The sequence below is a fragment of the Deltaproteobacteria bacterium genome, from assembly GCA_019309545.1.
Classification (GTDB): domain Bacteria; phylum Desulfobacterota; class Desulfobaccia; order Desulfobaccales; family Desulfobaccaceae; genus Desulfobacca_B.
The window spans coordinates 1-54,811 of record JAFDGA010000014.1; the positions used below are offsets into that span (position 1 = coordinate 1).

47 protein-coding genes and 4 tRNA genes are annotated in these 54,811 nt (G+C 54.1%); 24 read left to right on the plus strand and 27 right to left on the minus strand.

Features of this window, described 5'->3' with window-relative positions; genetic code table 11:
* Window position 1 precedes the first annotated feature (1 nt).
* The 5 genes from tuf to JRG72_06230 form a co-directional block, all read right to left on the minus strand.
* The gene (tuf, locus tag JRG72_06210; GenBank protein MBW2134813.1) at window positions 2-1,195 is read right to left on the minus strand and encodes an elongation factor Tu; all 1,194 of its coding nucleotides are present in this window, start codon (window positions 1,193-1,195) and stop codon (window positions 2-4) included.
* Between the two features lie 29 nt (window positions 1,196-1,224).
* Window positions 1,225-1,301 (minus strand) — tRNA-Thr (locus JRG72_06215).
* Window positions 1,302-1,307: 6 nt separating this feature from the next.
* Window positions 1,308-1,384: transfer RNA gene (locus tag JRG72_06220), tRNA-Gly, on the minus strand.
* 100 nt (window positions 1,385-1,484) lie between these two features.
* Window positions 1,485-1,569 (minus strand) — tRNA-Tyr (locus tag JRG72_06225).
* 65 nt (window positions 1,570-1,634) lie between these two features.
* Window positions 1,635-1,709 (minus strand) — tRNA-Thr (locus JRG72_06230).
* Between the two features lie 254 nt (window positions 1,710-1,963).
* Here JRG72_06230 and JRG72_06235 point away from each other — a divergent pair.
* A complete protein-coding gene (locus tag JRG72_06235; GenBank protein ID MBW2134814.1) occupies window positions 1,964-2,812 on the plus strand; it encodes a carbon-nitrogen hydrolase family protein in 849 nt (282 codons plus the stop codon).
* 81 nt (window positions 2,813-2,893) lie between these two features.
* On the opposite strand, the gene JRG72_06240 is transcribed toward JRG72_06235, so the two are convergent.
* Entirely contained in the window at window positions 2,894-3,280 is a 387-nt protein-coding gene (locus JRG72_06240; GenBank protein ID MBW2134815.1) for a TraR/DksA C4-type zinc finger protein, read from the minus strand.
* 54 nt (window positions 3,281-3,334) lie between these two features.
* Complete coding sequence (locus JRG72_06245) at window positions 3,335-4,639, minus strand: sigma-70 family RNA polymerase sigma factor (protein ID MBW2134816.1); 1,305 nt, start codon at window positions 4,637-4,639, stop codon at window positions 3,335-3,337.
* Between the two features lie 522 nt (window positions 4,640-5,161).
* On the opposite strand from JRG72_06245, the gene JRG72_06250 reads away from it, so the two are divergent.
* Both JRG72_06250 and JRG72_06255 read left to right on the plus strand, forming a co-directional pair.
* The gene (locus tag JRG72_06250) at window positions 5,162-6,172 is read left to right on the plus strand and encodes a 3'-5' exoribonuclease YhaM family protein (GenBank protein MBW2134817.1); all 1,011 of its coding nucleotides are present in this window, start codon (window positions 5,162-5,164) and stop codon (window positions 6,170-6,172) included.
* A gap of 240 nt (window positions 6,173-6,412) precedes the next feature.
* Complete coding sequence (locus tag JRG72_06255) at window positions 6,413-6,892, plus strand: universal stress protein (GenBank protein ID MBW2134818.1); 480 nt, start codon at window positions 6,413-6,415, stop codon at window positions 6,890-6,892.
* A gap of 263 nt (window positions 6,893-7,155) precedes the next feature.
* Here the strand turns inward: JRG72_06255 and JRG72_06260 are convergent, their stop codons facing one another.
* Window positions 7,156-9,057, minus strand: coding sequence for an aconitate hydratase (locus tag JRG72_06260; GenBank protein MBW2134819.1), 1,902 nt, complete (start codon window positions 9,055-9,057; stop codon window positions 7,156-7,158).
* Between the two features lie 142 nt (window positions 9,058-9,199).
* Complete coding sequence (locus tag JRG72_06265; protein MBW2134820.1) at window positions 9,200-9,892, minus strand: glycerophosphodiester phosphodiesterase; 693 nt, start codon at window positions 9,890-9,892, stop codon at window positions 9,200-9,202.
* A 209-nt stretch (window positions 9,893-10,101) separates the two neighbouring features.
* Between JRG72_06265 and tolQ the strand changes: the two genes are divergently transcribed.
* From tolQ to JRG72_06320, 11 genes are all read left to right on the plus strand, one after another.
* Complete coding sequence (gene tolQ / locus JRG72_06270; protein ID MBW2134821.1) at window positions 10,102-10,914, plus strand: protein TolQ; 813 nt, start codon at window positions 10,102-10,104, stop codon at window positions 10,912-10,914.
* Entirely contained in the window at window positions 10,895-11,317 is a 423-nt protein-coding gene (gene tolR / locus JRG72_06275; protein MBW2134822.1) for a protein TolR, read from the plus strand. Before tolQ ends, tolR begins: the two co-directional genes overlap by 20 nt.
* Complete coding sequence (locus tag JRG72_06280) at window positions 11,314-12,756, plus strand: TonB C-terminal domain-containing protein (GenBank protein ID MBW2134823.1); 1,443 nt, start codon at window positions 11,314-11,316, stop codon at window positions 12,754-12,756. The genes tolR and JRG72_06280 overlap by 4 nt, the downstream gene beginning before the upstream one ends.
* The gene (locus JRG72_06285) at window positions 12,753-14,078 is read left to right on the plus strand and encodes a PD40 domain-containing protein (GenBank protein MBW2134824.1); all 1,326 of its coding nucleotides are present in this window, start codon (window positions 12,753-12,755) and stop codon (window positions 14,076-14,078) included. Before JRG72_06280 ends, JRG72_06285 begins: the two co-directional genes overlap by 4 nt.
* Before the next feature lie 91 nt (window positions 14,079-14,169).
* On the plus strand, window positions 14,170-14,742 hold the full coding sequence (pal, locus tag JRG72_06290; protein ID MBW2134825.1) for a peptidoglycan-associated lipoprotein Pal: 573 nt from the start codon (window positions 14,170-14,172) through the stop codon (window positions 14,740-14,742).
* Between the two features lie 121 nt (window positions 14,743-14,863).
* Window positions 14,864-15,817, plus strand: coding sequence for a tol-pal system protein YbgF (ybgF, locus tag JRG72_06295; GenBank protein MBW2134826.1), 954 nt, complete (start codon window positions 14,864-14,866; stop codon window positions 15,815-15,817).
* Window positions 15,818-15,820: 3 nt separating this feature from the next.
* On the plus strand, window positions 15,821-17,710 hold the full coding sequence (locus JRG72_06300) for a SurA N-terminal domain-containing protein (GenBank protein ID MBW2134827.1): 1,890 nt from the start codon (window positions 15,821-15,823) through the stop codon (window positions 17,708-17,710).
* 368 nt (window positions 17,711-18,078) lie between these two features.
* Window positions 18,079-19,083 (plus strand): type I glyceraldehyde-3-phosphate dehydrogenase, encoded by a 1,005-nt coding sequence (gene gap, locus JRG72_06305; GenBank protein MBW2134828.1) that lies wholly within the window; start codon window positions 18,079-18,081, stop codon window positions 19,081-19,083.
* A 164-nt stretch (window positions 19,084-19,247) separates the two neighbouring features.
* On the plus strand, window positions 19,248-21,755 hold the full coding sequence (locus JRG72_06310; GenBank protein ID MBW2134829.1) for a plasma-membrane proton-efflux P-type ATPase: 2,508 nt from the start codon (window positions 19,248-19,250) through the stop codon (window positions 21,753-21,755).
* Window positions 21,756-21,937: 182 nt separating this feature from the next.
* A complete protein-coding gene (locus tag JRG72_06315) occupies window positions 21,938-22,621 on the plus strand; it encodes a hypothetical protein (GenBank protein MBW2134830.1) in 684 nt (227 codons plus the stop codon).
* 190 nt (window positions 22,622-22,811) lie between these two features.
* Window positions 22,812-22,955 carry a hypothetical protein gene (locus tag JRG72_06320; protein MBW2134831.1) on the plus strand — a complete coding sequence of 48 codons (144 nt, stop codon included), beginning with the start codon at window positions 22,812-22,814 and terminating at the stop codon, window positions 22,953-22,955.
* A gap of 173 nt (window positions 22,956-23,128) precedes the next feature.
* Here the strand turns inward: JRG72_06320 and tsaD are convergent, their stop codons facing one another.
* The 3 genes from tsaD to JRG72_06335 form a co-directional block, all read right to left on the minus strand.
* Window positions 23,129-24,133: a tRNA (adenosine(37)-N6)-threonylcarbamoyltransferase complex transferase subunit TsaD gene (gene tsaD / locus JRG72_06325; GenBank protein ID MBW2134832.1), complete on the minus strand. Its 1,005-nt coding sequence runs from the start codon at window positions 24,131-24,133 to the stop codon at window positions 23,129-23,131.
* Between the two features lie 112 nt (window positions 24,134-24,245).
* The gene (locus tag JRG72_06330; protein ID MBW2134833.1) at window positions 24,246-24,548 is read right to left on the minus strand and encodes a hypothetical protein; all 303 of its coding nucleotides are present in this window, start codon (window positions 24,546-24,548) and stop codon (window positions 24,246-24,248) included.
* The gene (locus tag JRG72_06335; protein MBW2134834.1) at window positions 24,532-24,933 is read right to left on the minus strand and encodes a helix-turn-helix domain containing protein; all 402 of its coding nucleotides are present in this window, start codon (window positions 24,931-24,933) and stop codon (window positions 24,532-24,534) included. Before JRG72_06335 ends, JRG72_06330 begins: the two co-directional genes overlap by 17 nt.
* Window positions 24,934-25,699: 766 nt before the next feature.
* Here JRG72_06335 and JRG72_06340 point away from each other — a divergent pair.
* From JRG72_06340 to JRG72_06360, 5 genes are all read left to right on the plus strand, one after another.
* Window positions 25,700-28,546, plus strand: coding sequence for a CoB--CoM heterodisulfide reductase iron-sulfur subunit A family protein (locus tag JRG72_06340; GenBank protein ID MBW2134835.1), 2,847 nt, complete (start codon window positions 25,700-25,702; stop codon window positions 28,544-28,546).
* 69 nt (window positions 28,547-28,615) lie between these two features.
* Window positions 28,616-29,092 carry a hydrogenase iron-sulfur subunit gene (locus JRG72_06345; protein ID MBW2134836.1) on the plus strand — a complete coding sequence of 159 codons (477 nt, stop codon included), beginning with the start codon at window positions 28,616-28,618 and terminating at the stop codon, window positions 29,090-29,092.
* A 40-nt stretch (window positions 29,093-29,132) separates the two neighbouring features.
* Complete coding sequence (locus JRG72_06350; protein ID MBW2134837.1) at window positions 29,133-29,567, plus strand: hydrogenase iron-sulfur subunit; 435 nt, start codon at window positions 29,133-29,135, stop codon at window positions 29,565-29,567.
* Between the two features lie 42 nt (window positions 29,568-29,609).
* Window positions 29,610-30,278 carry a methylenetetrahydrofolate reductase C-terminal domain-containing protein gene (locus tag JRG72_06355; GenBank protein ID MBW2134838.1) on the plus strand — a complete coding sequence of 223 codons (669 nt, stop codon included), beginning with the start codon at window positions 29,610-29,612 and terminating at the stop codon, window positions 30,276-30,278.
* Complete coding sequence (locus tag JRG72_06360; GenBank protein MBW2134839.1) at window positions 30,275-31,201, plus strand: methylenetetrahydrofolate reductase; 927 nt, start codon at window positions 30,275-30,277, stop codon at window positions 31,199-31,201. The genes JRG72_06355 and JRG72_06360 overlap by 4 nt, the downstream gene beginning before the upstream one ends.
* Before the next feature lie 229 nt (window positions 31,202-31,430).
* Here JRG72_06360 and JRG72_06365 read toward each other — a convergent pair whose 3' ends face one another.
* From JRG72_06365 to JRG72_06385, 5 genes are all read right to left on the minus strand, one after another.
* Entirely contained in the window at window positions 31,431-32,177 is a 747-nt protein-coding gene (locus JRG72_06365) for a sulfite exporter TauE/SafE family protein (protein ID MBW2134840.1), read from the minus strand.
* An 11-nt stretch (window positions 32,178-32,188) separates the two neighbouring features.
* Window positions 32,189-33,832 carry a CoB--CoM heterodisulfide reductase iron-sulfur subunit A family protein gene (locus JRG72_06370; GenBank protein ID MBW2134841.1) on the minus strand — a complete coding sequence of 548 codons (1,644 nt, stop codon included), beginning with the start codon at window positions 33,830-33,832 and terminating at the stop codon, window positions 32,189-32,191.
* A gap of 23 nt (window positions 33,833-33,855) precedes the next feature.
* Window positions 33,856-36,186: a hydrogenase iron-sulfur subunit gene (locus tag JRG72_06375; GenBank protein ID MBW2134842.1), complete on the minus strand. Its 2,331-nt coding sequence runs from the start codon at window positions 36,184-36,186 to the stop codon at window positions 33,856-33,858.
* A 35-nt stretch (window positions 36,187-36,221) separates the two neighbouring features.
* Entirely contained in the window at window positions 36,222-37,064 is an 843-nt protein-coding gene (locus JRG72_06380) for a 4Fe-4S binding protein (GenBank protein MBW2134843.1), read from the minus strand.
* 238 nt (window positions 37,065-37,302) lie between these two features.
* Window positions 37,303-37,593: a hypothetical protein gene (locus tag JRG72_06385; GenBank protein MBW2134844.1), complete on the minus strand. Its 291-nt coding sequence runs from the start codon at window positions 37,591-37,593 to the stop codon at window positions 37,303-37,305.
* Between the two features lie 347 nt (window positions 37,594-37,940).
* Here JRG72_06385 and hisD point away from each other — a divergent pair, with 347 nt between their 5' ends.
* The 3 genes from hisD (at window position 37,941) to yedF (ending at window position 41,270) form a co-directional block, all read left to right on the plus strand.
* Window positions 37,941-39,242 carry a histidinol dehydrogenase gene (hisD, locus tag JRG72_06390; protein ID MBW2134845.1) on the plus strand — a complete coding sequence of 434 codons (1,302 nt, stop codon included), beginning with the start codon at window positions 37,941-37,943 and terminating at the stop codon, window positions 39,240-39,242.
* Between the two features lie 266 nt (window positions 39,243-39,508).
* On the plus strand, window positions 39,509-40,309 hold the full coding sequence (locus JRG72_06395; GenBank protein ID MBW2134846.1) for a GTP cyclohydrolase I FolE2: 801 nt from the start codon (window positions 39,509-39,511) through the stop codon (window positions 40,307-40,309).
* Between the two features lie 352 nt (window positions 40,310-40,661).
* Window positions 40,662-41,270 carry a sulfurtransferase-like selenium metabolism protein YedF gene (gene yedF, locus JRG72_06400; protein MBW2134847.1) on the plus strand — a complete coding sequence of 203 codons (609 nt, stop codon included), beginning with the start codon at window positions 40,662-40,664 and terminating at the stop codon, window positions 41,268-41,270.
* Window positions 41,271-41,308: 38 nt separating this feature from the next.
* Here yedF and JRG72_06405 read toward each other — a convergent pair whose 3' ends face one another.
* Both JRG72_06405 and JRG72_06410 read right to left on the minus strand, forming a co-directional pair.
* Entirely contained in the window at window positions 41,309-43,732 is a 2,424-nt protein-coding gene (locus tag JRG72_06405) for an AAA family ATPase (protein MBW2134848.1), read from the minus strand.
* Window positions 43,733-44,123: 391 nt separating this feature from the next.
* On the minus strand, window positions 44,124-44,603 hold the full coding sequence (locus JRG72_06410) for a transcription elongation factor GreA (GenBank protein ID MBW2134849.1): 480 nt from the start codon (window positions 44,601-44,603) through the stop codon (window positions 44,124-44,126).
* A gap of 370 nt (window positions 44,604-44,973) precedes the next feature.
* Here JRG72_06410 and JRG72_06415 point away from each other — a divergent pair, with 370 nt between their 5' ends.
* Window positions 44,974-45,591, plus strand: coding sequence for a 50S ribosomal protein L11 methyltransferase (locus tag JRG72_06415; GenBank protein MBW2134850.1), 618 nt, complete (start codon window positions 44,974-44,976; stop codon window positions 45,589-45,591).
* Window positions 45,592-45,706: 115 nt separating this feature from the next.
* Here the strand turns inward: JRG72_06415 and JRG72_06420 are convergent, their stop codons facing one another.
* From JRG72_06420 to bioB, 6 genes are all read right to left on the minus strand, one after another.
* Complete coding sequence (locus JRG72_06420) at window positions 45,707-46,153, minus strand: universal stress protein (protein MBW2134851.1); 447 nt, start codon at window positions 46,151-46,153, stop codon at window positions 45,707-45,709.
* Between the two features lie 149 nt (window positions 46,154-46,302).
* Entirely contained in the window at window positions 46,303-47,115 is an 813-nt protein-coding gene (bioC, locus tag JRG72_06425) for a malonyl-ACP O-methyltransferase BioC (GenBank protein MBW2134852.1), read from the minus strand.
* A complete protein-coding gene (locus JRG72_06430) occupies window positions 47,102-47,803 on the minus strand; it encodes an alpha/beta fold hydrolase (protein ID MBW2134853.1) in 702 nt (233 codons plus the stop codon). The genes bioC and JRG72_06430 overlap by 14 nt, the downstream gene beginning before the upstream one ends.
* Complete coding sequence (gene bioF / locus JRG72_06435; protein ID MBW2134854.1) at window positions 47,803-48,993, minus strand: 8-amino-7-oxononanoate synthase; 1,191 nt, start codon at window positions 48,991-48,993, stop codon at window positions 47,803-47,805. The genes JRG72_06430 and bioF overlap by 1 nt, the downstream gene beginning before the upstream one ends.
* Window positions 48,990-49,727: a dethiobiotin synthase gene (gene bioD / locus JRG72_06440; protein MBW2134855.1), complete on the minus strand. Its 738-nt coding sequence runs from the start codon at window positions 49,725-49,727 to the stop codon at window positions 48,990-48,992. Before bioD ends, bioF begins: the two co-directional genes overlap by 4 nt.
* Complete coding sequence (gene bioB / locus JRG72_06445) at window positions 49,727-50,668, minus strand: biotin synthase BioB (GenBank protein MBW2134856.1); 942 nt, start codon at window positions 50,666-50,668, stop codon at window positions 49,727-49,729. The genes bioD and bioB overlap by 1 nt, the downstream gene beginning before the upstream one ends.
* A 176-nt stretch (window positions 50,669-50,844) precedes the next feature.
* Between bioB and JRG72_06450 the strand changes: the two genes are divergently transcribed.
* Window positions 50,845-51,417 carry a Slp family lipoprotein gene (locus tag JRG72_06450; GenBank protein ID MBW2134857.1) on the plus strand — a complete coding sequence of 191 codons (573 nt, stop codon included), beginning with the start codon at window positions 50,845-50,847 and terminating at the stop codon, window positions 51,415-51,417.
* Window positions 51,418-51,446: 29 nt separating this feature from the next.
* Here the strand turns inward: JRG72_06450 and gatB are convergent, their stop codons facing one another.
* Together gatB and JRG72_06460 are read right to left on the minus strand one after the other, a co-directional pair.
* Window positions 51,447-52,877: an Asp-tRNA(Asn)/Glu-tRNA(Gln) amidotransferase subunit GatB gene (gatB, locus tag JRG72_06455; GenBank protein MBW2134858.1), complete on the minus strand. Its 1,431-nt coding sequence runs from the start codon at window positions 52,875-52,877 to the stop codon at window positions 51,447-51,449.
* Window positions 52,878-53,365: 488 nt separating this feature from the next.
* Window positions 53,366-54,811, minus strand: a 1,446-nt coding sequence (locus JRG72_06460) for a diphosphate--fructose-6-phosphate 1-phosphotransferase (protein ID MBW2134859.1), incomplete at its 5' end; no start/stop codon positions are given.

The window sequence follows — 54,811 nt, forward strand, 5'->3', positions numbered from 1 at the left end:
GTTATTCAATAATCTGGCTGACCACGCCGGCGCCCACGGTGCGGCCCCCTTCCCGGATGGCAAAGCGCAGCTCCTTCTCCAGGGCAATGGGGGTGATCAGGCTGACCTCCAGGGAAACATTGTCCCCCGGCATCACCATCTCCACCCCTTCCGGCAGGGTCACCACCCCGGTGACGTCGGTGGTGCGAAAGTAAAACTGCGGCCGATAACCATTGAAAAACGGCGTATGCCGCCCGCCTTCCTCCTTGGTCAGAATATAGACCTCGCACTTGAACTTGGTGTGCGGCGTGATCGACCCCGGCTTGGCCACTACCTGGCCCCGCTCCACCTCATCCTTCTTGGTGCCCCGGAGCAGCACGCCAATATTGTCCCCCGCCTGACCCTGGTCCAGGGTCTTGCGGAACATCTCCACCCCAGTGCACACCGTCTTGAAGGTGGGCCGAAAACCGACAATCTCAATCTCTTCCCCCACCCGGATGATGCCCCGCTCCACCCGACCGGTGACCACCGTGCCCCGACCGGAAATCGAAAACACATCCTCAATGGGCATCAAAAAGGGCTTGTCAATGTCCCGCACCGGCTCCGGAATATAGCTGTCCACCGCCTCCATCAACTCAAAAACACAGCGGGCCTCCGGCGAATCCGGATCATCGCTCTCCAAAGCCTTCAGGGCCGAACCCTTGATGATCGGAATCTCATCCCCCGGAAAATCATACTTGGACAACAACTCCCGCAACTCCAACTCCACCAGCTCAATCAGCTCCGGGTCATCCACCATGTCGGTCTTGTTCAAAAACACCACAATGCTGGGCACACCCACCTGCCGGGCCAACAAGATGTGCTCCCGGGTCTGCGGCATGGGGCCGTCATCCGCCCCCACCACCAAAATGGCCCCGTCCATCTGGGCCGCCCCGGTGATCATGTTCTTGATATAGTCCGCATGCCCCGGACAGTCCACATGCGCATAATGCCGCTTGTCGGTCTCATACTCCACATGCGCCGTGGCAATGGTAATCCCCCGCTCCTTCTCCTCCGGCGCCTTGTCAATCTGGTCAAAGGGAATATACTCCGCCATCCCCTTGCGGGCCAAATGCTTGGTGATCGCCGAGGTCAAGGTCGTCTTGCCATGATCAATATGTCCAATGGTCCCCACATTCACATGCGGCTTCTTGCGCTCAAACTTCTTCTTGGCCATCCGGGATTAACTATCTCACCATATCGCTCTGGAGCCCACGACCGGGATCGAACCGGTGAACCTCTTCCTTACCAAGGAAGTGCTCTACCTACTGAGCTACGTGGGCCCTACCTGGAGCGGGAAACGGGACTCGAACCCGCAACCCTCAGCTTGGAAGGCTGATGCTCTGGCCAATTGAGCTATTCCCGCCCTAATGCCAAGGATTGGAAGGGGCCAGATTGATTTCAGGCATCGTTGAAGATGTTTTCCCCCTGTCTCGAAACCCCAATCTCCCTGCTGTAAAATTTTATGGTGGAGAGGGGAGGATTCGAACCTCCGAAGGCATCGCCGACAGATTTACAGTCTGTTCCCTTTGGCCGCTCGGGAACCTCTCCACTGTATATGGCCTGGGCGCCCCAGACCGTCTCCACCTGGTTTGTTCAAATTCTCGGAGTTGCTATGGAGCTGGCGATGGGATTCGAACCCGCAACCTGCTGATTACAAATCAGCTGCTCTACCATTGAGCTACGCCAGCCCGGAACCCCATCGTGCCCAATAATCCAGGCACTAAAATGTATCTTTATATATTTAAATAAGATTAGCAAATCTGTCAAGATTTTTTTAGCAGGATTATTATATCCCAACTTGCCCTCCGCCAGCTGCGGGCAAAATAATCCGCAGATCTCCGGCAGCACCGGTTAGATGCACATTTTCAGCTTCCGTTTCCACGGTTATTCATTGTATAATCCATCCTCAGGCAGCAGCCCAGATAGCTAAGGGAGTAGTTAAATGTGGGTAGCCCTCGTGCAGATGCACAGCACCACCGACATAGAGCACAATCGGCTTCGGGCTCGCCAACTGATCCAGGAAGCCGCCCGCCGAGGGGCCCGGCTGGTGGCTCTGCCGGAGCACTTTGCCTATTTAGGACCAAGAGAGGAAGAAAACCTGCCCACGGCCCAACCCCTGGACGGCCCTTTAGTGCAGGAATTCCGACAACTGGCGGCGGAACTGGGGATTTATCTGTTGCTGGGCACCTTTCCAGAGATAGCGGCGCCAGGGCCTAAACCTTACAATACTTCAGTGTTGCTCGGTCCTCAGGGAAATCTGCTGGCCTATTATCGAAAAATCCATCTCTTTGATATTACCCTGCCGGGCCGGACGACTTATCAGGAATCCCGTTATGTTCAGTCCGGCCAGAAGGTGGTCACCGCGTCCCTCTCCGAAGAAGCTTTTACCATCGGGTTGGCCATTTGCTATGATTTAAGATTCCCGGAGCTATTCCGCTTCCTGGTAGACCAAGGGGCTGAGGTTATCATCCTGCCTGCGGCCTTTACCTTACACACCGGCAAGGATCACTGGGAGGTCCTGCTTAGGGCCCGAGCCATTGAAAATCAGGTATATATCCTGGCCCCGGCCCAGTTTGGCCAGCATGGGCCCCAACGGGAAAGCTATGGTCGCTCCATGGTGGTCGATCCCTGGGGTCTGATGTTAGCCCAGGCCCCGGATGGGGAAGGGGTGATTTACGCCTGGTTAGAGCGGGAACGATTACAGCGGGTGCGGGCTCACCTCCCCTCCCTGCAACATCGGCGGTTACCAGTCGCCGGTCTGGAGGCCAGTACCGTTAAACCCCGGCCTTAATATCCTTTAATTTTCGGCCGACTCCTAAAAATATTTGATGCTTATCGATTCGGGCCGCATTGCCTTCTACTCGGGATAGGGTCAGCGCCCCCCGGCCTTGGCAATCTTTTCCCGCTGCGACTGACACTCCCGACACAAGGAAGTCTGGGGCATGATTTCCAGCCGCCGGGGTTCAATGGGTGCGCCACAGTCTTCGCAGAAACCATAGGTGCCATTATCCATCCGAATTAAGGCTTCTTCGATGGCCATAAGTTCCTGGCGTTTGGGTTCGATAAGGGAAAATTGGGTCTCTTCCAGGAGGTTGGCCAAGGCCTGATCTTCGTTATCCCGGACAGTAGACAGGAGATCCTGGTAGCTTTCTCCTAAACCAGTCTTGATCTGGGTCTTGACCTCTTGCCATAATTTGCGTTTGCGCTCCAGCAGACGCTCCCGCAATTCCGTCAGCTTCTGGGGGTCCCTAACTGTCATGATCATTTCTCCAATAAGCGGATAAATCAGGCAGTTTAAGTTCTGTTCCCGCGGTTATTCCAGAAAGTCCTCCAGCGTTGACTTGCGGGTAGGATGCTTTAGCCGTTTCAGAGCCTTTTTTTCAATCTGGCGAATACGTTCCCGAGAAACCTTAAACTCCCGACCGATTTCCTCCAGGGTATGTTCCACCTCGGCCCCGATGCCGAACCGCATCTTCATGATCTTCTCTTCGCGGGGAGTTAAAGTAGCAAGAATGGCATCGGTCTTTTCGCCCAGCTCGGAGCTGACTATGGCTTCATGAGGAGAAATGGCCTGATCATTGCGGATGAAATCCCCCAGCCGATCCCCTTCATCGCCCACCGGGGTTTCCAAGGAAATAGGTTCGTCGGAGAGATTGGTGACTACCAGAATTTTGTCCTCCGGCACCCCGGAACGCTCGGAAATCTCCTTGAGCAAAGGTTCTCGTCCCAACTCCTTAAGCAGATCATAGAAAGCTCGATAGCAGCGGTTGCGGATTTCCTGTAGGTGGACCGGAATCCGGATAGTACGGGTCTTGTCATAGATCGCCCGGGTAATAGTCTGCCGGATCCACCAGGAGGCAAAGGTGCTCAAGCGGTAGCCAGTGGTATAATCATATCGGGTGACGGCCTTCATCAACCCCAGATTCCCTTCCTGGATCAGATCTGAAAAGCTCAATCCCCGGTGTAAATATTTTTTGGCAATGCTCACCACCAGCCGCAGGTTGGCCTTGATCATCTCATCCCTGGCTTTGGTGACCTCTTTTTCCTTTTCTTTAATCTCCTTGGCCAGTTGCTTAACTTCCCCCGCCTCCGGATGGCGGCGTTGGACCTGTTTTAGGGTCTGATGGATAAAACGGAATAATTTCTCCTTGGCCTGGGCCGTCTTCTCTCCATTCTGAAACCACTCCTCTACCTTTTGTCGCAGGTATTGCATCTCCTCCAGGTCAGACTTGCTGGCATAAACCATCTTCAGAATGCTCTCCTGGCCATTCTTGATGATTTTCCCTAATTTTTTCTCTTCCTCGGGAGTCAAGACCGAATAGCGCAGCATCTCCCGAAAATAAGCCGCAACAATGCCCTCTTGTTCGGGAACCTCTTCGGATTCCGCAGGCTCCTCGGCCTCGGCAGCCTCTTCGGGCAGTTCTACTTCGCCGTAGCCGACTTCTTCTAAACTATCAACCACCTCGATTTCTTCTTCCTGCAAAGTATCAAATACTTCCTTGATTTGAATGGGATCAACCATTTCCGCCGGTAAAATCTCATTAAGGTGGTCATAGGTCACATAACCACCTTTTTCTTTACCCAAATTGATAAGTTTGTTGATATAATCACTCTCCATAGGAGATTCCCCTTGATGCGGTAAACATTTCCGCCCTTAGGTAAATGCAAAAATTACCAATCTATAAATATTAACATAGAGAATTTTATTTAGCAAGTCCTTGGGGCTTTTTTAAATTTTTTCCTAAGGCTTCCCTTTTATTTTTTGTTTTGCGCTTATTCTCCTCAGCCTTCTGCTCCGGGGTCTGGGTCGATCCACCAGCCCCATCCCTTGAGGATCACTCAGATATGATTCAACCCCTTATTTTAATGGAGAAAGATTATTTACGGGTTGTTATAAAAACCGCCTGGCATAGTCCTATAATAAAAATATCGGTTCATAATGTTTAAAAACTAATTATCTCCGGTAAAGTTGTCAAGCTAAGCTAATTCCTTATTATTAAAAATAATTCCCCTTGCTGAGTCGAGGCTTTTGGCTTAAAATCAACTAGCTCTGGGGGGCAACTAGACCCCGCCAAGGAAATTTTTCCCCATAGCCCCAAGAATTAGGCCCGGCGTAAGGTAATATAAGGGAGACTATTCGATGTCGCACCAGTTGATTAAAGACCTCCGGGAGGGAGATCTGGTCCAGCAATTTTTTATCCTGCGGCAGGTCGAATCACGCCTGACCCGGAACGGGGAGCCTTATCTGGCCCTCCTGTTGGGTGACCGCAGTGGCTTTTTGAAAGGCAAGGTCTGGTCGGATGTATTGGAAAGGTATGCCGAGCCTTTTACCCAGGGGGATTATGTGGCCGTCAAGGGGCGAGTCAATTCTTTCAATAATGAACTGCAGCTAACCGTGCAAGCCATTATGACCGTAGACCGCCTCCGCCAGCTCAAAAAGGAGGTCAAAGACTTTGATCCTACCTTACTGATTCTATCTAGCCCCTATGATCTGGACCAGATGTGGCAGGAGTTGTTGAATCTGGCCGCCGAGCATTTGGAATCTCCGCTGAAGGAACTGGTGCTGGGTCTGCTCAAGAAGCACGCCGAGACTTTTAAGGTCTGCCCGGCGGCCCGACTCTATCACCATGCCTATTTGGGGGGATTGTTGGAACACACCTGGTTCCTGGCCCGCATGGCTTTGCAAGCCACCGCGATTTATGCGCACCTCAACCGCAATCTGGTGCTGGCCGGAATCATCCTGCACGATATTGGTAAAGTTAAAGAAATCACCACCCCCCATGCGCCGGAATATTCTATTTCCGGGCAATTATTAGGGCATATTATCCTGGGCCTGGAAATGGTGCGGGAGGAAGCCGCGGCCCAGGACTTTCCAGACCCCCACCTGCTGCTGCAATTAGAGCATATTATCGTCTCCCATCACGGCTACCATGAGTTTGGCTCCCCGGTGCTACCCAAGACCCGGGAAGCGCTGCTGGTATATTATCTGGACGATCTGGATGCCAAATTGAAAATGATGGACCAGCACCTTGAAGTCGACAGCGGGGACCGTGATTTTACCAGTTATAACCGTCTATTGCAGCGCCAGCTATATAAGGCCCTGGAATATCCCGAAACCGCCCCCGCAGACCCTGGCCTCGCCGAGGATTAGTTTTAAATCTTGGCAATTTTGCCATTGACAGAAGCATAAATAGTTATTAATTTAACAAAAATAGAATTGAAAGGAAATCAGTCCAAAAATACCGATGTTGGCTAGCGGAGTTGAGGTAAAGAGTCTCTTTCATCATCAGGCGAGGTCAGCGTCAGGGAATCCAACCTGGTGCTTTTGTTAGTTGAAAATGCGCAACCGATAATTTCAGAAATCACTAACTATTAAAGTCAGGAGGATTTCATGTTTAAGAAGATCTTGGTTCCACTGGACGGTTCGGAATTGGCGGCAAAGATCTTGCCTCAAGTGGAGGAGTTGGCCAAAACCTGTCAAGCCCAGGTCACTTTATTGACGGTGGGCAGTACCGGAGTTTTGGGTGTGGAAGGAATGCCCAGCCCCGAGGTGTTTAAGGATGCTGCCGCCCAAGAAAAGCGGGTCTCGGAAAGGTACCTCGAAAAGATGGCCAATGATATGAAGGGCAAAGGTCTGGAGGTCAACTGGGCCTATGTTGAAGGCATGCCGGCCCAACAGATCATTGCTTATGCCAAGGATAACAATATGGACCTGATCGCCCTGGCCACCCACGGCCGCGGCGAAGTCGCCTGGGTGATTGGTAGCGTGGCCGAAAAGGTGGTCAGCCACGCCACTGTGCCGGTGTTGTTGCTACGGGTAATCGAATTTAAGCCACCGGCCCTGAAAGAGGCATATTTCCTGGGTGCCTAAGGTAGGAGCGGTTAATCTCTGGGCTGGCCACCTAAGATTTAGGCCCAGAACTGAGAATTGAAGAGTACATAACAGTTAGTAATCAGCCGGAAATCTTGAAGATTAGGGGCGCAATTTATTGCGCCCTGAATTTTTTCTGTAAAACCAATCGCTTCCCTGGTCTGCCAGTAAGCGTAAATTGCCCCGCCAAGCAGACAGCCTGGCTTTCCTCAAATCAGCCCCTTGAGGCTGGGATAGGGTTCTAAGGTTTTATTTCTTGGCAGTTAGTGGCCGTGCCTTTTCTGATATTCTTCCCGGGTCCGGTTGAGCAACCCCCCAGCCGCCACAATCTGCCGGTGACGGTCAGAAAGCTTGACCCGCACCCAGATAGTCTCATCATTGACCTCGACCGGCAGGCGCTCCTCTCCAGCCAGCAACCGACGCCGGACGTCCGGGAGTCGCATGCGAGCCCCAGCGGTTAGCTGATCGTAATCCTCGGGGTTTTCGAAGATCAAGGGCAGAATGCCGAAATTAATCAGATTGGCCTGATGGATGCGGGCGAAACTCTTGGCCAGTTTGACTCGCACGCCCAGGTAGCGGGGAGCCAGGGCGGCGTGTTCCCGGCTGGAACCCTGGCCATAATTCTCCCCGCCGATGATCACCCCCTCCCCTTTCTGTCGGGCCCGCCGGGAAAAATCCGCATCCACGGCGGCAAAGACATATTCGCTGATCCCCGGGATATTACTGCGTAACGGTAAGATCTGGCTGCCGGCCGGCATGATGTGGTCGGTGGTAATATTATCCCCGACTTTCAAAAGAATTTCGCCTTCCCAGCTTTCCGGCAAGGGGGTTAGTTCGGGGAAGGGCTTTATATTGGGCCCGCGGACGATCTCGCCCGGCGGAGCTTCGGAACTGGCGGTCTGAATATGACTATTGTCGACCAGATAGCGACGGGGCCGCGCCACCCGAGGATAATCCCCCAAGCGGCGAGGATCAACGATCTCCCCATAAATTGCCGCAGCTACTGCGGTTTCTGGACTGGCCAGATAGACTTGGTCATCCTTGGTACCGCTGCGGCCCGGGAAATTGCGCGGGAAAGTGCGGATCGATACTGTCCCCGTGGCCGGAGCCTGGCCCATGCCAATGCAGCCCAGACACCCGGGTTGGTGAATCCGGGCCCCGGCCTGGAGCAAAGTAACCAGACCCCCCGCCAACGCGACATTTTCCAGCACCTGTCTGGAGCCTGGATTGATTTCCAGACTCACCCGGGGGTGCACCTGTCGGTCTTCCAAGGCCCGGGCCACCACCATCAGGTCCCGATAGGAAGAGTTGCTGCAGGAACCAATGATCACCTGGTGCACCGGGGTACCCTCGACTTCCCGGACTTCCTTGACATTATCCGGGGAAGAGGGGCAGGCAATCCGGGCGGAGAGGCTTTCCAGGTCCAGATCCAGGATGGTGCCGAAGCCTTTGGTGCCCCTGGCCTTGAGCGGACGGAAACTCTCGACCCGGTCCTGGAGAGCTAGAAACCGCTTAGTTTGACTGTCGGCCGGAAACACCGAGGTGGTAGCGCCCAATTCTGCTCCCATGTTGGCAATCGTGGCCCGGTCACTGACGGTCAGATTCTTCACTCCAGGGCCAAAATATTCCAGGATTTTCCCTACTCCGCCCTTAACGCTCAGGCGGCGCAGCAATTCCAGAATGATGTCCTTGGCGGAAACCCAGGGAGGCAGATGGCCGCTCAGGTGGATACCCACGATCTCGGGCATGATGAGATAGAACGGTTGGCCAGCCATGGCCAGGGCCACATCCAGGCCCCCGGCCCCCAGGGCCAGCATCCCCGCCCCGCCGGCCGTGGGGGTATGGCTATCCGAGCCCAACAGAGTCTGGCCCGGGACGCTAAACTGCTCCAGATGTACCTGGTGACAGATGCCGTTGCCGGGCGGCGAAAAGTTGATCCCGTAGCAAGCTGCGATGGATTGCAAGAAGCGGTGGTCATCGGCATTCTTAAAATCAGTCTGGAGCAGGTTATGATCAACATAACTCACCGAAACCTTGGTACGCACCTGGGGCACGCCCAAGGATTCAAACTCCAGATACGCCAGGGTCCCGGTAGCATCTTGGGTCAGGGTCTGGTCGATGCTTATGGCGATCTCCTCACCGGCGGCCAGTTGGCCGGAGACCAAATGTCAACCGCCAGTTACCCTCTGGTCCATATTCAGGCCGCCCAAAACTTGGCTCAAATCCATAACTGGAATCGGCGGTTTTTATTATCCGGAAGAAAGCCGGAAGTCTCCATTTGCCAGTTGCGGGAGTCGAAAAATCACCTCAACCCCGATGGGTTTTTAAATACTCGATTAAGACATCGGGGCGATTACTGCCGATGCCGTCAAGTTCCAGGTCTAAAAAGGGCTTTAATAATTCAATGGTATCGATATTCCAGATAAAGACCATAAGACCGGCGCGCTTGGCGGTCTGCACCAGGTCTTGGCTGACAAAAGCATAATTGAGGACTAGAGCCTCGGCCCCGGCGCCGCGGGCCATGGCCACCGGATCAACCGGATGGCCGACCAACAGGACTCCGGTTCTGATCTTTGGCTCAAGCTCTCGCAAAGCCTTGACCGCAGGGTGCCAGAAAGAGATGGCATGGGCGTCGTCGAACAGATTATGCACCTGGAAAAATTTCGCCAGCGGAGCCACCGCGTCCGGCTGCTTCAACTCCACCACTAAATGGGCTCGGCTCCGCACCAGGTCAACGACTTCTTCAAGGGCTGGAATGCGCTCTCCCTGCCCGGCATCCAGGCGCTGCAGTTCGTCCCAGGTTAAATCCTTGACCCGGCCGCGGCCATTGGTAGTGCGATCCACGGTCTCGTCGTGGATCACCGCCAGACGGCCATCCCGGCTCAGTTGAACATCAATCTCCACCGCTTCCACACCCATTTCCAGGGCCCTGCGGATTGACCGTAAGGTATTTTCCGGTTCATAGGCCGGTGCGCCCCGATGCCCCATAATGCGAACCATCTTCACCTCCTCAAGTTTATGCCTGGAATTTTCTCCATGTCCGGATTGTCCTGTCAAGCTTTTTATGAGTCTGGAGTAGATAATGGAATTTTGATTCCCTTGAGATGACGATTATGATTAAATTCTGGAAGGCGGCCCCAAACCCAAGCGGCCCGCAAATCCGGCTTGACAAAACCTGGACAGAGACATAAAATTAGGCGATAAAATATATGGATATCTCTATATTTTTCCCTTTGATCAGCTCTACCCTAACGAGCGCGGTGGCTGCCGCCAGTACCTCGGATTTGGATATTCTGCCCATTGTTCAGGCAGCTGGCCCCATGGTCAAGGGGGTTATGTTGGTCCTGCTGTTTTTTTCCATAGTCTGCTGGGCCATTATTTTTGCCAAACTGGTCCTGTTGACCCGGGCCAAAAAGCAGACCATGGAGTTTCTAGAGATTTTCTGGAGCGCCAAAAATCTGTCCACGGCTTACCATGATACCCGGCATTTGCGGGCTTCGCCGGTGGCCGAAATCTATCGTTTGGGTTATATTGAACTGGGCAAATTACGGCAGACCAAGACTACCTTGGATAATCCGGGCCACGAGACTCAGGCCTCGGTCTCCCTGCGGGCCGGCTTAGACAATGTCAGCCGAGCCTTGCGACGGGCGATAAGTGCCGAGACCACCCGGCTGTCGCGGGCCCTGACCTTTTTGGCTACTACTGGCAACACCGCCCCCTTTATCGGGCTGTTCGGCACTGTCTGGGGAATTATGAACGCCTTCCGGGGCATCAGCCTTAAAGGCAGCGCCACCCTGAGCATGGTTGCCCCGGGGATTGCCGAAGCCCTGATTGCCACCGCGGCGGGGTTGGCGGCAGCCATCCCGGCGGTAATTGCCTATAACTATTTCCTTAGCAAAGTCAGGGTCTTGGAAGCCGAAATGGGCAACTTTGCCGCTGATTTACTCAATATTATTGAGCGGGATCTACTGCGTCGGGTCCAGCCCCGGGAAGCACAGGGTCATGGCCGCAGCGAGCTTTAATAACAATAAAGAGCCCATGGCCGATATCAATGTCACCCCTTTGGTGGACGTGATGTTGGTATTATTGATTATTTTTATGGTCACCGCACCGATGATGACCCAAGGGGTGGATGTCAATCTGCCCCAGACTACGGCCGGACCGCTGGAGGCCAAAAAGCCGCCGGTAATCGTTTCTATCACCCCCGGCGGGGAAATCTATATCAATGAACAGCGGGGAGAACTCGCTACCCTGGGTGCCGCCATTGCCCAGGAGGAAAAGCTTCATGGCCCGGGGCCAGTTTACCTGAAGGCGGATCGCACCGTGCCATACGGCCTGGTAGTTCAGGTGATGGGCCGCCTTAAAGCCGCGGGAGTGGAAAAACTGGGCATGGTAACCGAATCACCGGTAGAAAAGTCGGAATGATGGACATTAAGTGGAAAAGAGGGGCCATCGAACCCCAGACCCCCAAAGAACGTTTGGGAGTGATGCTGTTAGTGTCCCTGGTCTGTCATCTGGCCCTGTTTGCGGTGGTGCTATACCTAAAGCCGTTTGCCAGACACTGGCCGGAAGTAACTCCCACATATACCGTAGATCTGGTGAATCTGCCTCTGCCGGGCCCACCCAACCCCGAGGCAGAAACAGTCCCGGCATTGCCCCTCGGTCCCAGTGCAATTAAAGCCCCGAAACCAGTACCTCAGGAGCAGGGGCCAGCACCGGAAACCAAGTCTATAAAAAAGCTTGCCCCGTCAGCCCCTGAACTCCCGGCGAAGTCAGCCCCAAAATCGGCAGTGGAAAGCCCTCGGCCCACTTTAACCAAACCGGATCGACCCGCGCCTCAGGTACCTTTAGCGGAAGCCAAAAAAACGCCGGCAGTAAAACCTACTCCGGCCCCCAGCCCGCCCGCGGTCCAAAAGTCCGAGGCCAAAAAGACGGCTCCGGTGGCCCAGATCCGGCCCGAAGTGAAGCCCTCGCATGCTGAAAATCAGAAACCAACGGCTAGTGCTAAGTCCAAAAGCGTGCCAGTACAACCGCCCGGGCCATCCCCTGCAGCCGAGGCAGTTAAACCCAAACCCCTGTCATTTCCGGAAGTTGCCAAGATCAAATCCGAAGCGCCCCAAAAAACAGTTCCAGACAAAACAGTTTCAGATACGAAGGCTAAAACCAAGAGTGCTGGTCCTTCCCCAAGCCAGGTGCGGCAGCCATCGCCTTCGGCCGCCAAGCCTGGCCCCGAGGCGGCTGGAACCGGGAATGCCGCTAAATCGGAGAGTCGGCCGCCGGCTCCCCCATCTGCAGCCGCCGCCAAGACTGGGGATAAAACCCAGGGCCAGGCCGAACCCACAGCTCCGGCTCAGGTCAAACGGAACCAGAGCATCCAAGAAGCCGTGCAAGGGGTTGAAAAAGGTCTGGCCGCTAAAGCCCGGGACCAGGCCTATCGGGATGCAGTGTCCCAGGTGGCAGCTAAACTAGAAGCCGGAAAAGTCAGGGCCCGATGGGCACTTCAGGGGACGAAACCCGGCCGCGGGGCAGGTTCAGGTCCAACCGCGGCAGGTGGGCAGGCCGGTTCCACCGCAGTGGCCCAAGCCTATACGCAGCGGGTAGCCGACCTGATCCGATCGCACTGGCAACCCCATAGTTTGCAACGCAGTAATCTCAAAGCCCTCAAGACCGTAATTGTGGTGCGGGTGATGGCGAATGGGACGGTTGCGGCTTCCTGGTTTGAACAAGAATCCGGGGACCGCCTCTATGATCAGTCGGCGATGACGGCCATTAGTCGCAGCAATCCCTTACCGGCTCTGCCCTTTGGGGTGGAACAATTGGAAATCGGCGTCACCTTTACCCCAGAATGGAAAGCCAGCTCTTGAAGCGTAGAAGCAACTACCGACTTTCCTTAACCATTGGCCTGAGTGGGCTGGTTCTGCTATTGCTGATAATCGGCGTCTGGACGGCGGCGGCCCGGGAATACATTGAAATTCAGGCCCCCTTAACTAAAAAATATACTATCGCGGTCCCTCAGCCCCAGCCCCTGCGGGAGGTTGGTGGGGCGGCGCAATTGGGCACGGAAATTGTCTCCCAGGCTGATTTCTGTCTGAAGAACTCCGGGCTGTTCACCGTCCTGGAGCAGGGCAGTTATGATTCTCAGGCCCTTAAGGGACTGACGCCCGACCCGGCCCGGCTGCATTATTTTACGCAGCTTGGCTGCCACCTGGTCATCGTCAGCGGCTTTCAAACCGAGGGCCAGCAGCTCCGGTTGGAATTGCGCCTCTTTGATCCCGGCTCCGGCCAGATGCTGCTGGGTAAACGCTATCGGGGGCCGACCAATACTGCACGGCGGATGGCCACCCAGTTTATCGAAGAGGTAATTTTTTACCTTACCGGGCAACGGGGAGGGGTACCGCGGGGCCAGATTGCCTTTATTAATGAAAACAAAAACGTCAAGGAGCTGTATGTCATTAATTTGGATAACCTTAAGTCTGAGCGCCTGACCCGGCTGCGGACCATCAGCCTGTCCCCGGCTTGGGCACCGGATGGCCAGGAGATCATCTTCTGTTCTTTTCGGCGTGGTTTCCCGGCCCTTTACGCGGTCCGGGTCGCTACCAAGGCAGTGCGCCGGCTGCAGGCCAACGGCACCTTGAACATCACCCCAGCGTGGGGGCCAGGCGGTCTGGTGGCGGCCACCCTGAATAAGGATGGCAACCAGGATATCTACCTGCTCAATTCTCGGGGAGTGATTAAGGCAAGGTTGACTAAAAGCCCAAGCATTGACCTGTCCCCCAGCTTTGCGCCCGACAGCCGTCAGATCGCCTTTGTCTCCAATCGGGGGGGCAATCCGCAGATCTATATCATGTCCACCCAGGGCGGCCAGCCCCGGCGTTTGACTTTTTCCGGGGCTTACAATGTGTCCCCGGCCTGGTCGCCGAAGGGCGATCAAATTGCCTATGCCAGCCGCCAGGGGGGGCAATTCCAGATTTTTACCATCCCGGCCCAGGGCGGGGTGGCGAAACAATTGACCCATGAAGGGAGTAACGAAAACCCCAGTTGGTCGCCAAACGGGCAGTTTATTGCCTGTAGTTCGAACCGTGGCGGACAAACGGCCATTTATCTGATCAACGTCGCCCGGGGGACTATGACCCGGCTGACGCACCTGCCGAGGCAACAGACCCAACCGGCCTGGTCGCCTAAGTAGCTTCCGGTTTTCGGTTCTCGGTTACAAATATGTTTAAGACCTGGTTCAGGGCAATAAATTAACCTCGATTATTAAAATTTAGAGAGGGACTATGACCAAGCACAGATATATTTTTGGGTGGATCCGCGTTATTCTAATAGTGGCTTTAGCATTAGCCAGCGGTTGTGCCCGAAAGACGGTAGCTCCACCCCCACCGGTGGTCGAAGATCAAGAGAGGGCTGTCATCCAGGAAGAGGAGTTGGACGCCGAAGCTGCTTGCCGGGGGCGGAGTCGCAACCAGGTAACCGCCCGGGCCCGAGCTTATGGTCCCGAAGGCATTGCATTTGAAAGCGAAGACTTGTATTTTGAGTATGATCAATATACCCTGACTCTTGAGTCCCAGGAGCTGTTAAAGAAAAAAGCGGCTTTTCTGCGCCAACACCCGGAAGTGGTGGTGACCATTGAAGGCCATTGCGACGAACGGGGCGATAGCGATTATAATCTGGGTTTGGGAGAAAGACGGGCATATAGTGCCAAGAGCTATTTGATTAACCTGGGCATTGCCCCTAATCGCCTGGCAACCGTCAGTTACGGCGAGGAACAACCAGTTGACCCTGGCCATGATGAAGACGCTTGGGCCAGAAACCGTCGGGTTCATCTGGTGATTGGCGGTCCGGAAGAATAATTTACCTCAATATGGCTCTTGGTCCCACCGGGTGAAAGGTTAGCCCGGACCGCAGCCCTAAACAATTACCAACCATTGTTTTTTAAAATACCACACACCGGATCAACATTGAGGGAATTTTATGCCAAAGACTAGACAGAAGTGTAAGCATTGGTTGCTTTTGGGGTTTTTGGCCCTGAGTCTGGGCGCCTGTGATCCGTTTCTGTATGGGGGGCGATTAGGCCGGAGTACCAATACCAACAGTGGCTTAGATCCTGAGGCGGTAACCAAAACCACTGCCATGGCGGAGCCTGCTCCGCTAAGTCCGAGCGCCGAAAAGTTGGCTGATTTAAGCAGTAGGATTGATGGCTTACAAGCCAGGCTGCAGAGGCTGGAAGGCCAGGTAGAGGAAAACCGCTATCACCTGCGTCAGCTTCAGGAGGCCCAGGTTCGGAAGCCGGAGAAGCAGCCGGAATTAGTGGCTAAAGTAGATAAAGAACCGCCGGCTAAGGAAGAACCGGCCGAGGCCCAGGAAAGCCCGAGCGCGGCTCCTGTCCCAACGCCGTCCGCGGCCCCGCCGGTCGCCCCAGTGGCACCCCAAACCCCGACAGCAAAGCCCCCTGCCCTGGCAACGGCTCCCTTGCCCCCCAAAGCGGCCCAGGGTCAAGCTGCCACTGCCAGCCCTGAAGAAACCAAGGTTTTTAAAGAGGGCATGGAGCTGTTCCGGAAAAAATCCTATAAGGCGGCCCGGCAGAAATTCAACCGGTATCTTAGTGACCACCCCAACGGCGCCAAGGCGGTGGAGGCCCGGTACTTCCTGGCTGACACCTTCTACCAGGAGCGGCAGTTGGATGAGGCGATCGTAGAATTTAACAAAGTCGTAGACCAGTATCCCAAAAGCGTGCTGGCACCCCCAGCCCTCTTAAAACAGGCCCTGGCCTTCCAGGCCCAGGGGAAGACCAAGGTTTATAACCTGATTCTGGAGAAAATAGTGGCCGACTATCCTCAGAGTGCCGCGGCCCAACAGGCCCGCAATTTAATGGGATCAGGGACTTCCCTGGCCACTTCCCCCCCTAATACGGCTAAAGGAAATTAAATTGTGCTTAGTTTAATGCGAAAATATGCCCGATCCTGGTTTATTATCCTAGCGGTGGGAATCATTGTGGTAGTATTTGTTTTTTGGGGCATCGGCGGCTTCCGGTCGGCCCGGTTTCAAAAAGTGGCTACGGTAAACGGCACCCCGATCTGGCTTCCCGCTTATATGCAGACCTATAATCAATTATTAAAGATGTATCGCGACAGATTGGGGGAAAATGCCACCGAGGACCTCCTGAAATCGCTTAACTTACGGGAGCAGGCCCTGAGGCGCTTGGTTGAGGAACAGCTCATCGTGCAAGCCGCGGAGCGCTATGGCATCATGGTGACTAACGCGGAACTGCAGGAGCACATCAAACAATACCCGATATTTCAGGATGAACAAGGGTTCAATCAACAGCGCTATCAGACTGTTCTGGCCCGTCACCACCTGTCCCCAGCCGATTTTGAGGCCCAGGAACGTCAAAGCTTGTTGATAAAAAAGGTCATTCAGCTGATTACTTCTTTTGCTAAGGTCTCAGAGGCCGAGTTGGAAGAACTCTTTCGTCTGGAGCGGGAGGCCGTCAGGGTCGATTATCTGGTGATTTCTCCCGGTCGCTATCTGGCGCAGCAGACGGCGGCAGAAGACGAGATGGCCGATTATTATAAGTCCCATCAGGAAGAATTCCGCCAGCCGGATCGGGCTCGGGTGCGCTATCTGTTCTTTCCGGACGACAAATATATGAGTCAGGTCAAACTTACCTCCCAGCAGATTGAGGATTATTATCAGGAACACCGAGACCAATTTGCCCGCCCCCACACCATCCGCCTCCGCCAGTTGGTGTTATGGGAACCGCCAGGGGCCACCAAGGCGGAGCAACAACGAATTAAGCAGCAGGCTGAAGCGATTTGGGAACGGGCTCAGGCCGGAGAAGATTTTGCCAAATTAGTAGAGACTTATTCTCAGGATAAAGCCAGCCGCGACCAAGGCGGGGATCTGGGGTATGTTACCCGGGGACAGAACCTGCCGGAATGGGAAAAAGTGGCTTTCTCGTTGCAAGAAGGTCAGGTCGGTTTAGCACACACCCCCAAAGGTTACTATATCCTCCGCCTGGAAGAAATTAAGGAAACAAAGCCCCTACCCCTGAACCAGGTCCGAGACCAGGTCGAAGAGCAGCTTAAGGAACAAGAGGCCCGGCGTCTGGCTAAGGAGAACGCCCAACAGGTAAGAGTGGAACTGGCAAGCGCGGCGATGCCCAAGGTGGCCGCCCGGCACCATCTAAACATCCAGCAAACTCCTTATATCTCCATGAATGATCCGATCCCTGAGCTGGGAAAATATTTGCACTTCAATCAGACCGCATTGAGCTTAAAACCGCGGGAAATCAGTAAGTTAGTCTCCTTCCCCCATGGTATCGCAATTCTTCAATGTCTGGAACGTCAAGAAAGCCACATCCCGCCTTTCAACCAGATACAGGATCAGGTGCGCCAAGCCGTCTTACAGCAGAAGGCCGCGGCTCGTGCCGAGCAAGAGGCCCAGAGATTGCTGGCCTGTCTGCAAAAGGGTAAGCCTTTGGACAAGGTCGCGGCCCAGGCCGGCCTGGGTCTGCGGAGCAGTGAGTTTTTCACCCGCAGGCAGGGCTTCCCAGAACAACGGCCGTCACAAGTATTATCCCTGGCAGCCTTCCTGTTATCTGCTGAGCAACCATATGTAAAAAAGCCCATATCCTGGGAAGGCAATTATTATGTGTTGGCTTTCAAGGCTCGCCGGACACCCAGTTCAGAGGAATTCCAGAAAGTCCGGGATCAGGTTTATTCTTCCGTACTGGAACAAAAACGACAGTTGCTCTTCTCCCAGTGGCTGGCCGCGGAACGACAGCAGGCAGAAATCAAAATCTACGAACTGCCGTCTTAATCAGCCAGATCTGGGGGCTTTCAGCCGGGTTGGGGTTGACACCCGGTGCTAATGCCTCTAACTTTAGGATGATTAATAATGATAAAGCAAATCATTTACTCCGAGCATTCAAAAGGTTAATCTGAGGGAAGGGCCGGGGGACCGCTGGCCCCCCGCCCTCCCTCAGGCTCCCCTCCCACCCCCCTTAAGGGATTTAGGGGAGGAGTTTTTATCTGACTCCAATGCAGTTATTGTATGAACCGAGTAATAAATGATGGGGACGGTTTTGCAAGGCCAGGATTGACCGGCAAAATTGTGGTTTTCCGGGCCTTTGGCAATTAAAATTACTTACAAAATCAAAAGCTCCATACCCAGGAAGGAGGTTCAAAATGGCAAAAGTAGCGATTAATGGTATGGGTAGAATTGGCCGGGCAGCTTTCAAGGTTATCCTGGAGACCCCCGAATTAGAATTAGTGGCCATCAATGATCTGATGCCGCTGGATAACCTGGTTTACCTCCTCAAATACGATACGGTTTACGGCCGCTATGATAAAAAAGTCGAAATCGAGGACAACCATTTAGTGGTCGACGGGAAAAAACATAGATTTTTTAGTGCCAAGGATCCGGCCCAGCTCCCCTGGAAAGAGCTGGGTATTGATATCGTCTTTGAATGCACCGGCGTCTTTACCGACCGCGATGGTCTGGCCAAACATGTGCAGGCCGGAGCCCGCTATATTATCCTGTCCGCGCCCCCTAAGGGTCCAGATGTCTGTGTCATCGTCCCCGGAGTCTGCAAACCGGCAGAGTCCGCCCATGTTATCTCCTGTGCCAGTTGCACCACTAATTGTATCTCCCCGGTAGTGGAGGTTATGGGAAGACGGATCGGCATCAAAAAGGCCATCATGACCACCATTCATGCCTATACCGCCACCCAGTCGATTGTCGACGGTCCCAACCGGCATTGGAACCGGGGTCGGGCCGGGGCTGCCAATTTTGTGCCCACCACCACCGGCGCGGCCAAGGCCACGGGTATAACCTTGCCCCAATACCAGGGCAAATTTGACGGGGTGGCGGTGCGTGGTCCAGTGCCCTGCGGTTCGCTGGCGGATATTGTCTTTGTTACCGAAAGAGAAACCACGGTCGATGAGGTCAATCGCATCTTTAAGGAGGAATCACAGAGCGCCCGCTATAAGGATATCCTGGGAGTAGCCGCAGATCCCATAGTTTCCTCTGATATTATCAAGGACCCGCACGCCTCCATAGTGGATCTGAACATGACCCAGGTGGTGGATGGCGATCTAGTCAAGGTCATGAGCTGGTATGACAATGAGTGGGGTTATACCAATCAAATGATCCGAGAAGCGGTAAGGATCTCCAAGGAGTGCCTGGCTTAATCACCCGGTCTCCTCGCAAAGCGGATAGGCTACACCAATCACCTCAGGAATGACTTTTGTAAAGTAACTCCGCATTCTTTGGATAAGAGGGAGAAGCCTTTATCAAGTTGGTGAGTTAATTAAACGTCCTTTTGCCATCCAAGAATTGGGCCAGGGTAAAGATCATGAATCCCAGCACGATCAGCGCGGAAGAGGCCAGAACCATTGCAATCGATGCATTGATGGCCAAACTAGAGGCTACCCCCGACGGACTTTCTTCGTCCGAGGCCACCAAACGGTTGCAGGAATATGGCCCCAATGAACTGGCGGAAAAAAAAGTCAGTCCCATTGCCAAGTTTTTAAGTTATTTCTGGGGGCCGATTCCCTGGATGATTGAAGTAGCGGCAATATTATCCCTGGTCGTGCGAGATTGGGATGATTTTACTATCATCGTGCTTCTGCTGGTTTTCAATGCCTCCATCGGTTTTTGGCAGGAATTCAAGGCCTCCAACGCCCTGGAGGCATTGAAGAAACAGTTAGCCCTTAAGGCACGGGTGCACCGGGACGGCAAATGGCTGGAAGTCGCTACCCGGGAATTGGTCCCGGGCGATATCATCCGTCTGCGGTTGGGAGACGTCATCCCTGCTGATGTGAAGTTGCTCGAAGGGGACTTCCTCAGCGTCGATCAATCAGCCCTGACCGGGGAATCGTTGCCGGTCAGCCTGAAGCCCGGCGACCTGGCTTATTCCGGCTCGGCCGTCAAGCAGGGAGAAATGCTGGCCCTGGTGGTCAGTACGGGCCTCAATACCTTTTTGGGCCGTACTGCCAGTCTGGTGCAGACAGCCGGGGCGGCCTCCCACTTTCAAAAAGCGGTCCTGCAAATCGGTGATTATCTGATTTATTTGAGCCTGGGACTAGTGGCGGTATTGATATTGGTCCAGTTGGAGCGCGGTGACCGGGTGTTGCAGTTGATAGAGTTTGCGCTCATTCTGACCGTGGCCTCCATCCCGGTCGCCATGCCGGCGGTGCTCTCGGTGACCATGGCAGTCGGGGCCATTGCGTTATCGAAAATGAAGGCCGTGGTCTCCAAACTGGAATCCATCGAAGAAATGGCCGGTATCGATATTTTGTGCTCAGACAAGACCGGCACCCTGACCCAGAACCGCCTGACCCTGGGCGACTCCGTCGTCTTTGGAGCCAAGGACGTGCAAGAACTGATCCTTTATGCTTCCTTGGCCTCCAAAGAGGAGGATCAGGACCCTATCGACTTGGCGATTATCGCCGGATTACCGGATAAGGCAATATTGAATAATTATACCCTAACCAAATTCGTACCCTTCGATCCGATCCATAAACGCACCGAAAGCACTATAAAAGACTCTCAGAATCAGATTTTCAAAGTAACCAAAGGTGCCCCTCAGGTGATCATGGGCCTTTGTCAAATGGTTCCGGATGATAACACCCGGGCCCAACAGGTGGTGCATGACTTGGCGGTCAAAGGTTATCGGACCCTGGGAGTAGCCTGTGCTCAGGATGAAGGTCCCTGGCAGTTTATGGGTATCCTCTCGCTGTTCGACCCGCCGCGCGAAGACTCGGCAGCAACCATTGCCAACGCCCAAAAGCATGGTATTAAGATCAAGATGGTCACCGGCGACAATGTGGCGATCGCCCAGGAGATCTCCCAGCAGTTAGGTCTGGGTACCAATATCCAGCCCGCTGACCAACTTTTCAAGGAAGGGGTGGAGGCGGCCCATCTGAGTCCGGTAGCGGAGCTGGAAATCGAGCAGGCCGACGGTTATGCTCAGGTCTTTCCAGAGCATAAATATGGCATTGTCAAGGCACTCCAGGCCGCCGGGCATATCGTCGGCATGACCGGAGACGGCGTCAATGACGCGCCGGCCATCAAACAGGCCGACGTCGGCATCGCGGTCAGCGGCGCTACGGACGCGGCCCGGGCTGCCGCCGCCCTAGTGCTGACCGCGCCCGGCCTGTCGGTAATCGTCAATGCCGTTGAAGAAGCCCGCAAGATCTTTGAGCGCATGAACAGTTACGCCATTTACCGCATCATTGAGACCATCCGCATCATGTTTTTCGTAGTGCTGGCGATGCTGGTTTATAATTTTTACCCCATCACTGCCGTTATGATCATCCTGCTGGCCTTTTTCAACGACGTCCCGATCATGACCATTGCCTCCGACAATACCATGATCGATCCCCAACCGGTAAGTTGGAAAATGCAGCGGGTGCTCACCGTGGCCACGGTCCTGGGACTCATTGGGGTGATCGAAACTTTCGGTCTGTTGATCATCGCCAAGTCCTGGCTCCACCTTAGCATTGATCAGATTCAGACCTTTATCTTCCTGAAGCTGGCGGTGGCCGGCCACTTGACGCTGTTTGTGGCCCGCACCCCGCGTATGTTTCTGACCAGACCATATCCTTCGAGTACTCTGTTGTGGTCGGCGATTATCACCAAGCTGGCCGCCACCCTGTTCGTGGTCTATCCTTTCGGGCTGATCGCGCCCATCACCTGGAGTCAGGTAGGTCTGATCTGGGCCTACTGTATTACCTGGATTTTTATCGAGGACCTGGCCAAGTTGACAGTTTATCACCATCTGGAATTGGCCGGGCCCCGGCATCGGTATTTCCTGCAGCTAGCCAAACAAAGGGTTTTGGCCTTTTCACGTTACAGTTAGACAGGACAAAGCGACTTTATCTCATGAGGTCAAAAAACTCCCCGTGGGGATTAGGATTGTGGTATAAAAAAGATATTAACCGCGATGGACAATTTAAAGGGGTAAGTTATCGCGGCAGCCGCAACTAATCCTCGAGATCGCCAGGGTTATTGGCAGGTGAACCTAATCTAAAGGACAGAAAAATGCTTAGTTTTATGATAAACATACTGCTCAGCGCCTATACTCAGGTTGTCTTGCTGTTCTTACTGCTGGGTTATTTTTTTAGCCACCGTAATGATCCCCGTCTAGTTTCTTCCAAGCTTGGTTTGATCCGCACCATCGTACTGTTATTGCTGTTTATCTACTTTCTGTGGAACTGGGCCAGCGAAATCCCTCCTTCTCTGCGCCTCACCAGTGTGCTGGGGATGTTTCTTATTAACCTGTTTTTGATTAAAAACGTGGCTCTCGCCCGTCTGGAACGAAAATATCGCGATGCCCTGCAGGCCTATGTGCGGGAACCAGAGCAGGAAAAGCATCTAGATAATCTCTGGCATACCGGTAAGCGTTTTTATTATTCCCGTTATTTGATCACCTCGCTATTCAGTGGCGGCTCTCCCGGGCGCTTTCTACACGGCATCACCACGGAGCGGGTAAACGAAGATATCAAGGAAATTTTTACCCGCTCGGGAAAGGGCAAACAGTTAATCTCTTCTAAGACCTTGGCCACCTTTTTGAAAGACCGCCTGGCCAAAGACCAATTGCTGCCCCAGGAGTTAAAGGATTCGATTGCCCAGGCCATCGAGCAGCTTACCCAGCATGCCTGGGTGGAAGACCAGATCAATGAATTTCTAGACATTGCGCTCGAGGCTCCGGAAAAATTACGTTAGGCCGAATAGGCTTAGATTGAGGGATGCGGATTTAAGCGGCTTGGGCGGCCTGGACGCGGCCGTTCAATTAAACCCTCGAAGGCCTGTTGATCAACGCGGTTAATCCATAGGGCTAAGCTCCGGCGGATAATAATGAACAAAGCCGCTAACGGATCATGATTGATACCTAAAAAATGAGGCTCGGATCGCCATGAGGCGAAGATGGCGGCGTTTGGACGCCGCGTCTTGGGCCGCGCCCTCCGGTTCGGCCCGGGAGCAGTTTTCGGCATGGGGCATGTTCGGCAGCCTGACCATAGCCCGGACAAAGCACAATCTTCATAATGAGAACAAGTAAAATTTGCCTTCTATAAGAAAAAAATTATGAGAATCCCTACAGGTCGAAAATCAATAAACTGAAATTCTCCCTAGTTTTTTTAACTGTTATGCCATATACCGAGTGAAGGATTAATCCCTTAAAAATGACGGATAGGTAGTAATCCGCCTTCATAAAATAGTTTCTCTACTTTTTTACCCCCTGGCGAATACATCCCCGGTAAGGTCTAAGCGATCTCCAGCTTGCAGCAGGTGATAGCCCAGTGCGGCAACCATGGCAGCGTTATCAGTGCAGCGTCGGGGTGGGGGAATGAACAGCTCAATGCCTGCCGCCTCAATCTGGGCCTGCAGCACCCCCCGCAGACGGCGGTTGGCTGCCACCCCTCCGGCTACCACCAACCTTTGACTATGGGTTTGGTCCACGGCTAGCAAGGCCCGGCTGACCAGAGAGTCCACCACTGCCTCCTGAAAGCTGGCGGCCAGGTCGGCGGCTCCAGGCCGGTGGCCGGGATAGAGAATTTCCGGATTTTTCTTAAGCAGATAGGCCACTGCAGTCTTGAGGCCGCTGAAGCTGAAGGTCAGCGGCTCCTGTTCGATCCGTGGTCGGGGTAGGTGAAAGGCCTCAGGGTCGCCGGTCGCGGCTAGGGCTTCGATGGCCACGCCCCCCGGATAACCCAGGTTCATGAGCTTCGCCACTTTATCAAAGGCCTCGCCGGCCGCGTCGTCGCGGCTGCGGCCCAACAGGCGCATGTCCTGGAAACTTTGCACATAATAAAGATTGCTATGACCTCCAGAAACCACCAGGGCGACATAAGGGAAGCTGGGGGGCCGCTCTTCCAGGTAGGCGGCCAGGATATGGGCCTTGAGGTGGTGTATCCCGACAATCGGCAGTTTGCGGGCATAGGCCAGGGCCTTGGCGACCGCAAAGCCGATCACCAGCGCCCCCACCAGGCCAGGGCCTTGGGTAACGGCGAGGGCGTCGATGTCATCCAATGTCATCCCGGCCTGATCCAGGGCGGCGCGGATCACCGGCAGGATATTCTCCTGATGCCGCCGGGCCGCCAGTTCCGGGACCACCCCACCATAAGCGGCGTGCAGGTCAAACTGGGTAGCGATCACGTCCGACAGGACGACCTTACCATCGGCCACCACCGCCGCCGCGGTCTCATCACAGGAGGTCTCAATCCCCAAAATTTTCATGACATGTATTACTAATACCGATTATCTTTCAAATGAGTAATTTTATCCTTTATCCCCTCTCCCCCGCTGGCGGGGGAGAGGGCGAGGGTGAGGGGGCATTTTAGCTCTTTGATCACAACTTGGTATCATAGGGGTGAGTGCTGGTGCCGCAGAATTCCCGGCCGTTATCGGTTAACATGGCAGTTATTTTTATATTTTTTGTTGGTAAAAGGAAAAAAACCTCATTGTGCAGCACCGCCACGGCGGCTTCTGGAAATTTGGAAGTGTGGAGGAAACCAAAGGTAAAACTATTGAAGGTGTCCTGGCACAGCAGTTCCCCAGGCTGGGAGCTTTCCACGTGGCGTTCGTTGAAAGCAGGATTTGCCTTTTCGATGAAAGCCATCTGTTCTCCCGCCAATTCAACGGCAAGGGGCATTTTTTTCTTCCAGTTTAAGCCAGCGCTCATAGCGGGTGCCCAGGCCATGTTTAGTCAGAATGCCTTGGACGGTGGGTGAACTGACCGAAATACCTTGGAGCTTCAGGTAATTACTAAGACGCACACGGCCCCACGCCAGGTGTGCCAAGCTGAATTGGAGGATACGTTCCACCACCTCCTCAGGGGTAGTTATGGAATGGGATTTATGCACCGGCGGCAAGTCTTTCAGCCCATCCAATCCATGGGTTTGGAAGCGCCGTTTATACTCGTAAAACTGGCTGCGGTGCATGCCGCGCTGCCGACAAGCGGCAGTGATGTTTCCCAAGGCTTCGGCCAATTGCAATACACTCAATCTTTGTCGGGCGATCTTCTCAGCAGCGTTCACCTCATTCCCCTTTCGCAGGCAAAATAACATGAAGATCGTCCAAAGAGAAGCTTAATTATTCATTTCAGATCATTAGTCCCAAAGCTCATCGCCGGGGGACCTCCCTCAGGGTCAATGAGTTAGTCAACCAAATTGACCGTTTGGTAGAAAATCATCACGGCAAATCAACACATTTGGTGTGGACCGGCACTGCTCCAACAATGCTCGGCAAAATACCCAGACTTGTAAAAGTATATCGGGGACAGGATATTTGCCCCCCGTATTTCTTTCCTCTTACCGGCTGTTAGCTGCCCGGCGGATAGAATTTCCCGAGCGGCTCCCACCCATATTGTGCTGTAAGTAACAAACTTTTTTGCCATAGCCCCCGGTCATGGCATTTATCTAACTTTGTCTCAGTGAAGTGAATATGTTAGCTGGCCCCTGAAAAGATCTTGGTGAATATTTACTCATAATTATTATTGACACGGCTATGGACACAATGGTAAAAATAGACCTTAATGTTGGAGAATGAGAAAATTTTTACAAGAACTCAGCCCATATTTGCCGATGCTATAATACGGCAGAATAGTTTAAGAATTACCTCCCGGAAGCCTTGACTGGCCTTAATCAGGCCCAGAGACTTAAGGGTGGCTTAGCTTTTCTCAAGCAGATAACTTATTCGCCCCGGATGATGAGAACGGCAGACGTCACGTTCCGGGAACTGACACATTACGGTGTCCAAGAATTGCTAACTGGTCTGAAATCTCTCTAAAAGAGGAAGGAAAAGATGGCGGAGCGAGGTATAGAAAAAGGTGGGTCGAATCCAGGCCAAACCGGCGGTCCCATTGGCGCTGTCCTGGTAGTCGGAGCCGGAGTAACAGGCGTCCAGGCCGCCGAAGATTTGGCTAATTCGGGTTATTATGTTTATCTATTGGAAAAAACTGATAAAGTTGGCGGGGTTACGGCAGAACTTGATAAGATGTTTCCTACCCATGACTGCTTTCTCTGCATGGTCTGTCCCAAGCAGGACACACACGGTTTTGTGGAAGTAACCCGCCATCCCTTTATTGAATTTTTGCCCCAGGCCGACCTCCAGACATTGGAGGGGGAGCCGGGAAACTTTAAGGCCCAAGTCAAAGTGGGCCTCCAGTCCGAGGCCCGCACCCTGGAGGTGGGCGCAGTTATTCTGGCCCCAGGTTTTGAAGTCTTTGATCCTACCATAAACGATGTTTATCATTACGCTGATCATCCTAACGTTATTAATAGCTTGGAGTTCGAACGGTTGTTGTCCGGCACCGGTCCGACCGGGGGACGGCTGCTGCGCCCTTCTGATGGTCAAGAGGCCAAAAAGATTGCCTGGTTCCAGTGTGTCGGCTCCCGGGATATCCACCATGGCGACAATGCTTATTGTTCCTCGATCTGTTGTATGTACGCCTTGAAAGAGGCCATGATGGCCAAGGAGCTCTGTCCAGAGCCTCCCGAGACCAGCATCTTTTTTATGGATATCCGCACCTTTGGCAAGGATTTTGAGCTGTATCTCAACCGGGCTCAAAATCTGGGGGTGCGTTTGATACGATCCCGCATCCATTCCATCGATCCGATTGCTAATAATAACATAAGCCTGAAGTACATTGATGAAACCGGCGAATCCCAGGTCGAAGACTACGACCTAGTGGTGCTTTCCGTGGGCATGCAAATAACTAAGGAAACCCAGGACTTGGCCAAGAAATTAGGGATTGAACTCAATGAACATAACTTCGCCAAGACCACCACCTTCCAGCCGGTTAAGACCAACCGGCCCGGCATCTATGTCTGCGGGGCTTTCCAGAATCCATTAAATATTCCTGAATCCGTCACCCAAGCCGCGGCCGCGGTGGCCGCGGTGTCGGCTGATCTGAACACCGCCCGGAACACAGTCGCCAAACCCAAAACCTATCCTCCGGAACGGGAGGTCAGCGGCGAAGCTCCGCGCGTCGGGGTGTTTATTGACAGTTGCGGCATTGAATCAGGCAGCCTGGATCTTCCTGCCTTGGTCTCTTATGCCAAGACCCTGCCCAACGTAGCTCTGGCCGAAATGGGAGAGTTCTTGTGCGCCCCGGCCGGCCCGGAAAAGATGAAGGATATCATTCAAAAGAACAATCTCAACCGGGTGGTGGTGGCCGCTGGTTCGGTCCGCAATTATCGCGAACAATATCAGGACATTGTCCAAAGCGCCGGTCTCAACAAGTATCTGCTGGAGATGGCCAACATCCGGGAGCAAGTCGCTTGGGTGCATAAAGATGAACCGGCCAAAGCTACCCAGAAGGCCAAAGGCCTGATCCGCATGGCGGTAGCCGATGCCAATCTGCGGCAAGCCATTAGCGAATCGGAAATCCCGGTCACCAGAAGCGGGCTGGTCATCGGCGGCGGCATCGGCGGCATGAATGCTGCATTGAGTCTGGCCCAACAGGGTTTTCCGGTTACTCTGATCGAAAAGAACGGGGAGCTGGGCGGGGTGGCCCGCCACCTCTACACTACCATTGAGGGCGATGATGTGCAGGCCTACCTGAAAGACCTTATTGCCGAAGTCAAGGCCCATCCCCAAATCGAGGTGCTGACCAATAGCGAAATCGTTGATTTCAAGGGGGTAAAAGGTGACTTTACCTCCAAAGTTAAGATAGGGTCGGAAACCCGGGAAATTCGCCATGGGGTGGCCATTGTCGCCAGCGGCGCCCAGCCTTATAAACCTAAGGAATATCTCTACGGCCAGCATCCCGGCGTCCTTACCCAACTGGAACTGGGGGAACGGTTGGCCACTAAACCGGAGGAGGCCAAGGGCTGGAAAAATATTGCCATGATCCAGTGCGTCGGCTCCCGGAACGAGGAAAATCCCAACTGTAGCCGCATCTGTTGCCAGGCGGCAATCAAAAACGCTCTACATATAAAAAAGCTAAATCCCGAGGCCAATGTCTTTGTGCTGTATCGGGATATGCGCACTTACGGCCTTATGGAAGATTTTTATCAGGAGGCCCGCAAACAAGGGGTACTGTTATTCCGCTACCGGCGGCAAGAACCCCCAGTAGTCGAGGATAAGGGCGGCCGGCTGAACATCCGCTTTAAGGATCTGATCCTGGGCCGGGAGCTTACCCTAAGTCCTGATATTTTAGGCCTGAGCACCGGGGCAGTGCCCGGCGACAACGACACCCTGGCCAAGACCATGAAGCTGGAGCGGGATAGCCTAGGCTGGTTTCAGGAAGTTCATTTAAAACAACGGCCGATAGATTTCTTCACTGAAGGCGTCTATATGTGCGGCTTGGCCCATGCTCCCAAACTGATCACCGAGACCATCGCCCAGGCCCAGGCCGCGGCGGGTCGGGCTTTAACGGTGCTGTCAGCGGAGCGTCAGCGCATCGGCGGCGTAGTGGCAGTGGTGGACAAGGACATCTGCGCGGCCTGCCTGATCTGTGTGCGGGCCTGTCCTTATGATGTCCCTTATATCTGTGAAGACGGCTACTCGGTAATCGATCCGGCCCGTTGCCAGGGTTGTGGCATCTGTCCGGCGGAATGTCCGGCCAAGGCGATTACCTTGCAGAGTTACACCGATGCCCAGCTTCTGGCTAAATGTGATGCCCTGTTAGCGGAAGCCGCAGGTTAACAACCTTTGAGAGGTGACAGCCACCCTCTGACCGAAATCGAGCAACCCGGGCCGGTTAGCTGGGGAAAGTTGCAAGACAAAAATTTCGAACCAATAATCCTGGCCTTCTGTTGCTATTATTGTGCCTATGCGGCGGCCGATCTGGCCGGATCGATGCGGTTGCATTATCCGGCTAACGTCTTGATCATCCTGGTGCCCTGCTCGGGACGGATCAAGACCATCCACCTGTTACGGGCTTTTCAGCACGGCGCCGATGGCGTCTTGGTAGCTGGCTGTCAGGAGGGAGAGTGCCATTTTTTGACCGGCAATCTCCGGGCCCGCCGCAAGGTGGAGCAGGTGAAAAAGATTCTGGACGACCTGAAACTTGGGAGCGATCGGGTGGAAATGTATAATCTATCTGCCAGTATGGGACCAAGATTTGCTGAAATCGCCCAGGAAATGACGGCGAAAATTAAAAAATTGGGACCCAGCCCGATAAGGCGGCAGCTGGCCCGAAGCCATGTTGCGAAGTCTTTCCGGCCGGTATGTGAATCAGACCTAAGTTAGCCAGATAAAAGCGGGTGACTTTTCCAGAAGGAGTATGGGGATGAGTGAAACTTTTGAGCCAACCATTATTGCTTATACCTGTCATTTCTGCCCTTATGAGATGGCCGACAAGGCAGGTGAGCAACATTTAAGTTATCCAACCAATGTGTCCATCATTGAAGTGCCCTGCACCGGACGGATCGATGTCATCCATCTGCTGCGGGCTTTTCAAGACGGGGCCGACGGCGTGTATGTGGTGGCTTGTAAGGAAGGCGAGTGTCATCACAAAACCGGTAATCTTGTGGCCAAAAAAAGGCTGCAATATGTCAAAAAGATGCTGGACGACTTGGAAATCGGCAGCGACCGGCTTGAGATGCGTTACATCATGACCGGAGAAGTGCCACATTTTGCCCGGATCGCACAAGAGATGACCGAAAAAATCCGAGCCTTGGGGCCCAATCCGGTCAAAAACGGGGGTGCCGCCAAGACGGCCTGAGTCTGTCTTGTTAAAAGTTAACCATCTGGAAAGGGTGAAAAAATGATTGTTGCCGAGCAAAAACCCCTCAAAGAGATCATCAATATGGTCTCTCCCTTTAAAAAATTGTTGATCGTCGGCTGCAATGAGTGTGTCACCGTATGCCACGCCGGCGGTCGGAAAGAGGTCGAACAACTGGCCGCGGCTCTGTCGATGGCGGCTCAGAAAGATGGCCGGCCTTTAGAGATCAAAGAGGTTACCCTGGAACGGTGCTGTGACCCAGAATACATCGAACAGGTGCGGCCCTTTATCGATCAATACGAGGCGGTCCTGTCTTGTGCCTGCAGCGTCGGGACCCAATATTTTGCCGACACCTATCCCACCAAGTGGGCCTTGCCGGCCTTAAATACTTCCTTTATGGGCGGTTCTTTGGCCCAAGGCATCTGGGCCGAACGTTGCGCCGGCTGTGGCAACTGCATTCTCCACGAGACCGGCGGCATCTGCCCTATTGCCCGCTGCTCCAAACGGATGCTCAATGGCCCATGTGGGGGCTCCACCGGCGGCCATTGTGAAGTAAATCCTGATATCCCCTGTGGCTGGCAACTCATCTGGGACCGTTTGGTGGCCTTGGGTCGGATCCCGGACTATGCCAAGATAATGGCCGCTAAAGATTGGAACACTAGCCGGGACGGTGGGCCACGGAAAATTGTCAGAGAGGATTTGACCATATGAAAACCGAAAGTAAATTAGAAAAGATTCTGGAGTCGGGGCAGCTGGCCGTAACTTCGGAAGCGGGGCCGCCTCGGGGAGCGGAGCCTGAGGTCATCAGGAAAAAGGGGGAAATGTTAAAAAAATTTGTAGACTGCTGCAATGTTACCGACAACCAAACCGCCATGGTGCGGGTCTGCAGTCTGGCTTCCTGTATCATTTTGAAAGAATTGGGGATCAGCCCGATCTTACAAATGACCGCCCGGGACCGCAACCGGCTGGCCATCCAGGCCGACATCCTGGGAGCCTATGCCTTTGGCATCAATACCATGCTGTGTCTGACCGGCGACCACCAGAGTTTCGGCGACCATCCCACCGCGGCCAATGTCTTTGACCTCGATTCCATCCAGATGATCCAGGGGGTCCACAAGATCCGTGAAGAAGGTACTTTCATGGGCGGGGCCAAAATGACCGTAGCCCCCAAAATGTATATTGGCGCCGCAGCCAACCCCTTTGCCGACCCCTTTGAACTGCGGGTGATGCGGCTGGCCAAAAAAGTCGCCGCGGGAGTCGATTTCATCCAGACCCAGTGCATCTTTAATCTAGATAAATTCGCCAAGTGGATGCAAATGGTTTGCGATGAGGGGCTGGATCAAAAGGTCCACATCCTGGCCGGGATCACCCCCATGAAGGGCTTGGGTATGGCCCGCTACATGAAAAACAAAGTCCCCGGTATGGATGTGCCGGATGAAGTAATCAATCGCTTAAAAGGCGTTCCCAAAGAGAAACAGGCCGATGAAGGCATTACCATGGCCGTGGAACAGATACAGCAGCTGAAAGAAATGAAGGGCGTCCATGGCTTCCACATCATGGCCATTGAGTGGGAGGAAAAAGTCCCTGAAATCGTCGAACGGGCCGGCCTCCTGCCCCGACCCCAGGTAGATTAATCCGCTATGTGGCGGGAGGTTATTAAGATTACCAGCAAATTGATCTGACCGGGAAGGCAACTGGCAGTCGCCTTCCCATCTAACGCATCGAAAGTTGCCTTCAAAAAACTATCTTCCCTTAACCGTAGGGGCGCAATCCATTGCGCCCTAAAGGGCTCGATAAATCAAGCCCCTGCAAAAAAATCCATACTTGATTAGCATAAGAAGAAGGGGGCAATAAATTGCGCCCTTACCAGAACATGCGTGCAGCCAGGACGACCAGGAGGACAGCAAAAATTTTTTTAAAGGTGGGGCCAGAAACATAGGTTAATAACCGGGCTCCAATCTGCGCCCCCAGGATGCCCCCTACCCCCCAGGCCAGGCCGACCGAATAATTGACATGGGCCAGTTTGCTGTGGGCAACCAGGGCTGAGAGGGAAATGATCAGGATAGCCAGAAAAGAAGTCCCCACCGCCTCCTGGACCGACAGGCCCAGGAAAATGGCCAGCGGCACCATCAGAAAACCACCGCCTAGGCCGGTGAAACTGGCGGCCACCCCGACTCCCACCCCCAACATTAACATGGCCAGGGCTTGCCCATAGCCGCGGCCCGGGGATCTCGCAGGCTGGGCTGGTGCCTCGGCCGTATTGGTTTTTTCTTTAGCCAGCGCCATCCGCAGCGCCAACAGCACCAGGATCAGAGCAAACAGCTTTTTAAAGGTCGCCGCGGCCACATAGGGCAGCAGACGGGCCCCAATCTGGGCCCCCAGCAACCCCCCGGAGCCTAACAGCAGGCCCATCCGGCGGTTGACATGCTGCAGGCGGCGGTGGGCGATGACCGCCGAGAGGGAAATGACCACAATGGCCATAAACGAAGTGCCCACCGCCTCGGGGACCGATAGACCCAGGAAAATGCCCAGCGGCACCATCAAAAAACCGCCGCCTAAGCCAGTGAAGCTGGCCCCCAGGCCAACGGCCACGCCAACCAGGATCATCAATAAAAGATAAATTATGCCCCTCCGGACCGGCTGGCTTTTTTTGCCAGAGAGCCAAACATATTGAGGACCCGGGCGGCAACGGCGCTGCCCTGGCAGACCGTGGTGGTAATATCTTGCGGCCCCTGACAGGTGCCGGCCAGGAAAACGCCGGGCCGGGTGGATTCCAAGGGGTGCAACACCGGCTGGCGACACTGGTAAAAGCCCAGCTCATCCCGGTCCGGAGCCGGGCCGACAAAGGGTAAATCTTTCTTGGGGGCTTCCAGTCCGACCGCCAAAACCACCAGATCCGCGGTAAGTTGGGCACGGACGCCGGTAAGCTGGTTTTCGTAGGAAATTACCGGCCGGCCATGATCATCTTCCTGGATGCGCCCCGGCAAACCCTTGATAAAATTAACCCCCGCCTGCCGGGCCCGTTGGTAGAGTTCTTCAAAGCCTTTGCCCGAGGTGCGAATATCATTATAAAAAATGGTCACCTCGGCCTCGGGCTGGTGTTCCAGGGCCAGCATCGCCTCTTTTATCGAGGCCGTACAGCAATAGCCCGAGCAGTAGGGTAAGAAGCGGCGGTCCCGGGAACCGACACATTGGATAAAGGCAATACGCTGCACCGCTCGTCCCTCAGGAGTAATCAACAACCCCTGGGTAGGTCCGGAGGCGCAGACGATGCGCTCGTATTCCAGGTTGGTGATCACCGTCGGGATACGGCCATAACCATATTCGCTTTTGATAGTGGGGTCAAAGGGACGGGCCCCGGTGGCCAGGATAATGGCTCCGACGGTGAGATGTCGGGGTTGGGGCTCGTCTTCCAGATTAATGGCCTGACGCTCGCAGGCCTTGACGCACAACTGGCAGTCAATGCAGTATTCCTTGTCAATGGCGGCCCTGAGCGGCACGGCCTGAGCAAAACTGATCCGTATACATTTGCTCGGCTTCAGATCCAGATCCCAGCGGCCGGGAACGATTATCGGACAGACCTCGGTACAGGTCCCGCAGCCCACACATTTGGTCATATCCACATAACGAGGTTTCAGAGTCAGATCTACCTCAAAGGCCCCTGCCGCGCCGGTTATCCGTTCAATATTGACGTAGGTCAGCAATTCAATCTGGGGGTGGGCGGCTACTTCCACCAGTTTCGGCCCTAAGATGCAGATTGAGCAGTCAAGGGTAGGAAAAGTCTTGTCTAACTGAGCCATGATGCCGCCGATGCTCAGCGCCGCATCGACCAGATAGACCTTGATGCCTGCCTTGGCCAGATCCAAGGCCGCCTGGCACCCCCCTATCCCGCCCCCGACGATCAGCACCTCCCGAGACAAAGGGGGGGCGGTTGGTTCAAGTGAGTGAGGCGCCGCCTGGGCCAGGGTCAGGGCCCCTACTGCAGTCTCTAGATCATTACAGGCCAACAGATCGACAACGGCTAGCTCAGCTTTGCTGACCAGGAGTCGAAACAGTCCGGCGTATCTTTCGGGGCCACAGGCACCAATAAGCAACTTACCAACCGCGGTAGAGAGATGGTGGTGCAACTGCGCCAGGCCCTCGGGGGTGCATAGGGGCGGGAGCAGTTGCACATCCTGGCCGGACCGCTCCAGCCACTCAATCAGGGCCTGAACATCTATGGTTAAGTCAGGGCAATGGCAGATTAGAAGCTTGTCTTTCGCCATCGGTTCCTTTGGCTTCGGTCTGCTTAGGTTTTCTTTAATTCTGCAGCCAGATCCTGGATAATCTGTTGAAAAATGCGGCCTTCGGTAGCCGAAATCCAGGCCAAACGCAAGCGTTGGGGATCAATGCCTTTTTTATCCAGTTTTTTCTTAAGTTTTTCCATCCGGACCTGGGCGCGTAGGTTTCCAGAAACATAATGGCAGTCACCGGGAGGATGGCAGCCGGTAACCAGCACCCGACCGGCGCCCTGCTTCAAGGCACGCAGAATAAATTTGGGATGCACCCGACCGGCGCACATGGTACGGATGATGCGGACCACCGGGGGGTATTGCAAGCGCGACACCCCGGCAAAATCGGCCCCGGCGTAGGAACACCAGTTGCAGCAGAAAGCCAGGATCTTTTCCTGCGGATGATCCGCCAAGAACTCGTCGATCTGGGCCTGAATCATCTCATCGGTAAAACCATGCGCAATCACTGCCCCGGCCGGGCAAGCCCCGGCACAGACTCCGCAACCTTTGCAGGCGGCCTCGATGACCTGGGCCTTCCGCCTTTTGCCTTCCCCCACCATTTTGATGGCCTGGAAGGGACATTCATTGTAACAGGTCTCACAGCCGATGCATTTTTCCTGATCCACTTCGCAAACAATGCCGTCCAGCGTAATAGTCTCGTGGGCGAATAACGAGAGGATTTTGGCCGCCGCGCCGCTGGCCTGGGTGATGGATTCGGAAAGATCTTTAGGTCCCTGGCAGGCTCCGGCCAGATAGATGCCATCCAGGACGCTCTCCAGGGGGCGCAGCTTGGGATGGGCTTCCAGGAAAAAGCCATCGTCGCCCACCGGCAGCTTGAGAACTTCACGCAGCGGCGCGCCGCCGCCCGGCTCCATGCCCACGGCCAATACCGCCAGATCCACCCGGTCCTCAGTGGCAGTCTGAAACAGCTCATTATCGCCCCGGATAATTACCCGACCGTCATCATCAGCCTGGACTTCCTTGACCTGGCCCCGGATAAACAGCAGGCCCGCTTCGCGGGCTTTAGTGTAAAGGGCTTCCCAGTCTTTCTTGGTAGTCCGCAGATCCCGATAATAAAGGCGGATGTTGGCCTGGGGAAGGCGGCTTTTCAACTCCAGAGCCTGCCGCAAGGCAGTCGGACAACAGACCCGGGAGCAATAGCGATGACCCTCTTCTTCCCGAGAACCGACGCAGAGGATAAAGGCAATCTCCTGGGGCGGGTTAGAGCCGCCAGGCGTGATCACCTGACCCGCGGTCGGTCCGTCCGGGGCCAGCAAGCGTTCCAGGGTAACCGAGGTAATCACATTGGGAAGCGCGGCCCAGGGTTCATAGCGGCTGCCTTCTGGATTAAAAGGACGAAAGCCGGTAGCCACCACCATGCTTCCGCAGCGAAGGTGGTGTTCGACCTTCTTAGGCCGGAGATTGATGGCCTGCCGCGGACAGACCGGAACACAAAGGCCACAACGGTTACAATGTTCCTGATCTATTACATATTGGCCTGGAAAGGCCTGGGGGGCGGGGAGGTAAATGGCTTTGCGGGAGCTTAACCCTTGCTGGCGTTCATCTGGCACTTCGACCGGACAGACCTCCAGACACTGGCCACAACGGTCGCAGTCCTCAGACACCAAGGGCAGAGATTGCCGCACCGTAACCTCAAAATCGCCGAAATGGCCGCTGACCTCGGTGACCTCACTATTGCTCAGCAACCTGATCCCCGGATGGAGCATGACTGCCGCCATCATCGGATTGATCAGGCTGAGGGCGGTCTGTCCCTGCGGAAAAGTGCGATATAGGGAATTGGTCATGCCGCCCAGCACCGGCTGGCACTCCACCAGGGTTACCGGGAATCCGGCATTGGCAATATCCAGGGCAGCCCGCAGACCGGCCGGGCCGCCGCCGATGACCAGGGCCTGACGGTGCAGCGGCACCACCCGATCAGTGAGCGGGCGGGCCAAACGCACCTTGGCCAGCCCCATTTTGATCAACTCCAGGGCCTTGGCCGCAGCCGCCTCCGGCTCGTGGATATGCACCCAGGAACAGTGCTCCCGGATGTTAACCATCTCCAACAGATAGGGATTGACCCCGGCCTCGATCAGCAGCCGCCGAAAAGTCGGCTCATGGAGCTTGGGAGAACAGGCAGCGATTACCAGCCGGTTCAGGCCCAATTGTTGAATATCCTCCAGGATTTCGCGCTGGCCCGCCTCAGAGCAGGTATAGAGGTGATGCCGGCAGACCGTAACCTCAGGGAAGCTTTGTGACTGGGCCACCAGAGCTTCGGGACTGATGACTCCGGCAATATTGAGACCACAATGGCAGATGTAGAGGCCGATGCGAACTTCTTCGTCCATGTGTTTTAAATGTTAGGGGCGGGGTGACCCCGCCCCTAGTTTTTGATTAGTTTGGCCACAGCCTGTTCCCAGGCCTGGGAATATTCTCCTGGCTCCGCGACCACTTCTTCCCGGATCAGAGTGATAGCGTCCTGGTCGCAGATATTGAGGCAGACGCCGCAGTAGGCACAATCTTCAAACCGCAGAAAGACTCGCTCGCCTTCCCGCACAATCGCCTTGGTGGGGCACAGGTTAATACACTTATTGCAATCTAACGGACACTTGCTATCATCGATAAGCAGACGCCCCAAAAATTGGGGATTGACCTCAATGGCGTCATATTCACAAGACTGCAAACACTGGGTGCACCGCAGACAGAACTCGGGTTGGGGGACCACGCTTTCCCCCTCCTGGTCCCAGATGATCGCCTGCCGCTGGCAGGTCTCAATACACACCTGGCAGTGTTTGGGGCAGTCAGTCTCGGTGTTGGGCACCAGCTTGAGCTCGCGGCGGCACCAGCGCCAGTCGCTCTCCGGATTAATTGGACAGGGCAACGGACATTTGCCGGTGTCAATATTGATCTTGGGTAAAAAAGGGGCCAACCCTTGCTGGTCGGCAAACATGGTTTTCGGTCGATGGTTATAACTCAAGCTGATGGCCGCCACCGGGCAGAAATGGGAACAGATCTCACATAATACACAGAGCCGGGGATCAATGGTGATGTCCAGATCCTCCTCCCCCGGGATTATCTTCACTGCCTCCCGGGGGCAGACCAGGGAACAGATGTCGCACTTCAGGCAGAGCTGTTTGTCCAGCTCCAAGGTTACCTGGTCAACATACATCTGGAGACAGAGTTCCAGGTGATTTTCCGTCTCTCGCTTTGCCACCCTGGCCTTCATGCCGAGTTTCCCAACTCCCCCATATAAATTACTAATTTTAGCAAAAAAAAGCCTAAAGACAAGGCTAAAAATAAAATTATGCAATTATATCAATAAATTTGGTAAGTAAAGAACCCAAGCCTTGCAGGCCGGGTGATTCGGGAATATTTTATTTGGGTTAGGGTGGGTTAGGGGCCGGAATATCGACCCAGCCCCAGAGGTGTTTAAAAAGCTGTCTGACCCTCTCTGTTAGGGGATCCTACTCGTACTTGAATTGTTCACCGAATTCGCTGAACGAGAAGGTGAGGAAGATATGATGGCCATCAAAGTCTAACACCCGCAAGTCATCAGTCTGCCGGAGATCTCCCAATATTACCGGATAATGCTCCCCGTAGCGCTTCTCACATAATTCCAATGGAAGTTCATAGCCTATAAATTTTTTTATCCCCTTGGCCTTGAGTTTCTCTACAAAACCCGGATCAGTAAAGGATTTATAGGAGGTTAACACTACAATAGGTCCTGTCCCAGTAAAGATAATTCCCGCTTTCATTGTCATCCTCCCTCGGTTTTGGGTTTAAGGGTCATCTTATATTAACTTAAATTCTCTTCTGGCAAAGTCAATATTCAGTCAAAAAAAACTTTGTCAGTCTGCTTGGAAATTAGACAAAATTTATGTATCATTAGCCACTTAATTGCCTGAAGCCTCTTCACATTGCTAGCCCTCGGAAGAGGCCGGTAGCGCCCTGGCCTATTCTAATGCTGAATCTTAACAACTTTGGAAAGGGCAGTTTATAATCAACAAAGTTGATTGTGCCTTAATTTTCAATCTGCTATAATGGTCGCCATCACTAGCGGAGAGAATTTGACTTGATTGGGGAATGATCGAGGACCAGCAGGATGGTTAACTTAATTGTGGAGAAACTGCGCGAGCTTAGCTTTGAACGCCGTCAGGCCATCCTGACGCGGTCTAGAGAAGATATCTCGGCGGTGCTGGACGATGTCAAGAAGATCGTCGAGGCTGTCCGCCAGCACGGGGATTCCGAAGCCTTAGAAATTTATGGGGATTATAAGCATGATTTCTGTCCCCACGATCTAATCGTTACAGCGGAGGAAATTCAGGCAGCCTATGATTCCCTGGACCCCAAAATAATTGAAGCCCTGCAGCTGGCCGCGGCTAATATTGAGAAATTCCACCAGGCCCAGGTCGAGAGGGAAATGTGGGCTATTGAGGTCCGGCCGGGTATTATGGCCGGACGACTATATCGCCCCCTGGAGCGGGTGGGCTGCTACATTCCCGGGGGTCTGGCCAAATACCCCTCTACGGTACTGATGACCATTATCCCCGCCCGGGTCGCCGGAGTGCGGGAAATCATTGCCTGCACCCCGCCGGATCAGGGAATGATTGTTCACCCTGCCACCTTGGCCGCGGCCCATCTGGCCGGGGCCCAGCAGATCTTCAAAATCGGGGGGCCCTGGGCCATCGCTGCCATGGCCTATGGCACTGAACTGGTCCCCAAGACCGACAAGATCGTCGGACCGGGCAATAAATATGTCACCGCCGCCAAGTTACTGGTATTTGGAGAGGTCGCGATCGATTCCCCGGCCGGTCCCAGTGAAGCCCTGATCCTGGCTGATGACACCGCCGAAGCCCGTTATGTGGTGGCCGATTTCTTATCTCAGGCCGAACACGATCCCGACGCGGCTGCAGTTTTGGTCACTACTTCGGAGAAGCTGGCCCATCGGGTAGTACAAGCAATTATCGAGGAACTACCCGAATTACCACGCCAGGAGATTTTACAGGCCGCCATCGAGCACCACTCTGCAGTGCTGGTAGCCCACGATCTGGCCGAAGCTCTGGAGTTTGTCAACCTTTATGCCCCGGAACACTTGCAGATTATCACCCGCGAGCCTTTTGAAGTGTTGCCCCGGATTCGCCACGCCGGGTCCATTTTCCTGGGTCCTTATGCGCCTATCCCGGCCGGGGATTATGCTTCCGGCACCAATCATGTGCTTCCCACCGGCCAGTGTGCCCGCATGTTTTCCGGTCTGTCGGTGGACGATTTTATCAAAAAACCCACTTTTCAGCATCTTTCCTTCAAAGGCTTGCAGTCCATCAAGGATGCGGTGATCATTCTGGCCGAAGCTGAGGGTCTGCCGCTCCATGCCCGAACCATTGCGGAACGTTTCCGGTATGTTTGAAAATGCCACCTGCTTTGCCTGCGGGTGAACAAAATCCCAGAGCTTGTAAATGAAATAAAGATAACATATAATTAAATTAACAATCGATGTTTGTAGCTGCAGGGTCTAAGGTGGCGTGGTCGGTTGCCGGACGCAAAACTTAGGCCAGGTTTAGATACTTCTTGTTATTGCTTGCAGCTAGATCGACCATTAAACCAAAAAACTCTCCGGGAGGGGGGACAGTGCAAAAAGGCAAGGCGGTAGCTGCCACCATCGACCTGGCCGAGATCGAAGATGTCCAAAGCCGGCCGGACCACCGCATGATCGACATTGATAAGGTAGGAGTGAAGGACATCTCTTACCCGATTGTGGTGTTGGACAAATATAACGGCACCCAGAACACTGTGGCGCGCATCAATGTCTATGTCAACCTGCCCTATCGTCACAAGGGCACCCATATGAGCCGGTTCATTGAAATTTTAAGTGAGTTCCGTCGCAACATCAGTATCAAGAACATCTCCAGCATCCTGGAAGAGACCCGGCGGAGGCTGCATGCGCAGTCGGCTCATCTTGAGCTAACCTTTCCTTATTTCATTGAAAAACAGGCCCCGGTAACCGGTTCCCGCGGCCTCATGGAATATATCTGCAGCATCAAAGGGTCATTAAATTCTAACGGCCATATTGACCTGCTGGTCGGCGTCAAGGTGCCGATCACCACTCTTTGTCCCTGTTCCAAAGAGATCAGCCGGGTTGGAGCACACAATCAGCGGGGCGAGGTCCGGGTCCAGGTGCGGTTCAAGAAGTTTTTCTGGATTGAGGATCTCATTCGCCTCATCGAAGAATCAGCCTCGTGCGAGGTTTATGCATTATTAAAACGCCCGGACGAAAAGTTCGTCACTGAACATGCTTATGCCAATCCCAGGTTTGTGGAGGATATAGTCCGCGAGATCGCCCAAAAACTCGATAAAATGGATAACTTTACCTGGTATTCGGTAGACTCGGAAAATTTCGAATCTATCCACAACCACTCCGCCTACGCCTACATCGAATCCCATAAAGGCCAGCCCAAAATAGCCAAGCGGCATTGAAAGGATCCCAGGACGCCAAGATTAAGGGAAAATTCCACCCGCCCTGCCGACTGGCTCCTATCGGAGCACGACAATTTCCCTTTACAGACTATTGCAGCTTAGCGCGCTAATTATCCAATCTCAAACAACCAATTTACCCCATACCGGGTGGTCGGCAAAAGGTTTTCGGAGAGAAATTATTTTACTCGGAGCATTTAAAAGGTTAACTTAAGGGGAGGGGCGGGGGACCGCCGGATGCCCACCCCCCTCAATCTCCCCTCCCACCCCCCTTAAGGGTGGGGGTGAAGGTGTGGGAGAAGGGTTAGGTGTCTACGACCTCTAACCTCTTTCCCAAGAACAGAAGGATAGTTTCATGGCTGCCAGCAGACTTGATTGCCGGGGTCTGGCCTGTCCCAGTCCGGTCCTGAAAACCAAGGAATTGATTGATCAAGGAAATGTTGATCAGCTGACCGTTTTGGTGGATAATCCGGCCGCCCAGGAAAATGTCAGCCGCTTTTTAACCCGCAGCGGCTATCAGCTGCAGGTAGAGGAAAGTGACGGGGCCATTGCGATCACCGGGTTTCGGGATAAGTCGGAAACCTGCCAGCTCCCCTTGCAGCAAGCACCACAGCCGGCTTCGGAATCAAAAATCATGGTGCTCTTGGGAGTCAATTATTTGGGCCGGGGCGACGACGAGTTGGGCCGCAAACTGGTGATCAGTTTCATTAAGACTCTTAAGGAAATGGGTCGTGAATTGTGGCGCTTGGTCCTGTTAAATTCCGGGGTCAAACTGGCCACCGAAGGCTCGGAAGTGCTGGCCAGCCTACAGGAATTGGAAAACGATGGAGTCACCATCTTGGTCTGCGGCACCTGCCTGGATCATTTTCACCTGTTGGATAAGAAGCAGGTAGGCGAAACCACCAACATGCTCGACATCGTCACTTCCATGCAACTGGCCGACAAGGTTATTTCTCTAACCTGAGGTATTGTCGATTTTATTACTCTAGGCATTAAAACGGATTATTCTTCTGTCTCTCCTCCCAGGCTTTTCTCCTCTTTCATCATTTCCCGAGCCGTTTCCATCAGTTGCCGCAGTTTCTGGTCCACCCGGCAATTAATTGTATCGGGTTCAAAGCCGCCCTCGGGCAGCTTAGCGCCCGCCTTCATGCCAGTCAGAATCTCCAACGCCTCGTTCACATGGCCTACCGCCCAAACATGAAATTTCCCCTCCCGGACCGCGTCCACCACTTCTTTTTTCAGCATCAAATCCTGAACATTGGCCTTGGGGATAATCACTCCGTGGGTGCCGTCCAGTCCCCGGGCTTTACAGACCTTGTAGAACCCCTCGATCTTCCAATTGACCCCGCCAATGGGCTGAAACTCACCGCGCTGGCTGACCGAGCCGGTGACCGCAATATTTTGGGCCAGAGGAACCTCAGCCAGGCAGGAGATCAGGGCCAAGAGTTCGGCCCCGGAGGCGCTGTCCCCTTCCACCATGCCATAACTCTGCTCAAAACAGAGGCTGGCCGACAGGGTCAGGGGCTTGTCCTGGGCAAAACAGCTCTTGAGATAGCCGGAAAGAATCATCACCCCTTTGGTATGAATATTGCCGGAAAGTTTGGATTCCCGCTCAATGGCCACTACTCCCTCTTTGCCCAAAGAGACTGCGGCGGTGATCCGACTGGGGCGCGCAAAGGCGTGATCGCCTAACATATAGACTGACAGCCCATTGACCTGGCCCATTATCGCGCCGCTGGTTTCGATGGTAAGCATGCCTTCCTGAATAAATTCCTGCAATTTCTCTTCGGGCAAATCAGAGCGGTAAATCTTTTCGGCAATGGCCTTTTCCATATCCTCGGCCCGGATGACGTCATGGCCATTGGTACCGGCCCAGAAATTAGCCTCTTTCAGAATGGCCGCCACCTCAGCCAGTTGCAGGGTAAGCTTTTCTTTATGGCCGGCCAGTTCACCCGAATATTCTACCAGGCGGGCAACCCCGGTTTTGTGGACCGCCCGGAGCTTCTCTTTCTCGCAATAACTCCTCAAGAAGGCCGAGAATTTTTGCAGATGTTCCGGGGTCCGCCGCATCTCCCAGTCAAAGTCGGCTTTGACCTTAAACAGCTTGTGCAGATCTTCATCATAGGTATAAAGCAACTGGTAGAGCAGCGGGCTGCCGGTTAAAATGACCTTGACTTTCAAAGGGATTGGTTCAGGGTGCAGGGTCTTGGTGGTGATCAGACCCAGTTGTTCTCCCAGATCCTCAATCTTTATCTCCTGATTTTTCAAGGCCCGTTTTAGTGCTTCGTAGGAAAAATACCATTTCAATAGATCCAAGGCATTGATGATCAGATAACCGCCATTGGCCCGGTGTAAGGCCCCGGGGCGGATCAGGGTAAAATCGGTTACCAAGGCCCCGAATTGGGCCCGGCGTTCGATGCCGCCGAAAAGATTGGGATAGGTGGGGTTATTTTCCAATACCACCGGGGCCCCTTTGGTCTCCGAATGGTCAATAAAGACGTTTACCCGATATTGGATAAAACTGGGTTCAGGGACGGGAATTGGAAAGGGCGTCGGGGTGGTTCCCGGCCGCCGTTTCAGGTCGTCGATATTTTTCAGGATATCTTGCTCAACCTGGCGTAAATATTCGGTAACCTCGGTATAACCATGGTATTTTTCGATCAGCTCTTCAATCCGGTGCCCCACTACATAAAGGGCGACATTTTGGTCGAGTTGTTTTTCTTGGGACTCGAACTCCTTCTCCATCTTTCGGATTTTATGTAAAGCCTCGGTCATCTCGGCGTGCAAGGCATTGGACTTCTGACGTAATTCCTCCCGTTCGGCGTCGCTCAGAGCCTTTAGTTCCTCTTCCCCCATGGGTTTGCCATCTTTACCGGGAACAATCATCAATCCGGTCTGGGAGACATTAAGAATAAAACCCTCGGCACTGGCCTTATGGTCCAACTCCTGGAGTATGGCATTTCTCTCTTGGTTGAACTTACGCACCAGGGCCTCTCGCCGTGAGGTGTAGTCTTCGCTCTCAAAGACCTCGGGAATTTGCACCCTTAGTGTGGAAATTAACTCATCTAAATCGTTTTGCAGTCCCTTGCCCTTGCCCGTCGGCAGTTTCAGGGCCCGCGGTCTTTCAGGCTCTTTAAAATTATAGACGTAAACATAATCAGGCGGGGGCTCTTCCTGAGAAGCCAGCTCGTCCACATAGGCTTTGATCATCTCGACTTTGCCGGTCCGGGCCAGGCCTACCACGAAAATATTGAACTCTGGGTCTTTCATCCCCAGGCCGAATTCCAGAGCGTGACGGGCACGATATTGCGCCACCACCTTATCCACCAGGGGTTTAACCTCATTAGTGGTTTCAAATCCTAATGAGTCGGGATCACAAACCGTGCGCAGGTCGTCTGGCTTCAATTCCCAATCAGTACGTGACATTTGTCCTCCTGAGGATTAAACCTAAATAGCTTTAGAAAGCCTGGCTGGACCAAGTTTTCTTTCCGGCTCGTGATCCTCAAAACAATGATTCAAAGATGAAACGGCCGGGCAATGGTTACTTTCCCCTTCGAGCTGGATGGTGGTATGCTCCAGACCGAACCTTTCTCGAAGCACCTCGTTGAGTTCCTTGAGAATATCATCCCGATCTCGGGAGTCTTTGACTAGCGCCTTAATACTGAGGGCATAGAATCCGCTGGTAATGGTCCAGGTATGGAGATCTTGAATCTGACAGATTCCCGGGACCTCTCGGATAGCCGATTGGACCTCAGCCAGATCAATGTGCCGCGGGTGGCCTCCATATGAATTTCGCAGGCTTCCCGAACCGTTTCGGTCATGTATTACCCATCTGAATTTCCAGAATTTGATATACTCTCAGTCCACCAGGAGTCTGAATCCGGATCTGATCGCCGACGGCCCGCCCCAACAGGGCCCGGCCAACAGGAGAAGCTATCGACAGGCGGCCTTGCTGTGCATCGGACTCCTCTTCCCCTACTAGCTGAAAGCTTAGAATCTGTCCGGTCAACAGGTTGCGAATCCGCACCTGGGAATTGAACACCGCCCGGGTTGGAGCCAGGTTGCTGCCGACCAGCACTTCTGAGTTGGCCAGCGTTTGTTGTAAATGCTGGATACGGCGCTCCACCTGGACCTGGCGAGACCGAGCCTCCAAGTATTCGGTATTTTTCTCGAGTCGGCCATCCTGAGCCGCTTCCATTACTTCCGATAGAGTTTGGGGACGCACTACCTGGCTTAGCTGCCGCAATTCCTGGAGCAGTCTCTCATACCCAGCCCGGGTTAGCAAAGCCTTAGTCATGGTGGTTCCCCAATATCTTGTGGCCCGATCAACCGACCAGCACCCTATCTTTTCGCTGTCTGGTTGGTTATATTCATATCTAAAAAGGCAGTGACGGTCAAGATCGACTCAGGAAATTCATACGGATTTTTTCCTCAGGAGGTGCCCGTTCTTTACCTCAAGAACTCTCGCCGGGGCTGCCTCCTCTTAAATCAACCTGTTAAAGGCTCGGCGTAATATACCTGTTGCTGACCCCCTTAAACCAAAATCCTTGACCTTACCCAATGGCTTAATTTATTCTGTTTACAAAAAAGTAATCCTGGGAAGGCAAAGATCCCGACATTCAAGACCGGACTAATAAAATCAGCAAGCCTATTTTTAAGGAAGTGTGATGTTTTACCGGCTTGCCCCCCAGTTAATTATCCGCTCCCGATGGCGACCGTATCGGCGTCGGCCCGGCGATCGGGTTTTGGTGGTGCAAGCCCGGTCAGCCTTCCCTCCCAGCCATCCCACCACCCAGTTGTGTCTGGAACTGCTGGCCGCGGCCTTGGTGGAACAGCCAGCCGCCAGTCTGCTGGATGTTGGTTGCGGCTCCGGAATATTGGCCCTGACCGGGGCCCGATTGGACATTCCTTTTAATGTGGGTATCGATTTATCAGCACCGGCCATCCAGGTAGCCCAGGAAAATGCCCGGCACAATCAGATGACCGGCCTGGTACACTGGCTGCAGGGTTCAACCGAAGCCCTTCGGAGCCATTTTGAGCTGATTATGGCTAACCTGCCCTGGAAGGTCCTGATGGATAAGGTTATAGAATTACAACGCTTGTCAACCCCTGGGGGCCGGTTAATCCTGTCCGGCTTCCGGGAAACCCAGGAAGAGACCCTGTTGAACCTCTACCTGAACCAGGGCTGGCAATTATATCGGCGAGCCACGTTGGACCGCTGGGAAATCGAGCTACCCGCGGAACGAAGTTTCACCTGGGTGGGACTTGCTCTGCGTTACCGATGAAAACCCAGCAGTTTAGCGGATGCAATAACCAGCGGCTTCCAAAGACAACTATAAAAATGGCTCCTGGCCAGACCAGGAGCCTAAATATGCTTTATGCCAAATAGGGGAAACAAAATCATACTGGCCGGATGGTCAGAACCGGACAAGGGGCGTGCTTGATTACCTTTTCGGCGACACTGCCAAAAATCGTCCGTTCCAGGCCGGTGCGACCATGGCTACCCATGATGATCATATCGACCTTTTCTTGGCGGGCCACCTCCAGAATTCTTTCCTCCGCTTTGCCGGTGACTAACCTGGTCTCCACTTTGGGCAATCCTTTCAAATGGATAGCTATAAATTCCTTCAACTTTTTTTCAGCCCCGGTTTTAATCTCTTCCTGGATGCCTTTAATATTGACGTGGGGGGCATAAAAAGTAGCAAAACTCGACATATCCGGGGTAACCGAAATCAGATATACCGTGGCATCAAATTTCTTGGCAAAGGTCACCACCCATGGGACATATTTCGCGGACGACTCACTAAAATCTACCGGAAACAGAATTTTCTGCACCTGCTGCTCCATAAGCCTCAGCCTCCGTCGGTAAACCGGCACATTACCCGGTGAAAATATTTGTGATATTTTTATCAAGGGGCGGTATGGATGTCAAGGGAAAAACCAGCCTAAAGTTTATAGCTTTCAATATCCCGCGATTTTAGTGAGGCAGATGGTCGTCATTCATTACAGGCCAAGCCCCAAAGAAGCTCATAGGTGACCGGGATGGTCCCATTTACCCGGTAAGCCGCTTCATAACCGGACATCATTAGATTTAATAACTTGCGGGATAGCGGGCCCGGTTGCGGCCTGGTCGCCCCCATGCCCTGGATGGCTTTAAGAAATTCCATCACTCCCGGAAAGCTCACCACCAGGCGTTGCCGATGCACCGCCACCCGTTTAAATCCAGCCTGAAGTAAAAATTGCTGCCATTCATCCCTGGCGGCAAATCCTGCTGCTGGAATCGATTGAGTACATGGCGTCCCGCCTGCAGCGACCGAAAGTTGCCTCGCCGCCCGGTCCAGGCTGACTGCCAGTTCCTGGAAGGTTTCCGGCCCCAGAGTAGCAAAGATCAGCCAGCCCCCGGGGTGAAGATGCTCCCGGTAGCTCTGGCAACTCTGAGCCGGCTGATTAAACCACTGGAAGACCGAGTTGGAGATGATCAGGTCAAACTTGCCCCCCAGGGGTTGCTCGCCATCCGCCACCAGCAAAGTGACTCTATCGTCATTCCCCAGATGCCGCTTACATTCCTGAACCGCGGCCGTGGCTAAATCCAAGGCGGTTAGATGCGCTTTTGGGAAAGCCTGCCGCAATAAGCGGGTCAGATAGCCGGTGCCACAGCCGATCTCCAGGATGCGGGACCAGAGCCGCGGCATATTCTGGAGATATCCCAGCAGTTGGTCAGCCATATAGCGTTGCACCTGCGAATATTGATCATAGCGGGATGCCTGACGCCCAAAGTTGCGCCCCAATCGGCGTTTATCTACGGTCATTGATAACTTCCATCAATAAGGCGTTAAATTTTTCCGCCTGGGTCAGAAACGGCAGATGGCCGGCATTTTGGTAAATATCCAGGCGGGCGCCGGGTATCTGCTCTTGGAGATAATATGCCTGGGCCACCGGGGTAACCCGGTCCCGGTTGCCGTGGACAATGGTTACGCTTCCCTTTACCTTCCCCAGCCAGGGACGCAAGTCTTGGTGCAACAGATAATCTAAGCCCTGAGCCAAAAATTCCGGGCTTTCCGGCTGAGGCCACAGGGAAAGCCATTCCTGATTAGGAAGCTTTTCCTCTGATGCCAGGCAGAGTTCGGCAAAGTCCTGGACGACCACTTCTGGTTCGGACCACAGGCGACGGCGCAGGGTCCGGACCACAGCGGGAGCCACCCCTAAAGGAAAATCTGGACGACGGCAGAAACAGGCAGCTACCCCCACCAACACCAAGGCCTTTGGGGCACTTCTCATCCAGGCCAGGGTCTCCAGGGCCAGCATTCCTCCCAGGGACCAACCCACCACTACTGTGTCGTCTAGTGGCAATGACGCCAGATAATCGATCATCCAGGCAGCCTCCCAGACAGGCAAGTCGAGTGGGAGTAAATCAAGGCCGGCGCTGAAATGCTCCTGTTGACGCCGCCAGATTCGGCTATCCGCAGCCCAACCATGCAATAATACCAGGGTAGTCATTAACTCAGCTCCAGTTCCTGGCCGACCTGGATGATGACCTGTGCTGCCCAATCCAGGGCTTCGGGAGCATGGCTGGCTGCCAGCGAAAAGCGGATCCGGGCACCTCCCGGCGGCACTGTAGGCGGGCGGATAGCCACGGCCATGATCCCGGCCTGACGCAATCGATCGGCAAACTCCAGGGCCAGACGATTATCCCCCGCCAATACCGGGATAATCTGGGTCTCACTGTTCAAGGTGTTAAATCCGGCGGCCTGGAGCTTTTCCCGGAAACGGGCCGCCTGGCTCAGTAACCCCTGGCGACGTTCCGGTTCCTGAGTAACAATCTTAAGCGACGCCTGAATCGCTCCCAAGACCGGCGGCGGCAGCGCAGTGGAATAAATAAATGACCGGGCTCGATTATAAAGATATTCGATCAGGCTATCCTCCCCCGCTGCATAGGCCCCGAAGCTGCCTAGGGCCTTGGAAAAAGTGCCCATGTGAATCTCCACTCCCTCCGCCACTCCCATAGCTTCGGCCAGGCCGGCCCCCTTAGCTCCCCAGATCCCAGTGGCATGGGCCTCATCAACCATCAACCAGACCCGGTAGCGATCCTTGAGCTCGACGAGTTCGCGCAGCGGGGCCAGATCGCCGTCCACCGAAAAGACCGTATCGGTGATAATCAGCCGATTTTTAGCGCCAGCCGTCTTGTGCAGCAGTTCTTCCAAATGGTTCAGGTCCCGATGCCGAAAGCGGTAAAAGGCGGCACCGGACAGCCTGATGCCATCAATAATACTGGCATGATTGAGGCGGTCCGAGAAGATAACATCGCCGCGCCCCATCAGGGCCGCAATAATGCCGACATTAGCCATGTACCCGGTATTAAACAGGGCCGCCCGGGCCGTGCCTTTGAAGGCCGCTACCTGGGCTTCCACCTCGGCGTGGAGGGCATAATTGCCGGCAATCAGCCGTGAGGCAGTACTGCCGGTGCCCCAGCGCGCCGCGGCCTGCTGGGCCGCGGCAATCAGCCGCTCATCTTGCGACAACCCCAGGTAATCGTTGGAGGACAGGTTGAGCAACTCCCGGTCGCCTACCCGCACCCAACCGTCGGGCAGCACCGCATCGATGACCTGTAAATGGCGCCGCAGATGCTGGCTTTCCAGAGCCTGGAGTTCCTGGACCAGCCTGGCTAAACGGGGTTGGAAGTCAATCATGGTCGGGGCCAGTAAATTCTTGATATTAAGGGAACCAAAGACTCTATCAGTCGTTTTCTCCCACTCGGGTCGTCAAAGTCAGGGATATAAGGCACCTTCCCCAGGATCGGCCTGCCGGTGAGGGCGGCGATGATCTCCGGGTTGGTGCGTTCGGCCAGTCCCGGACGATCGGGATATTGGTTAATAATGATCCCGGCCACCTCCAACCCGGCCTGGACCGCGGCTTTGACGGTGAGCGTCGTATGGTTGATCGTTCCCAGGCCGGGCCGGGTCACGACCACCAGGGGCAACTCCAGCCAGAGAGCCAGATCCAGGACCAGAAATTTAGTATTAATCAATGGCACATAGAGACCGCCGGCGCCTTCCACTACCAGATAATCATAGCGGCTGGCCAGCTCACCATAGGCCTGGGCAATATTCTCTAGGTCGATGCTTACCCCGGTCTGGGCCGCGGCTACCGCCGGGGCCAGGGGAAGCCGTAAAACTATGGGGGCCAGCAAGGACAAGGGTTCTTTTAAGCCGGCCAGTTCCTGAGCCAACCGGGCGTCTTCGGCTATCAGACCGCCCTCGGTTTCGGTAGCCCCGCTCTGGATGGGCTTGAAATAGACCGCTCGGGTGCCCACGGCCCGCAGCGCCGCCGTCAGCCCCGCGGCAATGACGGTTTTGCCTACGCCAGTATCGGTACCGGTGACAAATATCCCGGCGGTGCGGGAGATTTCAGGTAAGATCGCCATTATTGCTCATCTCTGGTGGCCGGATACAGACCCTGATCGGCCAGCATCTGCAAATCCTCATCCGGTAATCGGCCTTTTGTGGTCAGATAATCTCCGGTCATCAAGGCATCGGCTCCGGCGGCAAACATCAGCGGTGCCAGGGAACGGAGGGTGGGGATCCGACCACCACAGATGATCAGGCGTTTATCCGGAAAGCTGAGGCGAAAGGCCAGGATGATCTTTAAAGCCTCCAGCGGCTTAAGAAGCGGACGCGACCCCAGTGGCGTCCCCGGAATGGGATGGAGAAAGTTCAAAGGGATGGAATCCACTTCTAATTCCTTCATCGTCTGGGCCATTTCCCAGCGTTGGGCCACGCTTTCCCCCAGGCCGAAAATCCCCCCGACACAGACCGCCAGACCGGCGGCTTGGGCTGCCCGGATGGTCTGGAGGCGTTCCTCATAGGTGTGAGCCGTGCAGATCTGAGGGAAAAAGGAGGCCGCGGTCTCCAGATTATGATGGTAACGGTGGACCCCGGCCTGCGCCAGGGCCTTCAAAAAATTAGGCCCTACTATCCCCAGCGAAACACAAACCTTAAGACTGGTACTGCTGCGAATGGCCCCGATGGCGTTTAAAATAATCTCCTGTTCCTGCTTATTGACGATTCCACGGCCCGAGGTGACGATGGCAAAGCGTGCCGCGCCCTGGCTTGCCGCCTGTTGAGCGGCGGCGACCAGTTGCTCCGAAGCTAGCAGCGGATAACTTTTTATCTCCGCCTGGGAGACCCGGGATTGGGCACAGAACGCGCAGTCCTGGCTACACAGCCCCGACTTGGCATTGATGATCACGCACAGACTGATGCCCTGCCCCACCCGCCGTTCCCGCAGCTGGCTGGCCGTCGCCAGCAACGGCCATAAGTCCCGCCACGGCCGCCGGAATAGTTCTTCCCAATCACTTAGATGCATAGACCCGCCTTCCGATTTTTAAGGCTCGCCTGGAAAGATGCTAGATTATGAGGCAATTGTCAACCAAATATTTCTGTCTGGATAACAATAGCGGCCGCCTTGTCAATCCATTAGACGGTGGTTAGATTATTTAAAAACATAAACCAATTGCCCATGTGGGCATCGGAGGATCAATTATGGCATCTCCATCAATCGGGCAAGCTCACCCCAACCGGAACGGACCAAAGATTTTCGGCCTAATTCTATTATTCGGGCTGGCCGCCGGCTGTGCTCCGGTATTTTCCCAGGCCATGCTGGACCAAGTCGACCGGGACCTGTCTTTCACCGCTGTTGCCGCTGATCCGGAGACTTATCTTGGCAAGACGGTACTGTGGGGCGGGGTCATTAATCAGACCCGGCCCAAAGAGGGTAAAACAGAACTGGAGATCGTGCAGAAAAACTTAGACCGCCGGCATCGACCAGAAGACGGGGACACTTCCTTGGGGAGATTCCTGGTAGAGTATGCCGGGTTTTTGGATCCAGCCATCTATAAAGCAGGCCGGGAGATAACGGTAGTCGGGGAGGTTAAGGGCAGCGAGGTCCGCAAACTAGGAGAAACCGATTATCGCTACCCCTTGATTGCCGCTCTCTCCCTGCATCTGTGGCCCCAGCCGATCCCCTATGAGCGTTATCCCTACTATTGGGGACCGCCATACCCCTACTATTATTGGGGCCCCTATTACTGGCGTCATCCCTGGTTCTGGCCCTGAGCGCGGGGATAGATAGGAGAGTGTAGGTGCTATTCCTGAAGTAGACGTTGGAAAAGCTGGTTAACCAGCCGGGGGTTGGCCTGGCCTTTGGTCTTTTTCATCATCTGGCCGACGAAAAAACCCATTAGCTTGGTTTTGCCGCCTTTATATTCAGCCACCTCCCGGGTATGGGCGGTCAGAATTTCCCGCGCCAGGGCTTCCAGCGCGGCTTCGTCGCTGATTTGCACCAAACCCCGGGCCTTGATTATAGCCTCTGCCTCTTGGCCAGTGGCAACCATCTCTTCAAAAACGGCTTTGGCCATCTTGCCGCTGATGGTCCCCTGCTCGACCAGGTCCAGCAGCCGGGCCAGGGCCACTGGGGTTACCTGGCAGGACTCCATGCCCCGTTCGGTCTTTTTCAATTCCCGCAAAAGTTCTGACATTATCCAGTTACTGACCTGCTTGGGCCGTCCCAACTCCCGGACACAATCCTCGAAGTACTGGGCCAGGAGCTTTTCCCCGGTTAGCACTCCGGCATCATATTCTGGCAGCCCATAGTCCGCTACAAAGCGGGCTTTCTTGGCCTCGGGCAGTTCGGGTAGGGTCAGCCTGACCGCCTCAATCCATTCGGGGGAGACTTCCACCGGCACCAAGTCTGGGTCAGGGAAATAGCGGTAATCGTGGGCTTCTTCTTTACCGCGCATCGAAAAGGTTTTACTCTGAGCCTCATCCCAAAGGCGGGTTTCTTGGACGACAGCCTCGCCATTGAGCAGCAGCGCCCGTTGCCGACGGATCTCATAGTCCAGAGCCCGCTGCAGATGACGGAAAGAATTCATATTCTTGAGTTCGGTACGGGTGCCTAATTCCAGGGTACCCAAGGGGCGCAGAGAGATATTGGCATCGCAGCGCAGCGAGCCTTCTTCCATGTTGCCGTCACAGATTTCTAAGTAAAGCAATATATTGCGTAAATTTCGGAGATACTCCACGGCTGCTTCCGGACTATGGAGATCAGGTTCGCTAACGATCTCGATCAGGGGCACCCCGGTGCGGTTAAAATCTACATAGCTGACCGGCCGCTGCTCATCGTGGATGAGTTTGCCGGCGTCCTCCTCCATATGGATGCGGCGGATTCGAACCTGCTGGCGGGAGCCATTAACCTCAATATTGATAAACCCGTGTTCGGCCAGGGGCAGCTCATATTGGGAGATCTGGTAACCCTTGGGAAGATCGGGATAAAAGTAGTTTTTGCGGGCAAAACGGCTTAGCGGGGCAATCTGGCAGTTGGTGGCCAGAGCCATTTTAATGGCAAACTCCACTACCTGTTTGTTCAATACCGGCAAGACCCCCGGCATCCCCAGGCAGACCGGGCAGGTATGAGTATTGGGCGGAGCACCGAAGCTGGTGCTGCAGCCACAAAAAATCTTGCTCCTGGTCAATAATTGGGCGTGAACTTCAAGGCCAATAACTGGTTCATATTCCATCTTAGTTCCACAATTTGAAATTACACTGATCATTTAACTTTGAATTTAAATATATCAAAATCAGTTCTGTTTGGTTAATTGATCAAAAAAAGCCCGAAAACTCCTGGGAATCTGTTAGAATGGGTTAGCGGTAACCTATCAAACAGACAGGAGATTCCGGACCATGGCCCATTGTAACACAATCTTTCATCACATGCTCAAATTGATTTCGAGACATCGTGTATCTTCTTCTCTGTTAAACCAAGTTCCTCTGTAACTTGAGCGTTACTTTACAAAACTTTATGCGTATCTTGCAGCTCAAACTGTTTTGAACCTGCTCCGTGCAGGAACTTTTCGAGCCGCCCGGCCCGGTAGCGATCATATGAACATTTATAACCAGTTATGCCTTGCTCGGCCTTAACCGGACAGAAATGGGAAAGGCTATGAATTTTTTATAATACTTCGGGGACGGTCGGGTGAACAACGTACCCTCCCAATTCCAATATATCCTAACCCCCCAGGGCATTGAGCATCAGGGTAATGGGCTTGGCCTCGGCTCCGGCCCCATAAAACTGGATCGGCCCTGGAAATCGGTAATCATCTTCCATAGCCCACTTTTTCCGTTCCTGGGCCAGAATCTTGAAGGCCGGGGATTCGAGATCGACCTTTTGCTTCTGAATCACCAGTTCCAGACGGCCCTTGCGCTCTTCCAGGTGCATCAACGGCGCCAATGGAATCCCGATGGGCTGCCATTCTTCAATGGGCTTATGCAGGTCCTTGATCGCGGCCATATAGCCGGTAGCGCCATTGGCCAACAGGCTAAAAGCGGCATGGCCCAAATTATAGGCGTAATCACAATCGAACTTGGTCGGGAAGGTGCCCCGGCCATCATAGCCATAGTAGTGGTTCTGGGTCCGAAAAGTGCCTTTATAGATGCCTCGGGCCCGCTGCTTGCGCAGATAGGTGGCAACCATATCCAGCAGGATTCTTTCGGTATTGACCAGGGCATACTGAAAATTGCCGTGCGCATCCCGCGGCAGGAGCAGCCCGGTTTGCAGGCGGGGCGGCAACCCTAAAAAGATGCGGCTGTCATAATCTCTCCAGATATCACTGTTATCAATCAGTTGCACCTGATCTTCGAACGGCAGTTTATGGAAGGATTCCTCCTCTGCGGCCTCGCGGTTATAGACGGCAATGATGTAACTGATCTTGATGATCAAACAATTAATCTCGTGAATAAACTCCAGGATGCCCTCGGGAATCAGGATGGTCCCGTAATTTTTACCGATTTTGGCGCGCTCCACGATGATATCGGCGATCAGGCGCACCACCTCGTGGATGGTCAATTCTTTCTCTTCGATTTCCTCGCCGATGAGGATGACATTGGGATGGGTCTGGAAGGCCACTTCCATGGCGATGTGGCTGGCGCTGCGGCCCATCAAGCGGTTGAAATGCCAGTACTTCAGATCCGATTTACAATCTGAATTGAGATTACCGACTTCGGTGGCAAAGGCCATGCAGGCGGAGTGATAACCGAAGGGAATCTGACACAGACCAGGCACCTGCAGGTCGCCGTCGATGGTTTTGGGAATGCCGATGACCCTGGTCCCCAAATCGTACAGGTTTTCGGCCAGAAAGGCGGCATTGGTATTGGAATCATCGCCGCCGACGATCACTAAACCGGACAGTTGCAAATCAGCGCAGGTCTGACGGCATTGTTCCATCTTCTCGGGGGTGTCGATTTTATCCCGGCCGGTGCCCAGCATGTGGAAACCCCCGGAATTTTTGTAGTGGGCCACCATGTCGCCGGTGATTTCCATATGTTTGTTGGTAATAATGCCTTTAGGACCAGCCAGAAAGCCGATCAGGCGATTGTCCGGGTGGGCCTGTTTAGCGGCCTCAAACACTCCGGCAATGACATTGTGACCACCCGGAGCCGGCCCGCCCGAGAGCAC

What these genes read in the sequence shown, in the direction of transcription:
- yedF (MBW2134847.1), top strand. Translation starts at nt 40,662, where the DNA reads ATGGCTGCCAGCAGACTTGATTGCCGGGGTCTGGCCTGTCCCAGTCCG.
- hisD (MBW2134845.1), top strand. Translation starts at nt 37,941, where the DNA reads ATGGTTAACTTAATTGTGGAGAAACTGCGCGAGCTTAGCTTTGAACGC.
- JRG72_06420 (MBW2134851.1), bottom strand. Translation starts at nt 46,153, where the DNA reads ATGGAGCAGCAGGTGCAGAAAATTCTGTTTCCGGTAGATTTTAGTGAG.
- JRG72_06340 (MBW2134835.1), top strand. Translation starts at nt 25,700, where the DNA reads ATGGCGGAGCGAGGTATAGAAAAAGGTGGGTCGAATCCAGGCCAAACC.
- tuf (MBW2134813.1), bottom strand. Translation starts at nt 1,195, where the DNA reads ATGGCCAAGAAGAAGTTTGAGCGCAAGAAGCCGCATGTGAATGTGGGG.
- JRG72_06385 (MBW2134844.1), bottom strand. Translation starts at nt 37,593, where the DNA reads ATGAAAGCGGGAATTATCTTTACTGGGACAGGACCTATTGTAGTGTTA.
- JRG72_06430 (MBW2134853.1), bottom strand. Translation starts at nt 47,803, where the DNA reads ATGACTACCCTGGTATTATTGCATGGTTGGGCTGCGGATAGCCGAATC.
- bioD (MBW2134855.1), bottom strand. Translation starts at nt 49,727, where the DNA reads ATGGCGATCTTACCTGAAATCTCCCGCACCGCCGGGATATTTGTCACC.
- JRG72_06375 (MBW2134842.1), bottom strand. Translation starts at nt 36,186, where the DNA reads ATGGACGAAGAAGTTCGCATCGGCCTCTACATCTGCCATTGTGGTCTC.
- JRG72_06405 (MBW2134848.1), bottom strand. Translation starts at nt 43,732, where the DNA reads ATGTCACGTACTGATTGGGAATTGAAGCCAGACGACCTGCGCACGGTT.
- bioC (MBW2134852.1), bottom strand. Translation starts at nt 47,115, where the DNA reads ATGACCGTAGATAAACGCCGATTGGGGCGCAACTTTGGGCGTCAGGCA.
- pal (MBW2134825.1), top strand. Translation starts at nt 14,170, where the DNA reads ATGACCAAGCACAGATATATTTTTGGGTGGATCCGCGTTATTCTAATA.
- bioB (MBW2134856.1), bottom strand. Translation starts at nt 50,668, where the DNA reads ATGCATCTAAGTGATTGGGAAGAACTATTCCGGCGGCCGTGGCGGGAC.
- tsaD (MBW2134832.1), bottom strand. Translation starts at nt 24,133, where the DNA reads ATGAAAATTTTGGGGATTGAGACCTCCTGTGATGAGACCGCGGCGGCG.
- JRG72_06240 (MBW2134815.1), bottom strand. Translation starts at nt 3,280, where the DNA reads ATGACAGTTAGGGACCCCCAGAAGCTGACGGAATTGCGGGAGCGTCTG.
- JRG72_06245 (MBW2134816.1), bottom strand. Translation starts at nt 4,639, where the DNA reads ATGGAGAGTGATTATATCAACAAACTTATCAATTTGGGTAAAGAAAAA.
- bioF (MBW2134854.1), bottom strand. Translation starts at nt 48,993, where the DNA reads ATGATTGACTTCCAACCCCGTTTAGCCAGGCTGGTCCAGGAACTCCAG.
- JRG72_06255 (MBW2134818.1), top strand. Translation starts at nt 6,413, where the DNA reads ATGTTTAAGAAGATCTTGGTTCCACTGGACGGTTCGGAATTGGCGGCA.
- JRG72_06415 (MBW2134850.1), top strand. Translation starts at nt 44,974, where the DNA reads ATGTTTTACCGGCTTGCCCCCCAGTTAATTATCCGCTCCCGATGGCGA.
- gap (MBW2134828.1), top strand. Translation starts at nt 18,079, where the DNA reads ATGGCAAAAGTAGCGATTAATGGTATGGGTAGAATTGGCCGGGCAGCT.
- JRG72_06310 (MBW2134829.1), top strand. Translation starts at nt 19,248, where the DNA reads ATGAATCCCAGCACGATCAGCGCGGAAGAGGCCAGAACCATTGCAATC.
- JRG72_06360 (MBW2134839.1), top strand. Translation starts at nt 30,275, where the DNA reads ATGAAAACCGAAAGTAAATTAGAAAAGATTCTGGAGTCGGGGCAGCTG.
- JRG72_06370 (MBW2134841.1), bottom strand. Translation starts at nt 33,832, where the DNA reads ATGGCGAAAGACAAGCTTCTAATCTGCCATTGCCCTGACTTAACCATA.
- JRG72_06320 (MBW2134831.1), top strand. Translation starts at nt 22,812, where the DNA reads ATGAGGCGAAGATGGCGGCGTTTGGACGCCGCGTCTTGGGCCGCGCCC.
- JRG72_06355 (MBW2134838.1), top strand. Translation starts at nt 29,610, where the DNA reads ATGATTGTTGCCGAGCAAAAACCCCTCAAAGAGATCATCAATATGGTC.
- JRG72_06280 (MBW2134823.1), top strand. Translation starts at nt 11,314, where the DNA reads ATGATGGACATTAAGTGGAAAAGAGGGGCCATCGAACCCCAGACCCCC.
- JRG72_06235 (MBW2134814.1), top strand. Translation starts at nt 1,964, where the DNA reads ATGTGGGTAGCCCTCGTGCAGATGCACAGCACCACCGACATAGAGCAC.
- JRG72_06450 (MBW2134857.1), top strand. Translation starts at nt 50,845, where the DNA reads ATGGCATCTCCATCAATCGGGCAAGCTCACCCCAACCGGAACGGACCA.
- tolQ (MBW2134821.1), top strand. Translation starts at nt 10,102, where the DNA reads ATGGATATCTCTATATTTTTCCCTTTGATCAGCTCTACCCTAACGAGC.
- JRG72_06250 (MBW2134817.1), top strand. Translation starts at nt 5,162, where the DNA reads ATGTCGCACCAGTTGATTAAAGACCTCCGGGAGGGAGATCTGGTCCAG.
- JRG72_06350 (MBW2134837.1), top strand. Translation starts at nt 29,133, where the DNA reads ATGAGTGAAACTTTTGAGCCAACCATTATTGCTTATACCTGTCATTTC.
- JRG72_06265 (MBW2134820.1), bottom strand. Translation starts at nt 9,892, where the DNA reads ATGGTTCGCATTATGGGGCATCGGGGCGCACCGGCCTATGAACCGGAA.
- JRG72_06410 (MBW2134849.1), bottom strand. Translation starts at nt 44,603, where the DNA reads ATGACTAAGGCTTTGCTAACCCGGGCTGGGTATGAGAGACTGCTCCAG.
- gatB (MBW2134858.1), bottom strand. Translation starts at nt 52,877, where the DNA reads ATGGAATATGAACCAGTTATTGGCCTTGAAGTTCACGCCCAATTATTG.
- ybgF (MBW2134826.1), top strand. Translation starts at nt 14,864, where the DNA reads ATGCCAAAGACTAGACAGAAGTGTAAGCATTGGTTGCTTTTGGGGTTT.
- JRG72_06330 (MBW2134833.1), bottom strand. Translation starts at nt 24,548, where the DNA reads ATGCCCCTTGCCGTTGAATTGGCGGGAGAACAGATGGCTTTCATCGAA.
- JRG72_06315 (MBW2134830.1), top strand. Translation starts at nt 21,938, where the DNA reads ATGCTTAGTTTTATGATAAACATACTGCTCAGCGCCTATACTCAGGTT.
- JRG72_06380 (MBW2134843.1), bottom strand. Translation starts at nt 37,064, where the DNA reads ATGAAGGCCAGGGTGGCAAAGCGAGAGACGGAAAATCACCTGGAACTC.
- tolR (MBW2134822.1), top strand. Translation starts at nt 10,895, where the DNA reads ATGGCCGCAGCGAGCTTTAATAACAATAAAGAGCCCATGGCCGATATC.